Below are 57671 nucleotides of genomic sequence, written 5' to 3'. Positions count from 1 at the left end.
AGGCAGGTTATAGTCACCCAGCGAACTTTACTATCGCCTTTAAAAAAACCTTTGGCGTTCCGCCTACAAAAGTAGTAAAAAACGAGTGTAGTAGAGACTCAAATGCGAAACGCAGTCAAAGGTAAAGTATGAACATTGGTGAAGTAGCAAAAATTACCGGCCTATCGAGTAAGTCAATTCGCCTTTACGAAGACAAAAAGTTAATCACGCCGCCAAGCCGCAGTGAATCTGGTTACCGAGAGTATCGTGATTTACACATTCACGAACTCAACATGATTTCTCGCGCTAAAAATGCAGGATTTTCATTGGTGGAATGTAAAGAGTTTGTCGAGCTCGCGCACAACCCAAACCGAAAGAGTCGCGAAGTCAAAGAAAAGACGCGAGAGAAACTGAAAGAAGTCGAGAACAAGATCCGGGAATTAAAAGAAATCGAAAAGCAGCTGAACAGTTGGATTTCGTCTTGTCCCGGAGATGAAAGCAATCAATGCCCAATCATTGAAGAGTTACTCAAATAAAAAAGCCCGTGAGAGCCACGGGCTTTAGCAGTTCAATCACAAACGTTAGTAATAGGTACACATACGTTTGCCATCAACTTCAATAATGTTAAATGGGGTTTCGTAGATGCTTTCAAGGACATCTGCTTGAATCACCTCTTCTACACTGCCTTGTGCGACTACTTTGCCTTTCTTGAGCGCAATAATCTTATCTGAATAGCACGCCGCAAAGTTAATATCGTGGATCACAACCACAACCGCTTTTTTCATCTCGTGCGCGAGACGGCCAACATTACGCATAATTTGTAACGAGTGTTTAATGTCTAAGTTGTTTAACGGTTCATCCAAAAATACATAATCGGTATCTTGCGCCATCACCATTGCAATGAAGGACAACTGGCGCTGACCACCACTTAACTCATCTAAGTACTTATCTTGGATATCAGTAAGATCGAGGTAATCAATCGACATGTCGATGATCTTGGCGTCTTCATCGGTTAATTTGCCCTGAGAATACGGAAAGCGACCAAAAGAGACCATCTCACGCACTGTGAAACGCATGGTGATACTGTTGGCCTGCCTTAATACCGCCAGTCGCTTAGCCAGATCTTTGGTGTCCCATTCCGACAGCTCTTTGCAGTCAATATAAACTTCACCACTGTCTCTGCTGACCAATCGACTCACCATAGAAAGCAGGGTACTTTTTCCCGCACCATTTGGTCCAATAATGGATGTGACTTTGCCGTTCTCAAATTCCGCGCTGGCGTTATCCACCACCGCAGAATGACCAAATACTTTTTTGAGGCTTTTTAATGTAATCATATCTACCCTAAACAATCTTATTGCGCAGTAACATGGTTAAGAAATACAGACCGCCAATGAAGTTAATCACTACGCTCAGCGTGGTCGAGAACCCAAACAGGTTTTCTATGATCCACTGGCCACTCAGCAACGAAGCAACAGAAAGTGACGAAACACCCAGTAGCAACACTTTGTGCTGATAACTACTGAACAGCTCTCGCGTTAAGTTGGTGACCAATAATCCAAAGAACATAATGGGGCCGATTAATGCGGTCGAGATGGAGATCAATACCGCAGAAAGCATCAGCACTTGCAGTGTGATCTTCTTTACATCCACTCCCAAACTGGTCGCGTTGTCTTTGTCTAACCACAGTACGTCTAACACTCGATGTTTTCGGTACAATAACCAAGAGACGATAAGGAGCAAAGGCGTACTCATGTAGACCAAGTCTACGTCTATATTGTTAAAGCTCGCGAACATGTTTGCCTGAACGCTGGCAAAATCGCTGGGATCCATCAACATGACAAAGAAAGACGAAACACTACCAAACAGCTGGCCTAAAATGACACCAAGAAGCAAAAGCACCATAAGGTTTTGTCGCTCACCTCGGAAATAGAAGCTGAACAACAAAGCCGAGAACCCCAACATTGCGGTCACTGAAACCGCAAAGTTAAAGTAAGTGTTCATCGCGATGCTGCTTAGGCCACCAAAGATCACCACCGTCAGCACCTTCGTAAACATATAAAGGGAATCGAACCCCATAATGCTAGGCGTTAAGATCCGGTTATGGGTAATGGTTTGGAAAGCCAAAGCAGATTGCCCAATAGCAATCCCCGCTATAACAATCGCTAGAACTTTCGGTACGCGACGAGACAAGAAATATTGGTAATTATCTGCATTTAGCCCAATGGCAATGAACAAGCCACTAAAAAGAAGCCCACAAACGATTAGCAAAAGTAATTTAGATCTATCGTGCACTGCGTTCACCCTTAAGAATAAAGAAGATAAACACACTGCCACCTAGCATGCTGATGATGGTAGAAATTGGGATCTCATACGGGAAGATAATCAGGCGCCCAGCCAAATCACAACACAATACAATGAGCGCACCCAACACTGCCGTGATCGGGATATTTCGTCGTAAATTGTCACCGTAAAAGCGGCTAACTAAGTTCGGTACGATCAGTCCAAGGAATGGCAGCATACCTACAATCATCACGACAGAGGCAGACATCACAGACACAAGCAAGACGCCTATAATCAGCACTTGCTGATAGTTCAAGCCAAGGTTGACAGCAAAGTCTTTACCTAAGCCAACAGCAGAGATCCTCGTGGCATACAGATAGCTGCACACTGCGAATGGCAACGCAATATAGAGCAACTCGTAGTCACCTTGGAGCAAATTAGCGAAGTTCGCGATCGTCCAACTTGAGAGGTTTTGCAACACATCGTATTTGTAAGCAACAAATGTCGCCATGGAGTTGACGACGTTGCCAAAAATAATACCAACCAAAGGCACAAAGATGGCGTTCTTAAACTGGATACGATTAATGAACTGGACAAACAGCAGTGTGCCTAGCATAGATACGGCAAAAATAAGCCAAAGTTGCTGCCCATTAAAAAAAATCAAGCTTAGGACATATCCAAACATGGCACACTCGATGGTGCCTGACGTGGAAGGCGATGCAAACTTGTTTTGGCTGATCTGCTGCATGATAAGGCCAGCGATACTAAGACCAGCGCCAGCCAATAAAACAGCAGCTAAACGGGGGATGCGACTAGTAAAGAGCAGATCCCAACTATCGCGGTTACCATTAAGTAACTCCGCAACGCTTAGCTGCCCTATTCCTACAAACAAAGACACTACGCTGAGTATGAATAGCGTCCACGATAACTTCTTCAAAACGAACCTCTTGAAATAAAAAGCCTCAAGCGCGGCGGCTCGAGGCTCTTTGATTCATACAAACCGGGGATTAGTTCAAACTGGTAGTGGACTTAACATCGTCAATCATCTGCTCAGTGGCACGCATACCACCAATCGACAGATACCAAGCATTAATGTCTAAGTAAGCCATTTTGTTGTTCTTGTACGCGTTCGTTGCCTTTACAAGATCATTTTCAAAGTCACGCTTAACTGTACTGCCTTTACCTTTGTTGATCAGGATGTCTTTATCCACAATCAGCAGAGTTGAAGGGTTTTTCTCACGAATAAATTCATAAGACACCAAATCACCGTGGTTACCGCCGTCTTTCACTTCATTAGCCGTTTCTGTAAATCCAAAGTCTTTGTAGACAGAACCAAAACGAGAGTTAGGTCCAAATGTAGTGACATTGCCACCTGCACTCATTACGGTCAGTGCATCAATATTTTTGCTTTGGTTGTAATCGCGGATCTCTTTGAATGCACCGTCAAGCTTAGCGATCTTCTGCTCAACAAAATCTTGCTTTTCAAAAACTTCACCTAGAATACGCCACTGCTCTTGAGTGGTTTCCCAGTAGCCTTTGCTTGAATCTAAGGCGTACACAATCGTAGGTGCAATTTCAGACAGTTCTTCGTATTTAGCAGCCGCTCGAGGACCTACAATGATCAAATCAGGTTTTTGCGTGTAAATCGTTTCAAAATTAGGTTCAGATAGACTACCTGCTGAAACAAAATCGCCTTTGCGGTACTGCTCTAAGTAATCAGGGAACATGCTAACTGTAGAAACAGCAACAGGCTCTACACCAAATGCTTTTACCGTATCCAGTGGGCCTAGTCCGATCACGACAACGCGCTCTGGGTTTGATTCAAGCTTTGTCTTACCTTGCATATGTTCGACTTCAACCACTTTCGCGTTCGCCCCGAATGTGAGCATTGCCAACGCTAGCGCAACTGCCTTCAATTTCATTGTATTAATCCTTATGCCTATCAAATGGAAAGCATTATCATTTAGATTTCTATTATTGTCACTATTCAATTTTAAATTTTAGTGTTAACTGCCTAACAAACCAGCAAACAAGGTGGATATGTACAGTAAAAAGCCCTCTGCTAGCTGAAAATATCAGATCCATAGGCAGTCAGTTGTCGAAAAGTGAAAACAGGAGACAAACAAAAAGCGCGGCTTCTGATTAGAAACCGCGCTTTTAGGTATTGATACAGGTATTCAAAATGCTGCTTAACACCGTTTTATGATTGTGTGCTAAGCCAATGGCAAAGTAGGTTAGAAGAAGTCGATAGATGAACGACCATTCTGTTTTTTGTCCTGCTTCTTCTCTGGTTGAGATTTAACATTCTTGTCAGCCGATTTATTCTTATTCGTCGTCCCTGCTTTTTGGCCTTTTTTAGCTGAGCCTTGCGCAGTTTTGGCTTTTTGTGGCTGAGAGACAGGCTGTTTTGGTTTTGGCTCCGGCTCTGTCACTGGCGCATCACACACTACAACGTAATACTCTTGGTTAAACTCAAAAAAGTCACCGTCATACATCTTTCTGCGTTTGCGTGTTTCGAGTTCACCATTAACCGCGACATAACCTTCAGAGATAATGTGTTTTGCTTCGCCCCCTCCGCCAACTAAGTTAGCAATCTTAAACACTTTATATAGTTCAATAGGTTGCGACGACACTTCAATACCGATTGCTTCGATCTCAATCTCTTCACCTTGGTCGTACTCTTCGCTCATACCATTCTCTTAAAATTTAATTGTCATTTGCGTGCTGAGTCTAATCTCTCTGCTAACAGAAATAAACTAAACTTCGGCAATAGCTGCTTGCAGAGCCGGCATATGCAATAACATCTCTGACGGATTCTTCATTGTAGATTTACATAAGTTTAACGACATGGCTCACAATAAAAATGAAACACAATTGATCAATAGTGTGTATTTTCGTTTAGTTGATCGAATAGCGGTATGTTACGTCTAAAAACCGACACGATATTGCATCAGTTGCAAGTAACATAAAGAACATCTAGGCACCGCCTATTCGAGCGGTCACTGAAGAAAATCGGCCTGAAGTTTGTTGTAGGTACGCCAAAGATTATGTCACAGTTTCTAAATAACATTGTCCCCTATCCGAAAGACAGCCATCGTTCTGACTATCTCATGGTAGACCAGCAGGACACAGAGCAGACATCATTTGTTCTGACAGAGGCCGATCTCGACGAATTGATGGACAAAAACGTCAGGCATATTGTTGATGTGCTCAATGACGGTTTGTTTTATATGTCAGAAGCCGGACATATTCGTTTTTACTCTTCCACTTTTTACGAACAATTTGGCAGGCTGTCTGGCTCTTCTACATTGCAGGCCTGGCTGGAAATAGTGCATCCCTTAGACAGAGAACGGCTCCAAGACGAAGTGGACAATCACATCCGACATGATGGAGAAAAGTTTTCGACCCAGTATCGAGTCAGAAATAAATATGACCAGTATGTATGGATTCAAGGCACAGCGGTCATCAAAACGGTCAATAATCAAAAAATCATGATCGGCTGCCACAAAGACATCTCAGACAAAAAGTTGAAAGAAGTCTACGGACACCGCCTAGCAACAGCAGCCAATGAACAGAAACTCACGTTAGACTTAGAAAACACGCCTCCTGAAGAACCACTCAATAGCCTCCTCTATATCCAAGTTGCAAACATTCGTTCCTATTTATCCCTTTACGGCTCCGACATTATTAACGACGTTTTCAGCCACCTTCAGGTCGCTGTCGATAGGCTCTCGTACTACTCACTTGAACTCTATCGAATCCGTTCAGATGATTTCGCAATTTTGCTGCAAGGAGAGAACACCAAAGAGGCCTTGCTTCATTTAGGCGAGCAAATATCCAAGCACTACTATGAATCCGTCAAAGCCAATGACTCCCTTTATGGTACCGAAATCTCAATCGGAATTTACCCCAACTTTCCTCTGCAAACAGGTACTGAAGAAGCACTAAACATCGCGTTCAAAACCAGCCAGTTTGCCAGCCAACACGATGATCACCGAGTGAGTCTTTACGGCGGCTCAACCAAAGCGAAAGTAGAACGCCATTTTTATATCGAGCGTCAACTTGGCAATGCCATCAAACAAGAAATACTCTCTGTTAAATATCAGCCGATTGTCTGTGCCAAACAAAATAAAATCGCAAGTTTTGAAGCTCTGGTCCGTTGGAAATCGGCAGAGTTTGGTGATATTTACCCAGATGAGTTTATCTCTGTGGCAGAGCAGAAAGGGATGATCGTCGATTTAGGCTATCTCGTATTTAAGAAAGCCTGTGAGTTCCTCCATCGCTATCAAGACACACATGGAAATCAAGTGCGTATCAACGTGAACGTGTCTGTGATTCAATTACTTAACCCTAAGTTCCCAAATACCGTAAAAGCACTCGCCGAACAGTACAACGTTGACACGCAAAACATTGTTCTAGAGCTCACCGAAACGCTCATACTAGACGGAAATAGAAACGCCGTAGAGCAGCTTAATCGACTTAAAAAATACGGTTTCCAGCTTGCTCTCGATGACTTTGGTGCAGGTTACAGCTCATTAAATAGCTTTTTCGATTTACCGCTTCAGCAAATTAAAATTGACCGCTCTATCGCTCTGCGTTCATTGAACAATCCAGCCACATTTGAATACCTGTCTTTTGTTGTCCAACTATGTAAAACCTACGATGTCGACATTGTGATTGAGGGCATTGAAGATCCCAACATGCAGAAGGTGTTTACTGATATGGGTGCGTCCTACTTACAGGGCTATTGGTTTTCAAAACCACTATCCATCGCCAGTGCCAGCCACTACACCCTGATTTAGTCATTAATCCGCACATACATAAACGGCCCATCTCAGGGCCGCTTTTAATAAAAGTCGTTTTATACCAATCTAATTAACGATTGATCAGTCTTATCGGTTAAAACGCAGGTTCAATCGTGCCATTAAATGCTGTTTGCATATACTCGCGAATGGCCTGTGACTGATAGATTTCGACAAACTTTTTATAGTCTTCGTTACCTTTATCCTGCTCACGACTGGCGATGACCATCACTGCCAAAGGTGCATCTTTTGCTTCTAGATAAATACCTTGCTTCTTCGGATCCAGCCCGGCGGACATCACGTAGTTCATAGTAATCGCGGCGGCATCTACGTCATCCAGAGTACGTGGCAGCTGTGCAGCATCAACTTCAACAAACTCAAACTGCTTAGGGTTACTTACTACGTCATTCAGAGTCGCTTTAAACCCTGCCCCTTCTCTTAGCGTAATCAGTTTTGCTTCAGCAAATAGCAATAGGCCGCGTCCACCGTTGGTAGGATCGTTTGGGATTGCGATGCGCGCTTTTTCTGGCAGTTCTCCAATCGAGCGATATTTATTTGAATAAACCCCCATACGCATAAGGATCGAATCACCAATTGAGACTAAATTCGCCCCTTGGTTATTATTGTAGTTATCTAAAAACGGTTGGTGCTGGTAACTATTGAGATCGATACTGCCATCTTCCAAAGCCGCATTGGGAGTAATGTAATCTGAGAACTCAACTACTTTGACATTCAGCCCTTGCTTAGCCGCCTCTTTCGCCACAGCTTCTACAACCTGCGCGTGTGGACCGACCGTCGCGCCCACTTTGATTTCTGACTCATCTTGTTGACCACAAGCCGTTAAGCCCACCACGATTGACGCTGCAATTGCCCACTGACCGACTTTTCTTAATCCTTTCATTCTTGGTTCCTTATTATTTTTAATAGACGTTTAGCCATCTAAACTGCCATACTACTATCAAAAATAAATTCCGCAATAGGATTTTAAAAAATCAAATAAACTCCCAATAGCTAGGGCCATGCGTAGATGCAGCGTAAGGCCTCGAGCATTAAAAAGAGGATAAAGAAACCAGCTCTTTGGTGTAAGGGTGTTGAGGTTGGGTAAAGAGATGCTCTGTGCTGCCTTGCTCTACAATCTGCCCTTGCTTCATCACGATGGTGTAATGACACAACGACTTAACCACATTTAAATCATGGCTAATAAACAGATAGCTTAACCCATACTTGCTTTGTAAAGACTTAAGTAAGTCGAGCACTTGAGCCTGCACGGTTCTGTCTAGCGAAGAGGTTGGCTCATCAAGCAATATGAACTCTGGCTTTAGAATAAGTGCACGTGCAATCGCAATCCGTTGCCGTTGCCCACCGGAAAACTCGTTGGGATAACGATGGCGTGATTCTGGATCAAGGTCCACTTCTTCCATCACCTCAATGATCAGTTTATCCATTTCATCTTCGCTCAGCTCTTGGTGGACGCGTAACCCCTCACCGATCACCTGAGCGACAGACATTCGCGGGTTGAGAGCTGAGAACGGATCTTGAAACACGACCTGCATTTTGCTGCGATAAGGCAGCATTTGGTGTCGGTCTAACCCCTGTAATTCATTGCCTGAATAATTGATCGACCCTTCCGATTTCACCAATTTTAAAATGGCCATTCCGGTCGTTGATTTACCTGAGCCACTTTCTCCAACTAACCCTATCGATTGCCCTTTGCGCAAAGAAAACGCCATATCCGTTACTGCTTTGATATGGGAAATAACACGTTTAAATAAGCCACCCGTAATCGGAAACCAAACGCGCAAATGGTTTACATCGAGTATGGTGGACTGAGCGTTAGGCAGCGGAACAGGTTTTCCCCGTGGATCGGAGTTGATCAGTAACTGCGTGTAAGGATGTTTTGGCTGAGTAAAGAGCGCATGGCACTCGCCTTCCTCTACGAGCTTGCCTTCTTGCATAACTGCGACTCTGTCGGCAATTCGTCTGACAATACTTAAATCATGTGTAATAAATAACATCGCCATACCCAGCTCTTTTTGCAGATCTTTAAGCAAGTCAAGGATCTGCGCCTGAACCGACACATCTAGCGCGGTAGTCGGTTCATCGGCAATCAGTAATTCTGGGTTGTTAATCAGCGCCATCGCAATCATTACCCTTTGACGCTCGCCGCCAGACAATTCATGCGGGTAAGCATTGAGTTTGACTTCTGGGTGACGAATTCCCACTTTTCCCAGCCATTCAATCGCTATTTTTTCCGCTTTGCCCTGACGAACGCCACGGTGGATTGATAATGTCTCCACCAGCTGTTTACCCACTTTATGCAGTGGATTTAGTGAAACCATCGGCTCCTGAAAGATCATCCCCACTCGCCCACCACGAATGCCACGCAGCTTGCGCTCGGAACAGCTTAAAATATCTGTTCCATCAAAATCAATATGCCCTTCCATATAGTGAGAAGACCCTTTGGGCAAGAGCTTGAGGATCGAATTAGCAGTGACCGACTTCCCTGACCCACTTTCCCCAACTAAGGCGAGTGTTTCACCTTTTTTTACGGAGAGAGATACTTGGTGAGTCACCTGCTCTATTTCATCGCTGCGGCCGAATCCAACCGACAGTCCTTCAATAGTCAATATAGGTTTACTCATCGTTACTTTCCTTGTTGGTGAGGGTCAAAGGCATCGCGTACAGCTTCGCCAACAAACACCAATAGAGTCAGCATCAGCGATAAAACAAAAAATGCTGAAAAGCCTAACCACGGCGCCTGCAGATTAGCTTTACCTTGTGCCAACAGTTCACCGAGAGACGGCGATCCCGCCGGTAATCCGAAGCCCAAAAAGTCTAAAGAGGTTAACGTTGTCACCGAGCCAGACAGGATAAACGGCATCATAGTTAACGACGCGACCATGGCGTTAGGCAGCATGTGTCTAAGCATAATTCGCTTATCACTGACGCCCATCGCATGGGCCGCCCTTACGTAATCAAAATTACGGCAACGCAAGAACTCGGCCCGCACGATCCCTACTAAGCTCATCCAGCTAAATGCCACCATGATCCCCAGTAGCCACCAAAAGTTGGGCTCGACAAAACTCGACAAAATGATCAGCAAGAACAGCGTCGGCATGCCAGACCACACTTCGATAAATCGCTGTCCAAACAAATCCAGCCAACCACCGTAGTAGCCTTGCGTGGCACCAACAGCAACACCGATTATGCTGGACACTATGGTCAGCACAAAACCAAAGAGCACCGAGATACGAAAGCCATAAATGATGCGCGCCAGTACATCTCGCCCTTTGTCATCGGTCCCGAGCCAGTTAACATCATCCGGCGCAGACGGCACCGAGCCTTGAATATCAAAATTGATCGTGTCGTAGCTGAACGGAATTACCGGCCAAATGATGTAACCCTGCTCTTCAATCAAATCAATCACATAAGGGTCAGTGTAATCTGCTTCTGTCTCGAACTCGCCGCCAAACTCGGTTTCAGCGTACTGCTCAGCGATGGGGTAATACCATTGATTATTGTATTCCACCAGTAACGGCTTATCGTTAGCGATTAACTCGGCAAACAAGCTCATGACGAACAACACCATAAAGATCCACAGCGACCAATAGCCGCGTCGATTCTCCTTGAATCGTAACCAACGCGCTTCGTTTAACGGATTACGTCTTTTTTTCGTCAACATTAGCGAGCCTCAAAATCGATTCTTGGATCCACCCAGGTGTAGGTCAGATCAGAGATGATGCTGAGTATCAAACCCAGTAGCGTCATAATATAAAGGGAACTGAACACCACTGGGTAATCGCGCTGGATAGTGGATTCAAAGCCAAGTAAACCAATACCTTCTAATGAAAACATCACTTCGATCAGCATGGAGCCGGTGAAAAAGATACTGATAAATGCAGCCGGAAAACCCGCAATAATAATCAGCATCGCGTTGCGAAAGACGTGTTTATAGAGAATATTGCGCTCATCAAGGCCTTTCGCTCTCGCTGTCACCACATATTGCTTATTTATCTCATCAAGAAACGAGTTTTTCGTCAGCATACTGAGGGTGGCAAACCCACCAATCACCATCGCAAAAATTGGCAGAGTTAAGTGCCAGAAATAATCGATGATTTGTTGATACCAGTTGAGCTGTTCAAAGTTCGAAGAAACAAGCCCGCGCAAAGGGAACCAGCTAAAGTAGTTTCCGCTGGCAAAAAGAATAATCAGAATAATGGCGAACAAAAAGCCTGGAATCGCATAGCCAACAATCACGACCGCACTTGACCAGATATCAAAACGAGAGCCGTGGTGAATGGCCTTGAGAATGCCGAGTGGAATAGAGATCAAATAGATGATCAACGTGCTCCATAAACCCAACGAAATAGACACTGGCAGCCGTTCAATGATCAGGTCAATCACATTGCCACCTTTAAACAGACTATTACCAAAGTCGAAGGTGGCGTAGTTTTTCAACATATCCCAATAGCGTTCAAGCAGCGGTTTATCAAAACCAAACTGCTTTTTGATCGCTTCGACAACTTCAGGGTCAAGCCCACGAGAGCCTTTATAACCCGACACATCAGTCTCTTCCGTTGCCCCTAAGTCAACTTCACTTCCGCCACCAGCAAAGCGCTCCATAATACCCGAAGCGTGCCCTTCCATTTGTGCAATGGCTTGTTCAACAGGGCCGCCCGGCGCTATCTGGATAATGAAAAAGTTAATGGTAATAATTGCCCACAGTGTGGGGATCACCAAAAGTAGTCGACGAAAAATATAGGCAGCCATGAGTCCCTCTTGCTAGCCGTGATCCCTTACCTCAAACCGGAGAGCGATTACTCCCAGCACTGTATTTATCGGCGTTTCTCAGGAAGTTTCTGCGCTTTTTGCTTTGAAATCCACCATGTATCTATACCAAGATCATATTTTGGCATCGTCTCCGGACGCTCAAACTTATCCCACATCGCGACTCGATATTTACTTAAATGCCACTGGGGAATGACATAAAAGTTCCATTGCAGTACGCGATCCAAAGCGCGACCAAGATAGAGTAACGCGTCCGGGTTTTCCTGATTCTTCGCAATCTCTGCTGTGAGGTGGTCAACCACGGGATCTTTCACCCCAGCAGTATTGTAGGTGGAATCAATAAAGTTAGAGTTCCATACAATCATTAAATTGGGGCTTGGATACGCATTGGCACTGTAAGGCGACGAAAGCATATCGAAGTCTCGATCGCGAAGGCGCTTAATGTATTGAGTGGTATCGACTGTGCGAATTTTCATTTCGATCCCCATTAGGCTGAGGTTCTTTTGCACAGGAATAGCAATGCGCTCTGTGGTTGGGCTATAGATCAGGAACTCAAAACTCATTGGCTCCCCTGTCGCCACGTTAGTCATCACCTTATCTTTGAGTTTCCAACCTGCTTCCTTAAGCAATTTGAATGCGGTGCGCATTTGGGCACGAATACGTCCAGAACCGTCACTGACCGGTGGCTGGTACTCCTCTGTAAATACACGCGAAGGAATGTCTTTTTTGAATGGATTCAGAATGGCGAGTTCTTGCTCGGTTGGCAGCCCTTTCGCCTCATATTCGGTATTTTGAAAGTAGCTTCGGGTTCGCGTGTATTGGTCGTAGAACATGTTCTTGTTCATCCATTCAAAGTCCATCGCATAAGTCAGTGCTTCTCGAACTTTGGGATCTTTGAACACTTCACTTTGGGTATTAAACACAAAGGCTTGCATGTTTTCTGGTTTCTGGTGTGGAATTTCTTCCTTGATGATGAAGCCCTGATCAAAGTTTACACCTGTGTAGGAATTAGCCCAAAACTTAGCGGAGCTTTCCATACGAAAATCAAACTCGCCCGCTTTAAATGCTTCCAGCATCACAGTGTCATCGCGATAGTAGTCGTATCTGATTTTCTGAAAGTTATGGCGCCCGACATTAACGGGCAGCTCTTTCGCCCAGTAGTCTGACACCAACTCGTAAGTCACACTCTGACCTGACTTGTAATCACTGATTTGGTAAGCACTGCTGCCCACCGGAGGCGTCGCCAATGGCTCAGCGAGACTTTTATCTTTCCAGAAGTGTTCCGGCAAAACACGCGCAGACTGGGCAAAACTGAACAGCTTTTCGCGATTCGGTTTCGCCATTTCAATACGCACGGTCAGCTTATCTTTCGCGGTAACTGACTTAATATCTTGGTAATAAACACGGTATTGCGGTACCCCCTCTGCCATAAACTTATCAAAGGTAAAAGCAACATCGTGCGCGGTGATCGGCTGGCCATCATGGAACCGGGCCTTGGGGTTAATATCGAGCTCTAGCCATGTGTAGTCGTCAGAATATCGGACTTTCTCGGCAATTAAGGGATAGTACGCATCAATTTCATCACTTGGAGAGTACATTAACGTGTCATAAAGCTCACCACTTTGAGCAGCAGCGACACCACGCGAAGCAAAACGATTAAAGTTATCGTATGTGCCTACTTGGCCGTAGGTCACCGTTCCGTACTTAGGCGCATTCGGATTTACATAATCAAAATGGGTAAAACCCGGTTTGTATTTTGCCTCTCCAAATCCAACCAACACCGAGGTTTCGATAACCTTTGCGTACGAAAATGTGGTCGTTAACGCTAACGCGCACCCTAGCACAACCTTGTGCATTGTCCCCATAAGCCGCTCCCTTGCTCACTTTGACTGAGAATCTAGAAATTAATATTTAGTAATTCAACTACTTGGATAAGTATAGAAGTCAGTTTAAATTTCTGTGCAATAAATTCAAATCAATTGAGTGATTGGTTACTAGTTTTACCGTATCGCAACTCACAACATCAAAATGCAAACGAGGTGTTCTGCCAACAAAGGCTCAAAACGTGCCTATTTCCATATTAAGTGAATCTTTGCAACGAGTTACGCGCTCGCTTTTCATCATTAAAGCGTTCCTGGACTACGCTTTAAAGAAAAGTACGTGTTTGATAGCGGAATCCCCCTTATAAATAGCAGGAAGCGTAGCATGTCTGATAATGATGATAACAAGACACATAGAGATTCAGCGGACGTCGCACACAAGGTTCTTCAGATCGTTAGAGACCTCTCTCTTGAATTAGATGCTGAAGCCCTATCATCAAACTCTCTGAGCTTAGACAGCGACCTGGACCATGACCTCAACTATGACAGCCTGACGCGAGCAGAGCTGTTAACCAGAGTCGAAAATCGTTTTAACGTCTCACTACCAGAACACACGCTCTCTCGCATCCAAACCCCTCAAGATATTGTCAACGCAGTATTACAAGCCGCGCCTTCAGAACAAGCTCGATTATCAAATACGGCCACTCAACCACTTCAGTTAAGCAGCGTAAAAAAGCAACCGACCGACGTAGATACACTGCAAGCACTGCTTGACTGGCATGTGGAGAATCATCCCACCCGACCTCACCTTTACGTTTATCAGGATGCGGATGATGTGGTGGAAATCAGTTACCAACTACTGAGAGACAAAGCACTTGAAGTCTCGGCTGGGCTAGTCAAAGCAGGAATAGAAGCTGGGGATTGTGTGGCGATTATGCTGCCAACCAGTGATGACTACTTCTACAGCTTTTTTGGGATACTTTATGCTAGGGCGATTCCGGTACCGATTTATCCACCAGCTAGAATCCAACAAATTGAAGACCACTTAAAACGCCACGCCAGTATTCTGAACAACGCACAAGCCAAAATGCTCATCACGGTTCCTGAAGCCAAATCCCTTGCTCACTTGTTGCAATTGCAGGTTCCATCGATCGAGTCTGTCGTCACTGCCGTGGATCTGACTGGCTCTGCAAACGCGTTCGATGTCGGTCAGGCTAAAACCAGCGACATTGCCTTTATTCAATACACCTCTGGCAGTACTGGCGTGCCCAAAGGAGTAACACTCACACACGCGAACTTGCTGGCTAACATTCGAGCGATGGGAAAGGTCGTTGGTGCCAGCTCTGATGATGTTTTTGTCAGCTGGTTGCCTGTCTATCATGATATGGGCTTAATTGGCGCGTGGCTTGGCAGCCTGTACCACGCAATCCCTTTGGTGATCATGTCACCTATACTGTTTTTAACCAAACCGGAGCGGTGGTTATGGGCCATTCATCGCTACCGAGGCACGCTCTCGCCTGCTCCTAACTTTGCTTATGAACTCTGTGTGAGCCGAGTAAAGGAAACTGACTTAGAGGGGTTGGATCTGAGCAGTTGGCGACTGTCATGGAATGGCGCAGAACCCGTGAGCCCGCAGTCGATTAAAAACTTTACAGAGCGGTATGGAAAATATGGCTTTAAGCCAGAAACTATGTCGCCCGTTTATGGTTTAGCCGAATCCTCCGTTGGGCTGACCTTTCCGCTCAAAGTAAGAAAGCCGCGTGTCGAGTATGTCGAACGAGAAGCGTTAAGCCACTTTGGCCGTGCGGTTACCACTCGGCATGATGGAAAGAATGCTATTGCTGTGGTCGGTCTTGGGCATCCGCTCCCGGGCCATCAGATTCGTATTGTCGATGAATTAGGCAAAGAGTTACCCGAAGGTGAGGAAGGCGCCCTTGAGTTTAAGGGGCCATCTTCGACACAGGGGTATTATCGTAACCCAGACAAAACTCGCACACTCTATCACGACGACTGGTTGGTGACGGGCGACCGCGCTTTTACTCTCGATGGAGAACTCTTTCTCACCGGACGCAGCAAAGACATCATTATCAAAGCGGGTCGTAATATTTACCCTCACGAGTTAGAGCAAGCGGTTGCCAATGTATCAGGGATACGCAAAGGCTGTGTTGCCGTATTCGGCTGTCACGACCGTCGTTCAGGCACCGAAAAGCTGATTGTTTTGGCTGAGAGCCGCGAAACCAGTCAGGAAGAAATCAGCCAGTTAAAAAAGCAAATCGCCGCTCTTGCTTTGCATTTATTAGACAGCCCTGCCGACGACATTGTGATAGCGCCTCCTCATACCATACCAAAAACATCGAGCGGAAAAATTCGCCGCAGTGCCTGCAAAGAGCTGTATGAACAGGGATTGCTCAATAAAGGGCAAAGCGCTGTCTGGCTCCAAGCCATACGCCTTGCTGCCGCTGGCATCGTGCCGCAATTACGTAAATATACCCGCACTGTTTTCGATATCGGCTATGCCGCCTATGCTTGGCTAGTAATGGGATTACTGGCACCCGTTACTTGGCTTCTTGTTGCGGCAGTCAATCATAAAGACTGGTGCTGGAAGATCACGCAACTTGGCGCCCGTGCGTTGATGCGTCTTACTGGTACAAAGTGTTCTATCGAAGGGCTAGAAAATTTACCTAACCACAACACCCCCTGCATTTTGGTGGCGAATCATTGCAGCTACTTAGATGGTTTGGTATTGGTCGCGGCAACAGGTTTACCGTGTCGTTTTGTTGCCAAAAGTGAGCTACTAAAAAATCCATTCGCACGCATTTTTTTAAGTCGACTTGGCACTCAGTTTGTAGAGCGTTTCGACGTAGAGAAAAGTGTTGTGGATGCCAAAAAGCTGTCTGAAGACGTTAAAGACTGTCAGCCAATTGTTGTCTTTCCAGAAGGCACGTTATATCGAATGGCGGGGTTGCATCAATTTCATATGGGCGCTTTTATCGCGGCAGCGAATTCCGGTGTGCCTATTGTCCCCATCACGCTGCGTGGAACCCGTTCGAAACTCAGAGGAAGCTCACTGTTTCCGCGCAGAGGTGATATCAGCATTACCGTTGGTAAACCTCTTTATCCCAACGGAAATAACTGGCAAGCAGCGATTACTTTGCGCGATCAAGCCAGAGTCCACATCCTCCATCATTGTGGTGAACCCGATTTAGCTCATGACACCACAAGATAATCGGTGTCTACACTGCTAATAGACGACTGTGGTTTTCCTTAAACGGTTACGCTCAGTAATCCAATCAACCGCGCACCTTCATCTATACTTTTAGTAACAAAGCACGGCAAAGAAAGGCGGTTTCAAATGGACTTTACAGAAAAACTGCGCTTAAAAGGCAAAGCGGAAGAAGACCTATATTTCGCTGAATTGGACCGTCAACTGATTGAAGCGATGCATAAAAAGCAACGGCGAGAAAACAACCGTGCCCAACCCGAGCATGTTGATGACGGTGGCCCTCACTTCCAGACGCGCCCTAAATAAAGCATCTTTGTGTTGAATATCGGCATCAGTGCAAACGCTGAAACAAAAGGCAGTTTCAGCGGCGTTGGAGCATAACTGTCACTCGAACATTAGCAAATTCTTAATATCACGGTGGAAAAGCGTCGCTGATAAACCATACTTTTATCACGTCTACTTTCTCTCTGGACAAGGTTCACTTTTGTGCAGGATGCCATATATGTTTAAAACACTCTTTCACCAAGATCTCGCTGATAACGCTAACCTTAAAACCGATGCACCACTCTCCCCTCCGAGTATTAAAGGGCTAGCTGACGGGGCGCTCAATATTGGTTATGAAGCATTAGATGGGCATGTTGACGATTCTATTCAGCACAAGTTGGCATTACGTTGGATCAGCAAAGATGATCAGATTGTCGATTACAGCTATCAAGAACTCAGCCAGCAAACCAGCCGTTTTGCCGATGTGCTATCTCAACTGGATTTACCACAAGGCAGCAGAGTCTTCACGCTGGCTGGCCGGCGACCAGAGCTTTATATCGCCGCCCTCGGAACACTCAAAGCAGGTTGTGTCTTTACCCCTCTGTTTTCTGCATTTGGTCCAGAGCCCATCCGCTCGCGTATGGAAATAGGCAATGCCAATGTGGTTGTCACCACTCGAAGTCTCTATCGTAAAAAATTGAAAAGCTGGTGGCGCGATTTACCTCACCTCAAAGCCGTCTTACTCATTGATGGCAACCCTGACAACGAGCCCGGTTGCTACGATTACAGTACTCTTATGGCAAAGGCCGACCCCAATCGCCTAAGTAAAGCCACGCAGCCAGAAGACATGGCTTTACTGCATTTCACTAGCGGCACTACGGGTAAGCCCAAAGGTGTCATTCACGTCCACAATGCCATTAAGCATCACATTCGATCAGCCTTCTACGCACTAGACCTAAAACCCAACGACATTTATTGGTGTACCGCGGATCCAGGCTGGGTGACTGGCACAACATACGGCATCATTGCCCCACTTTGTTTAGGTGTGACCATGATTGTGGATGAAGCAGAGTTTGATGCCGAGCGATGGTACCAAATTCTGCAAAACCAGCATGTCACCGTTTGGTACACCGCACCGACCGCGATTCGTATGTTGATGAAGACAGGCAGCGAGTTACCCAAGCAGTTCGATCTTTCCGGCTTACGTTTTATGGCCAGTGTCGGCGAGCCACTGAACCCAGAAGCGGTAGAATGGGGAGAAAATACACTCGGTATGCCTTTTCATGACAATTGGTGGCAAACCGAAACGGGTGGCATCATGATCGCTAACTTTCCGAGCCAACCGATCAAGCCTGGCTCCATGGGGAAACCTCTCCCTGGGATAGAAGCCGCCATCGTTAATGCCTCTAGCACTGGTGAATTCAAGCTAGAAACTCAACCCATGCGAGTTGGCGAACTCGCGCTAAAAAGCGGTTGGGAGTCCATGTTCAGGGGCTACCTAAATCAAGAAGCCAAATACCAATCGTGCTTTCACGACGGGTGGTATCTGAGCGGTGATCTCGCGATGAAAGATGAAGACGGCTATTTCTGGTTTGTGGGTCGTAAAGACGACTTGATCAAATCTTCCGGCCACTTAATCGGCCCATTCGAGGTAGAAAGTGTATTGATGGAACACCCTGCCGTTGCCGAAGCGGGTGTTATCGGTGTCCCTGACCCGGTCGCAGGGCAGATAGTCAAAGCCTTTGTCGCACTCAAACCCGGCATCACCCCCGATGACGATCTTCAGCAAGCGCTACTCGGCTTAGCGCGAAAAAGGCTCGGCGCTGCAGTTGCCCCCAAAGCCATTCTGTTTCGAAACAATCTGCCCAAAACACGCAGTGGCAAAATCATGCGCCGTTTACTTAAAGCGCGAGAGCTTGGGTTGCCAGAAGGCGACATTTCAACATTGGAGAGCGATGAACAATGAATAAGAGACTCCATATCAACCGTCAACACTTGCTCGAACAGTTAGAGCAAATGCTTCGCATCCGTCGCTTTGAAGAAAAATGTGCCGAACTCTATGCCATGGAGAAAATTCGTGGCTTTCTTCATCTCTATATTGGTGAAGAAGCGATTGCCACAGGCGTTATGGCGACGTTAAGCCAAGACGACCAAATCGTCGCCACTTATCGAGAACATGGTCACGCGCTCGCTCGCGGGCTTAGTATGGAAAGTATATTGGCAGAAATGTATGGTCGCACAAACGGATGCAGTCATGGTCGCGGTGGCTCGATGCACCTGTTTGACAAAAATCTGCGTTTTTATGGCGGCAATGCCATTGTGGGCGGTGGACTACCGTTAGCCACGGGGTTAGCGATGGCGAACACAAAAATGCAGCGAGATGCGATTGCAGTGTGCTTTTTTGGCGAAGGGGCCGTTGCAGAAGGCGAATTTCATGAAAGCCTAAATTTAGCCGCTTTGTGGCAGCTTCCCGTCCTCTTTGTCTGTGAAAATAATCGCTATGCCATGGGAACCGCACTCGCGCTTTCTGAATCCGAAACCAATATCGCCCAAAAAGCCCGCAGCTACGCCATAGAGGCAACACAAGTCGATGGCATGAATGTCGTTGACGTGGAAGCTGCCGCATCGGAAGCCGTCGACTACATTCGAGAGCAGCAAAAGCCTTACTTCATTGAATGCCAAACGTATCGCTTTCGTGGGCACTCCAGTTTTGATACCCAACTTTATCGCGATAAAAGCGAAGTATCACTCTGGGAAGAAAAAGGGCCGGTAAAACAATTGATCCAATGGCTACGTAAAAACAGCCACTTTCAGGATAAAGAGCTGTCTGTCATTGAAGACAAAATCGCGCAAGAAATTCGTGACGCCGTCGCCTTTGCTGAAAGTGGTGAATTGGAACCCGAAGAGCAACTCACGCGTTTTGTTCATAGCCCCGAAAGCCAGCCTCCCCCAGCCCCCGTCCCTTCAAGCCAAACCCCAGCAACATTAACCTACCGAGGAGCCTTGCGCGCCGGCATTAACGATGTGCTAAACAGTGATCCACGCGCCTTTCTGATGGGCGAAGATGTCGGACGATATGGTGGCTGCTACGCCATCAGCAAAGGGTTACTTGAGCAGTTTGGTTCCGAGCGAATTATTGATACCCCTCTGTGCGAATCGGGTTTTGTCGGTGTTGGCGTTGGGGCGGCTCTTGGTGGCATGCACCCAATTGTCGAAGTGATGACAGTGAATTTTAGTTTGCTCGCCATGGATCAGATCATTAATACCGCTGCGACGCTGTTACACATGTCTGGCGGGCAATTCAACGTTCCTATCGTCATCCGCATGGCGTGTGGCGCGGGAAAACAACTGGCAGCGCAACACTCTCACAGTTGGGAAAACTTCTACGCTCATGTTCCGGGTTTAAAAGTATTAAGCCCTGCGACACATAACGACGCCAGATATATGCTCAGCCAAGCGATCGTAGACCCTGATCCTGTGCTCATTTTTGAGCATGTCATGCTGCTCAACGAAGAAGGTCTGGTCAGCGACAAGCCTGATGCGCCAATGGACCAAGCCTTAGTTCGCAAAGAAGGTAAAGACGTCACGTTGATCACCTACGGCGGAAGCCTCGGCAAAGCCTTACAGGCCGCGAAACAATTACAGGGCGAAAGCATTGACGCCGAAGTGGTCGACCTTCGCTCACTCAGACCGCTCGATAAAGCCACCATTGTTAGCAGCATCAACAAAACCCACCGCGCGGTGATTATTGATGAAGGCTGGTACACCGGCAGTTTAGCGGGAGAAGTCAGCGCCATAATAACGGAGAACGCCTTTTGGCAACTGGATGCGCCAATAGAACGCGTTTGTACCCAAGAAGTACCCATTCCTTACGCGCACCATTTAGAGCAAGCCGCAATCCCTCAGTGTGACAACATCATCGCGGCCGCCAAGCGCGTATTGATGCTACCGGATTGGCAATCAGAGGGAGGAGCATCAGGCGATGAATAACCATACAGACAATCGTTCATTGGTTGATATCACGATGCCCGCCTTAGGAGCAGATATGCGTGACGGCACCTTAATTGAGTGGCAAGTCAAACCCGGTGATCACATTGAAAAAGGCGATACGATCGCGGTGATTGAAACCAGTAAAGGGGCAATCGAGATGGAGTCCTACCACAGCGGTACCATCTCAGAATTGTTGGTCGAGCCGGAAATTAAACTGCCTGTCGGCAGTGTCATGGCAAGGATGGAAAGCGATAGTCCACTCAGTGAAAGCGCAATTGAAGAAGCGACTTCAGAGACCGTTCCACTGACGAATGAACAGCGTCAAGAGCCGGAGCTAGACGACACGCTGTTGCCGCCTTACATCCCGCCTAAACACTTACGTTCCGCTCCTTCCTCGACCGAAGCGATAAGCAAGTCACAAAGCAGATTGTATGCTTCACCCGCCGCGCGTAAACAGGCACATCAATCCGGTGTTGATCTCTCTACCTTAACTGGAAGCGGCCCCAATGGAACCATCGTCTTACGCGATCTCACGACTCAAATCTCGTCAAGGCCAGTCGAGCCTAGTAAAACAAATGCGTCGGCCACTCCAACATCAACCGCCACACCATCCTCCTCTGCCACGTCTGCAATGCGCCAAGCGATCAGTGATGCAATGACGCGCTCAAAGCAAGAAATCCCCCACTATTATCTTGCTTTAGAGATCAACCTCACTCAGGCGCAAAATTGGCTGGTGGAACAAAACCAGCAGCGAGAGCCAGAACAACGCTTATTGCTGCCAGCCATATTAATAACAGCAATTGCTCGGCAGTTGGCCAAGCACCCGCAGCTAAATGGCTTTTATCAAGATGGGCATTTTACCCCTAGCGCAGACATAAACATCGCAAACACCATCAGCCTTCGTGAAGGTGGCTTGGTCACCCCTGCGATTCTTAATGCCAATCAGCTCACCGTTGCACAAACAATGGACTCATTACGCGACTTAACAGAGCGAGCCAGGCACGGCCGTCTTAAAAGCTCCGAGGTAAGCCAAGGCACCATTACCGTCACCAGTATCGGTGAGCGTGGCGCAGATATGATTACTGGAGTGATTTATCCACCACAAGTCGCAATTATCGGCTTGGGTCGACTGCGAAAAGTCCCCGTGGTCGACGGAGATGCGATAACGGTTGGCGATGTTATGACCGTGACGCTCGCCGCTGATCATCGAGTCAGTGATGGTATTAACGGCGCGCGTTTTCTGCATGCACTCGCTAAACAGCTGCAACATCCGGAGGCCTTACTATGAACGAAGGTATGAACGAAAAAATGGATCACGAAAAGATGAGTTCAATCATAGCTGAAGCGCTAGCCCATATTGCGCCTGAAGTCGAAATCACTGATATCGACTTAGATGAAGATTTGCGTGAAGAGTGCGATCTCGACTCAATGGACTTTCTCAACCTGCTGGCGTCAATTAAGAAAAGTACTGGCGTCAGTATTCCAGAAAGTGATTACGCCAAGGTGCGTAGTTTCAGCCAGCTGCAAGATTATCTCCAACAGCACAGTAAGTAAGAGCGGTATCTGCTCATCTCATCGCCCACACAAAATACAAACAAGGGGCGAGATAGTGACTTAAACCAAATAATGAACACAAGGACGGACACCATGCAGGCAGATAGCGAGCAAACGTTGATTTACCCCTTTAAGGAGCTTCATTCTGGTGATGTCGCTCTGGTAGGCGGCAAGAATGCCAACTTAGGCGAAATGCTCAGTCAACTGAGTCAGTCGGGGATTCGCGTACCGGACGGCTTTGCGACAAGCGCACAACTCTATCGAGATTACCTTAAGCAAAATGAACTGGACTCCCCGATCGCAACCATTCTGCACGCTATGGATGACGGAGAGTTAACTCTGGCGCAAGCAGGTCAGGAAATCCGTCAGTTAATTGAGAATGGGTATTTCACTCAAGCGCAAGAAAGCCTGATTCTGGATGCATACCATAAGCTAGGTGAGAAGATTGGCGTTGATTTTGCTGCTGTTGCCGTGCGAAGTTCCGCCACCGCAGAAGACTTGCCTGAGGCCAGTTTTGCTGGTCAACAAGAAAGCTATCTGAACATCAGCGGTGACGAGCAAGTTCTTGACGCCTGCAAACAGTGTTTTGCCTCACTGTACACCGACCGCGCCATCGTCTACCGACAAGAACAAGGGTTTGAACACCAGCAAGTCGCGTTATCCATCGGGGTACAACAAATGATTGAATCAGAGTGCGCCGGCGTGATGTTTAGTCTCGATACGGAAAACGGATTCCCAGATGTTGTAATGATTAACGGCAGTTGGGGACTGGGGGAAACCATTGTCAAAGGCTCGGTCACACCGGATCGTTTTATGGTTTACAAACCTTTGCTTGAACAAAAAAACAAACGCCCCATCATTGAAAAACAACTCGGCAACAAGCTGGAAAAAATGCTGTTTAGTCAACCCGGTAGCTCTGATCATCCAACAGTGACGTTGCCAACCAGCAACGACGAAAGAAAACAATTGGTGCTGAGTGACGATGAGGTTCTGCAACTGAGCCGCTGGGCCGTGATCATAGAACAACATTATGGGTGCGCAATGGATATGGAATGGGCAAAAGACAGCCATACTCAACAGCTGTTTTTAGTTCAAGCAAGGCCAGAAACCGTCGAATCCCATCGAGATAGCGCTTTGCTGGTGAACTACCAACTCGACAAAACTTCTGCGCCTGTTCTGCTTGAAGGTGCCAGTGTGGGGGGCGCGATAGCAATAGCGAAAACGCACACGGTTCTATCACCCGATGATATTGATAGTTTTCCTGACGGTGCCATTCTCGTCACAGAACGTACCGATCCGGATTGGGTTCCTTTGATGCGCAAAGCAGCGGGGATCATCACTGACTCTGGCGGGCCAACCAGCCACGCCGCGATTGTCAGCCGAGAGCTAAAAGTCCCAGCAATTGTCGGAACAGAGCACGCGACGCAAATACTGCCATCGGGTAAAACTGTCACGCTATGTTGCGCTCAGGGTGCCACTGGCCGGGTTTATGATGGCGAGGTCAACTATTCCACTCAAGAGATCGACCTAAAAGCGCTACCAGCCACCAAAACCAACATTATGATCAACGCAGCCATGCCCGACGGTATTTTTCATTGGTGGCAACTGCCCACCTCTGGGATAGGTTTAACCCGAATAGAGTTCATTATTTCCAGTCAAATTGGGTTGCACCCGATGGCGTTATTGCACCCAGAACAAGTCACCGACCCCGGTGTTGAGCAGGCGATTCGCACTCGTTGTGAGGGATTTCCTACCATGGCGGACTTTTTTGTCGATAACCTCGCACTCGGCGTCAGTAAGATCGCGGCAAGTCAGTATCCAAAACCGGTAATTGTGCGCATGTCTGATTTCAAATCCAACGAGTACCGAGGTTTACTGGGAGGAGAGTTTTTTGAGCTACATGAAGAAAACCCAATGCTCGGTTTACGCGGGGCCTCTCGCTATTACCACCCTCATTACCGCGAAGCGTTTCAATTGGAATGTAAAGCGATCTTAAAGGCTCGAGAAGAAATAGGATTTGATAACATCATCGTCATGATCCCATTTTGCCGCACGGTCAGCGAAGCCGATAAAGTGCTTGAGGTTATGGCCGAAGCGGGCCTTAAACGCGGTGACAATGGGCTGGAAGTTTATGTCATGTGTGAAATACCCTCCAATGTCATTCTCGCCGATCGCTTTGCCGAGCGGTTTGACGGCTTTTCTATCGGCAGCAATGACTTAACTCAATTGGTATTAGGCATTGACCGAGACTCCGCCGAACTCAAGCCAATGTTCGATGCACGAGATGATGCAGTAAAAAGCCTTATTGAGCAGGTTATCCGAGTCGCACACCAAAAAGGATGCAAAGTTGGTATTTGTGGGCAAGCCCCATCAGATCATCCTGAATTTGCTGAGTTTCTTGTCGATTGTGGCATCGATTCGATCTCACTCAATCCTGACTCCTTTGCCAAAGGATGCGCGGTTGTGGCAAAAGCAGAGCAAGCGCTGGCGAAAGCCAATAAGATATAACGCCAACCTAAGCCGCACTCATGATGACAAGATGGCCCCCACATCGGCCCAGCGAAATGTTGGGCCTTTATTGCACACATAGTGCTGTTTCAAATAACAGTGCCCACACAACCCAACGGCACAATGCATTCGCCGCTCTACCGAGAGGTAAATATCTTTGGCATCAATACCGTAGTCGATAAGAAACTCACTCACAGCGCACATCATCGCTTCTGGCCCTGCCATCAACACACAGTCTGGCTGCTCACCAAACGAATTCAATACTTGCGGAAGCACACCTAGCGCGGTTCCTAGATAGTAGTTTTGCGCATCCAAACCGGTGATATCTTCCACCACATTGAACATCGGTATGCAGTGCTGCCAGTGTTCTCGCTCTGGCGTTAGCAGCAAGTTGTTCTTATTGCGAGCGGCATACACAACTTCCAACTGGGTAAAATTCTGCTGATCGATAAGTTGTTCAATAACGCTGACCAAGGGGGCCAAACCACACCCACCGCCGATAATCAGGATCTTTTTATCGGCAAAGTCACTGCTTAACCAGCCATGGCCGAATGGGCCCCGTGCTCCGAGAATATCACCTCGTCCTTTCGCAAAGAGCGCTTGTGTGACTGATCCCATTTTACGTACCAGCGCACGAAAATGTCCCGACTCGTTGGGCAATTCCGTAAACGTAAAAGGCGCTTCACCAACACCCGGCACACATAACATGAAAAACTGACCGCACTCGCTGTTTGACCATGCTGAAGTCATGTTCAGTAAACGAAATTGATAGTGACGGGTGTCTTCCCCATCGTCGTAGAAATCGATAATTTCAATGCTTTCTGGCGTTAGGCTATACATCATCTGCGATCCTTTTCATTAATGAGTGTACTCCAATCACGCCAGGGCAAGTCTGTTCGCAACGCCCACATCCCACGCATCCATACCGTCCGAACTCTGGAACAAAATCATGGCTAAACTTGTGATACCAAAAGCGTTCAACTCGTTTTCCCGCTTCCTTAGTAGGATTATGAAAACTCGCCTCACGCTGAAACCCCTCGTATAAACAAGAGTCCCAAAACCTCACTTGGGAAACCGTCGCTTCACCATCCGTTTTCTCTACCGACTTTTTTTCTACCGATCGAGTACCATAGCATGAACAGGTAGGACACAGCGTCGTACAGCCAGAGCAGCCCAAGCATTGAACGCCCACTTGCTGCCAAAACTCTTGCGGCACCTCGCCTTCTGTTACTTTGCTGATGCCATCAAGAAGGTAACGGTCATTAGGGAAAGCCCGCTCACATTGATTAATGTTTATCCAGCGTTGATTCTGCTCATTAGGCGCTGCAATCGTCAGATCCAACCCTTTCAATGCCTTTTCGCCTCGCTCAGAAAGCACTACCAATAGCCACTGTTGCTCATCAAGCGGATGAAGCACTAAATCAGCGGTTTCATCTCTGACACTTGGGCCAGCATTTACTGTCGGGCAAAAACCGTGTTCACAGGGCTGAGTACATTCCAACCCAACCAGCAACGCTTGTTGGCGGCGGGCTTGATAATACGGATCTTGTTGAAAAAACTGGTCTTGATAATGAATCGCGACCAAATCACAACTTTGCACACCAAACAGAACAAAGGACTCGACTTTGGGCAAGGTTTCTTTAAAAAACTGCCCATCAAACACATACATGGGTTCGCTTTCAGCAAAGAAGAAAGCTTTCGCTGAATGCAGTGGTTTGCGACTTATGAGTGGCGGTAACTGCTCACCATACACAGGCTGCCAGTAACACTCACTGGGTTCGCCCTCATTGTCTGCGACGACCTGATAAAGCTCTCTGCTCTGTAATAAATGGGCTCGAAGTGAGTCGATCGAATCTAGCAGGTAGGTCTCCATCATTTTGCTTCCCCCTGAAGTGTCCAAATTGCACTTGGTTGATGCCCGGCGGGTAATAGTTCCACTGCCACTGCACACGCTTTTAATTCAGGCATCTTAGTGACCGGGTCTTGCGCAGTATTGGTTAGCTGATTCGACGGCGCTTCTTTAAAGTGATAAGGCATACTCACCACCCCTGGGGGAACATCGTCCGTGATCATGGCTCGGGTTTCTATATAACCTCTCCTTGAGCGTACACAGATTGGGCTATACAAAGAGACTCCGAGCGAGTGGGCATCTTGTGGGTTAATGAATAAAATCCCGGGTGGAATTTCTCGCTCCAACAAGGGCGATTTTCGGGTCATAGAACCACAGCCATAATGAAAGTGAAGCCGGTTAGTGGTTAACAAAAGCGGAAACTGCTCATCCGCAGACTCTGCAATCGGCACATAATGAACGGGGGTTAAACGAGCGCGCCCAATAGGAAAGGTATCTTGATGGAGAACGCTTGTTCCTTCTGGTGCCTTATCATTACATGGCCATTGTAGACCATAGTTCTGCGCCAATTTTTGGTAGTTCATCCCTTGATAAGACGGCGTTAAAGAGGCCATTTCATCGAACACTTCTTCACTGCTTGTCCAATTGAGTGCGTGGCTTTCCATCCTTTCTGCCAGTGCTTGCAGCCATTGCCAATCTCCCTTTGCCTCACCTAGTGGCGGCATGGCTGGGTTGATTCGCTGCACGCGACGCTCACAGTTGGTAAAGGTGCCTGACTTTTCGGCAAAAGAAGCAGCAGGAAGAATGTAGTCCGCCAGCTTGGCGGTTTCTGTCATGGTCAGTTCAGCGACCACCAGCAAATCCAGTGATTTATAGGCTTGCCGAACGTGGTTTTGGTCTGGGTCTGTCACAACCGGGTCTTCACCAAACAGAATTTGAGCACGGAACTGTCCTTCTAAGGCGGCCTTTGTCATCCCTAATGAGGTTAACCCCTGTGCCGAAGCCACTTCGCAGCCCCACTGTTCAGAAAAATGCCGTTGTGTTTTCTTCTCATCAGCCAATTGATACCCGGGATAAACATTAGGCAAGCACCCCATATCACACGCGCCCTGAACGTTATTTTGTCCACGCAGTGGGTTAATACCGGTGCCCGGTTTGCCTATATGTCCACACACTAAGGCTAAGTCAGCCAAAGCAACCACATTGGAAGTACCGCTGACAAATTGAGTAATCCCCATGCCGTACAAAATCATGGCGAGCTCCGCTTGGCTATAACATTTTGCGGCTTCTCGAATCAATGCGGCATCAACCCCGGTAATCTTCTCAACCGATTCCGGAGTAATACTTTCAACCTGCTTTTCTAAGGCCTCAAAGCCATCACAACGACGCGAGATAAACTCTTTGTCATGCCATTGGTTACTGATGATGACCTGAATCATCGCGTTAATGAGCGCAATATTACTGCCAGGGCTAAGCTGCAAGTGTAAATCGGCAAGCTTAGCCAAACGCGTGACTCTCGGGTCGACGACGATGAGCTTTGCCCCCGCCATCTTGGCTCGTATTATCTGCCCACCCAAGACACTGTGATTCTCTGTCGGATCCGCACCAAACACGACGATCACTTCGGTTTCAAACAGATCTTTCGCGCTATTGGTCATCGCACCAGAGCCCAGCACTTGCTTTAACCCTGCGACGGTTGGGCTGTGACAAATACGCGCACAGTGATCAACATTGTTGGTGCCTAATACTGCTCGGGCAAACTTTTGCGCCGCGTAATTGTCTTCGTTGGTTGCTCGGGCGCTGCTGATAACACCCGTCGCATTAGGGCCAAACTCGTCAATAATCTCGGTTAGCATGGTGCTAATGTCATCCAGCGCCTCATCCCAACTGACAGGCACGAATTGATTGTTGCATCGCTTTAATGGTTGAGTGATTCGGTTATCTGGCGAAATCGCGTACGGGCTGCTCCAGCCTTTTTCACACAGCTTACCTTGGCTGATCGGATGTTGAGTTAATGGGCTGACACTACAAATGTGCCCTTCTTCATCGCAGGAAAGCAGCATTCCGCACCCCACACCGCAAAATGGGCAGATCGTTTGAGTACGTGTCAGGATCTTATCTGATGGGGGCAGGCTTTTCTTAGATTGCCCCGCTGCTGAATTAGAAGGCTTGGATGCCTTGGACAACTTGTTGTGGTGAGATCTCATAGCCGTTACCTTGCTACTTGAAACTAGCTAGATTATAGCAGTCACGATCAAAATCGCTGGGCGAACCGAGCGTTTTGATATTGGTGGGGCGCGTTGTTTCCATCCAAGCTACTGCCGTTTTTCAGGGTTACCACGCAGATAAATAATGTGATAAACCAAGCCAACAAATACGCTGCCACCCACGAGGTTACCCAAAATAACGGGTAATAAATTGCCTAAAAAGCCAAATACGCCCACGGAGTTTGCAACCTCTACCGTACCTGCGCTTTGCAGCATCATTGCCAAAGGAATAAAGTACATATTGGCGATGCTGTGCTCAAACCCCGCCGCAACGAAAGCGGAGATAGGAAAAATGATCGCTACCGCTTTATCGACAACACTGCGACCTGCCAATGCCATCCAAACCGCCATACACACCAACACATTACAAAGCACGCCACGGAAAAATGCCGTCCAGAAAGGCATATCGCATTTTGCGGCTGCGATTTTGGCATAGGTCAACGCAATCGCCCCTTGATTCATTTCTGGGTGTCCAGAAAGAAACACCAAAGTGGCAACACCAACAGCACCGACGAAGTTGGACAAACATACCACCACCCAGTTTTTCAAAAGCTCAGCTGTGGTGATTTTTTTGTCTGCCCACGCCATCGCCAGCAAGTTGTTCCCAGTGAATAGCTCGGCCCCCGCCACGATCACCAGAATCAGCCCTAAAGAAAAGGTCAATCCGCCGACGACTTGTTGCGTTGCGAACCCCAGTGATGCATCCGATTTCACAATGGTGAAGTACAACCCACCTAAACCGATAAACGCACCCGCCAAGATCCCGAGCATTACCATCGACAGCAGCGGCAAGCGTGCTTTAGTTACCCCAATAGAGTCCACCTTCTCCGCTATTTGCTTGGGTGAAAACGAGTCAAAACCATAAATATCAGCCACAAACGAAAGCCTCCTGCTTTCCTCTTCATACCCATAAGCTAGTTCATATTGTATAATTATCAATCAACGACTTTGCTCCTCGTGCCATCAGAAGAAGGCTTTCACATGGAAGAGAAAATCACCCTTTGGCACAATAAAACGACCGAAGAGACATTTTCTGCCCTCTTGAGCCAGCCATACGGACTGACTCCACAGGAAGCTTCTCAGCGCCTTGCTCAAAATGGTGCCAATAAACTCCCAACATCTCGCGGGCGTACCGCCTTCCAACGCTTTCTTAGCCAGTTTCATAATGTCTTAATCCATGTTTTGTTGGTTGTTATGGTCATCACCGCTTTACTTAACCACTGGGTGGATGCTGGTGTTATTGCAGGGGTGGTGATCATTAATGCCATCATTGGCTTTATCCAAGAGGGCAAAGCAGAAAACGCCCTCAATGCTATCCAAGCGATGTTAGCCCCGACCGCTCTGGTGCTGCGAGGTAGTCACCAAGTCATGATTAAAGCGGAAGAGCTGGTAGTCGGTGATGTCGTCATCTTGCAACCAGGCGATCGCGTACCTGCCGATCTTCGATTGTTTCGTAGCAAAGGTTTACAAGTTGCAGAAGCGGTATTGACTGGCGAGTCGATGACGATTGACAAACGCACCGCACCTCAACCAAAAGAGTGTGAATTGGCAGACCGAATCTGCATGGCTTACTCAGGAACAATGGTAACGCATGGGCAAGGATCCGGTGTTGTTGTCGCGACAGGGCTAAACACCGAGCTGGGGAAAATCAGTTCTCTGGTTTCACGCGTCAAACCAGCCACTACACCGCTACTAAAACAAATTGCACAATTTAGTCGATGGCTAACAGTGGCCATTTTAGCTGTGGCTGTAGCGACCTTTGCTTTCGGCTTACTGGTTCGAGATTACCCAGTCACAGATATGTTTATGGCCGCGATCAGCCTAGCCGTTGCAGCGATTCCTGAAGGGCTACCCGCGATTATGACGATCACCCTCGCTATCGGGGTAGAGAGAATGGCAAAGCGGAATGCGATCATTCGTCGTCTTCCTGCCGTGGAAACTCTGGGAGCGGTGACCGTAATTTGCACCGATAAAACTGGCACGTTGACTCGCAATGAAATGACCGTGCGCAACATAGTAACGGCAGATAACTCATTCGAGCTTAGTGGTACGGGTTATGATCCGCATGGCGTCGCCACGGTGAATCAACAAGCCATTTACCCAGAAGACTATCCCTTACTCACCAAAGCAGTCCAAGCGGCGGTGCTGTGTAATGACGCAACCTTAAGCCATTCCGACGAGCAATGGAAAATCCAAGGCGACCCGATGGAAGGCGCACTCTTAGTCGCAGGAATGAAACTCGGGTTAGACACAGACACAGAAAATAAGCAATTCCCACGCACCGACCTTATCCCGTTTGAATCAGAACACCGTTTTATGGCCACACTCCACCATAGTCACCAAGGGGAAGCATTCATTGTTCTTAAAGGGGCTCCCGAACAGGTACTGGATATTTGTGACCATCAACTCAGCGCTCAAACGGAACAAACCAAGGCCCTTGACCGAAGTTATTGGCACCAACAAATCGAAACAATGGCGAATCAAGGGATGCGAGTTTTAGCAATTGCCTACCGCCCTACCGAATACAACCAGCTCGAACTTACTTTTGATGATGTTTGCGATGACCTCATTATGCTGGGCCTTTTAGGATTAATAGACCCACCAAGAGAGGAAGCAATACAAGCGGTTAAAGCGTGCAATACCGCAGGCATACGCGTAAAAATGATGACGGGCGATCACGCTTTGACCGCAAAAGCGATTGCTCAGCAGGTAGGGCTAATGAACCCTCAAGACACCTTGACTGGCCAGCAAATTGATTCACTCAGTGATGATGAGCTATCCATTCGGGCAAAAGACGTTGATATCTATGCGCGAGTGAGTCCAGAGCATAAGATGCGATTGGTTAATACGCTGCAAAAACACCAGCAAATCGTCGCAATGACGGGAGATGGCGTAAACGATGCACCAGCATTAAAACGCTCCGATATTGGTACCGCGATGGGGATAAACGGCACAGCCTCAGCGAAAGAGGCAGCAGAAATGGTACTCACGGACGACAACTTTGCCTCGATTACTGCGGCTATCGAAGAAGGAAGAGCGGTATACGACAACCTAAAAAAGGCAATTTTATTTATTCTGCCGACAAACGGCGGCGAGGCATTGATTATTCTCTCCACCGTCATGCTTGGGTTTAAACAACTGCCGCTCACACCCATTCAGATCTTGTGGGTCAATATGATCACCGCAGTTACGCTGGCCTTGTCGTTAGCATTTGAACCCAAAGAAAAGAGCCTAATGCAGCGCACGCCCCGCTCCCCAAACACCCCGATTCTTAATACCCACCTTATTTGGCGAGTCCTTTTTGTTTCCGTCATTTTAATGCTAGGAACACTTGGCATGTTTGTTTGGGAAATGGATCAAGGTGAAGACATTGCCAAAGCCCGCACCATCGCGGTCAACACTCTGGTCATGTTTGAAGTCTTTTATCTATTCAATGCCAGATATATTCTCAGCTCCGTTTTCTGCCGACAGGGCTTAATCGGCAATGTGTATGTTTTAATCGCAATTGCCGTTCTTTTGGTTTTTCAGGCCTGTTTCACCTACTTACCCGTAATGCAAACGCTATTCGGCACCAGCGGGCTAGAGTTAGAAGTGTGGTTAAGAATAATAGCCGTCGCTTCTTCAGTTTTATTCTTAGTTGAGCTTGAAAAACACTACCTAAGGAAAACTGCTCGCAATAGATAGTCACTTTGGTTGGCACCTAAGCTTTCAAATTGAGTCACTACCTCAAGCTTTATGCAATTGGATGTTTTTACGCTTAGTACGTCATATCAATGACCACTGAGCTCCCCTAAAAATTACCAAGTTCGATCCAAATCTTGCGCGTAATGCCTAATTGCACATTTATACATCAAACATGAGTGGGGCAATATTTATTCGAATAGCACTATTGGCCTTAATTGGACTAAAAAGAAATCTATCAAGAGGCACCATTTTAACCATATGATTTTAAAGGTAATTAAAAGTTAATGAAGAAAAATATATCTATTATGCGTAAACAGTGTATAGTAGCGTCAGCTCTAGCAGTGAGCTATTGATTAAATATTTAGTTCAAGATCTTCTCAGTTTTTTTCGATTTAATTCGTAATATCTTTCCTGCGATACCTTTTTCTTCATTCCTTATTTAGTAGCTTTATTTTTACTCTAATCTATCGAAATACAGTCAAATAAGACAACTAAGTTAGACCTCTGGTCAACTATCATGGATTAGCTAAATAACGATGTGCTTAAACGGCATATTCTAACCAGAATAAATATCCACTTCTTTGATTTGAATTTTTTCATTTTTTGAGTTGGAAAAGACTGGTGAAATTAAAGATTTATAAGGCACAGCCTTGGTATGTTTTTATATACCATTAAAGAAGGAAATTAAACTTTGAAAAAGCAATTGACTTGCAATAATTCGAAAGCAGCGACAGTTAAAAGTAATGCTAAAGGCGAAAGCTTAGATAACATTCATAAGATAAGAAAAAAAATCGAACATATTCTGTTAGAGCGTGAACAAAAAAAGCTATGGGATCTATAAGGTTAGAACGACATGAGAAAACCAGTAAGAAAAACCGGCAAAAAAATGCGAAAAAACGACTTTGAAGAGCGATTTTCCCTTATGGTCGGAGAGTATAACAAAGCTAAAGAAGTTCTTGATTCTATGGAAGAAGGGACTTCTGAATATGCCGCGCAGAAAAAAACATGTGATAGGCTATTTGCCAATGCAGAACGATATATTAATAGAAAATAAATAACTTAGAATTCTATCTAACTTATTCAAGTTTCGCTCAAATATATTCTTATCAAGAATTACTATTCTATGATATTCGTATTATCAAACGAGCGTTACGGACTGGGCACTAAAGCTCGGTTAAAAGGCCATCCTTGCCTATCAGATCTTGATTAGACTGAAGAGCATTGAGGGCCTTTCTAATAAGTCAACAGAGCTTAAAGCATCTCTTTGGCGATCAAATGCAAGAGAAAGGTTTCACGCTCAATGCTCATGCCCTTTTTCGGACTTTCTGCAATCGTCTTCTCATTGTGTGCAATGGCGTCATGAATGTTGACCCACATTGGTTTCATGCCATTTTTGATTTCGTAATCTTCGTACGACGTTTCTCCAAGCTCCCTGTCAATTTTGCAGGTGTAGCAGTAAGAAATCATATGCATTACGTCGGCATCGTCTTTGTACCAAGGGCGAAACTCTTCGAAAATACCAAAAGGCTTGATGCTGTGGATATTGTTTGCGCCCGTCTCTTCTTCTAACTCACGTACCATGCCAGCGATCACATCTTCGCCTTCATCCAAACCGCCACCAGGAATGGTGTAGTCATGGTAACGTTCGGTATAAAGCAGCAGAATATCCTCACCGTCCACAACGATAGCTCGCGCGGCATTACGTTTAAACACAAGCTTATCATCTAGGTGTTCGATATCAGGGTGAATCGTGGTTTTAAGGTGTCTCATTAGAAAATTACATCAACAAAAATTTGCCGAGATTCTAACACATCACCTTCCCCTCTCAAGCGTTCCCCCTCAGTGATTAGTAACTATTTAGTCATTGAAAAAATCGCTCTCTTCTTATCCTTCTATCACTACATTCCGTACCAATAAGCTCGCTTGCTCTGAGAGTCCACAAATCACTGCTAAAAACGCCAATAGACGCTCATTTTCTAGCCATATATTCCATACTTACAAAAGCATCATCTTAAACCGCTGAGGCTCCATGTTTTTCAGTCAAATACCACAATAAATTGGTGGTTTTATTTTTTATTAATTAGATGTTCAATAGGGGAAATTTCCCTCCTTCATCTATTTTTTGAGAGGTCTTTTATGTTAGATGTCGCTTTTTTCAGTGCTAAGTCTTATGACCAAGAGTCGTTCAGCAAAGCAAACGAGAAATTTGGTTTTAATTTGCACTTCCACGATTTTGCACTTACACGTAAAACGGCTAAGATCGCGCAAGGTTGCCAGGTAGTGTGCCCTTTCGTGAACGATGATCTCTCGGCCGAGGTACTCACCTCGCTGGCAGAGCACGGCGTGAAGATGATAGCCATGCGCTGTGCGGGCTTCGACAGAGTCGACTTAGACGCGGCTAAAACGCTCGGGATCCAAGTCGTTCGAGTTCCTGCTTACTCACCAGAATCAGTAGCGGAACACGCGGTGGGCCTGATGATGAGCTTAAACCGTCGTTTCCATAAAGCGTATCAACGTACCCGTGACGCAAACTTTTCTCTAGAAGGTTTGGTCGGCTTTAACTTTCACGGCAAAACAGCTGGCGTGATTGGTACAGGTAAAATTGGCATCGCAACCATGCGCATTTTAAAAGGATTGGGCATGGATATTCTTTGCTACGACCCATACGAAAACCCTTTGGCCATTGAGATGGGCGCAACCTACTGCAGCAAAGAAGAACTGTTTTCAAAAAGTGACGTGATCACCCTTCACTGCCCGATGTCTGAAGAGAACTACCATCTACTGGATGAAAAAGCATTTAGCCAAATGAAAGATGGCGTGATGATCATTAACACCAGTCGAGGTGGATTATTAAATGCTGAAGCCGCAATCGAAGCACTGAAACAAGGCCGCATTGGTGCGCTTGGCTTAGACGTGTATGAAAATGAGAAGGAGCTTTTCTTCCGTGATAAGTCCAACGATATCATCGTAGATGATGTGTTCCGCCGTTTATCCGCTTGCCACAACGTGCTGTTCACCGGGCACCAAGCCTTCTTAACTCACGAAGCGTTAGGCAACATCGCAGACACGACACTAGGCAGCATTGATGCATTCCAAACTGGCAACAAGTCAGGTAATGAGCTTATTGAGCTCTAAAACTTCTTAGTGATCCATAAAAAATTAGGGCTTCCAAATGGAAGCCCTAAAACATTATCTGCTGGTTTATTTTCTCAATGAGTTTAATTTCGCCTGCGCGATACCAAACACGGTATTGATAGGATAGCTACCTTCTTCGCTCAGCTCGCCCGCGGGTTTGCCCATAAAGATCTCAATCGCTTCCACCACATGGTCGATGGCCCAAATATGGAACTCCCCTTTTTCTACCGCTTTGACCACATCGGGTCTTAGCATTAAGTTATGTATATTCGCCCTTGGGATAATAACGCCTTGCTCGTCATGACGCCCTTTGATGCCACATACCTCGAAGAAACCTTCAATTTTCTCATTCACGCCCCCAATCGGCTGCGCTTCACCAAATTGATTCATCGAGCCAGTAATTGCGATGTCTTGCCTATTCGGTTGTTTTGAAAACGCAGACACCACGGCACACAGCTCCGCCATACTCGCACTATCACCATCTACCCCACCGTAAGATTGCTCAAAAGTAATGGTAGTATTCAGTGGTACTTTCGCCGTTCGGCCAAATACCGATGACAAATAAGCGCTGAGAATCATTACCCCTTTGGAGTGAATACTGCCACCTAAATCGACACTTCTTTCTATATCGATAACATCACCCTCACCATAGCAGGTAGTGGCGGTAATGCGGTTAGGTGCGCCAAACATATATTCGCTGGTACTCAGCACAGACAACGCATTAACCTGACCCACTTCCTCGCCTTCGGTTTGCATTAAAGTCGTGCCGTTGACGAACCCTTCCATCACTGAATCTTTCAGCCGACTGACGCGTAGCTCTTGGTTCGCTAATGCTTCTTCAACATGAGTCGAGCGAATCATATTTGAATTCGATTGCTTAGCCACATAGTTAGACTCTCGCAAAAGATTGGCAATATGAGCCGAATGCAGTGAGAGTTTTTTCTGATCGCCCGCTAAGCGCGAGCTATGTTCAATGATTCTCGCGATGGCTTTGCGGTCACAATGCAGCATGCCATTATCATGCACGACGCTGGAAATAAAGCGCGCGTAGTGCAGTTCAGACTCATCGCTACGCCCCATCTCGTCTTCAAAATCGGCGGTCACTCTAAACAGTTCGCTAAACTCTGGATCGTAATGTTGCAGCAGTTGATATGTCCGGTAGTCACCAAATAGGATGATTTTTACGTCCAATGGAATCGGTTCTGGATCCAGGGAAACTGTCCCGGTTAGCGTGACTTCTTTCTCTAAAGAGGTAAAACTCAGCTGACGCGAACGTAATGCGCGCTTTAAGCCGTCCCACACATAAGGCTGCTCTAGCACCTTTTGTGCATCCATCAACAACACGCCACCATTGGCTTTGTGCAGGCTACCAGCTCGTATTAAAGAGAAATCCGTAAATACGGTGCCCTTGAAGGTTGCTGTCTCAATGTAACCAAACAAAGAGTGATAGTTTGGGTTCTCTTCAACCACAATCGGGAAAGTATCACCTGAGCGGCTTACTAACACGTTAACCTTGTAGCGGCGCGGTAATTTTTTGTCTAATGAGGCGCTTGCCATCTCCGCTTGCTCGGCACTACTTTCAAGAAAAATATCCGCATTCTCGACAATATCTTTTTGCAGTTCGGTCAAATATGTTTTGATTTCAGGATAGCGTGAATAGTCATCTTTTAGCTGTTTAATGAAATGCGTGATCACATCCAAGGTAACATCGTCATTAAGCTTTTTAATTTTCTCACTATACGCCTCTTCCCATTCGGTTAGCTGGCGCACCATATCACGGAGTTTAACTTCCAGCTCATCAATGGTCTCACCGAAGTATTCTTGATCCTTCTTAGTTAGGGCATCGAAGCTTTCTTCGGTGTGCATCTCATCACCGTTCATTGCAACAAACTGGTAGTCGCCCTGAGTTGTGATGGTCAGGCTAACCCCTTTGGCTTTCGCTTCTTTAGTAATTTGTGCCAGTCCCGCTTCTTGCTTTTGAGCCAGCTGATTCTTCAGTTTATCCGCACGACTAAAGTAGATTTCATTGTCAAACGCCAATGGCATCGCGTTCAGCAATTTGGAAATCAACTTTTCGATATCTTGCTTAAACTGGCTACCAATTCCGCACGGAAGTTTAAGCACTCTTGGCGTACGTATATCTTCAAAGTTCGCCACATAACACCAATCATAAAGCTGCGTAGGCTCATGCTTATGACGGTTAAGGTAACGTAGAATCATCGTACGCTTACCTAGTCCGTTTTGGCCGATGGCATAAATGTTGTAGCCCTTCTCTTTAATCGACATCGCAAATTCTACCGCCTTTTGCGCGCGCTTTTGCCCCACAATCTCATCGATTGGCGGAAGCTCTTTGGTCGACTTACTTGGCAACATTTCCAGCTCGGCAGCGTGATACAACTGAGTTGCCTCTAACCGTTGAATAGCCATCTTCAATTTCCTTATTTGAACTTCTTTTGCCTTAGTGTAGGCTATATTTAGTTATATTTTAGTGACTTAGGTGTTATTTGTGTTTAAGTGATTAAATATCCATCAATTAACCTTTTCGGCCGTTAAATGATAACCATTTGCAATCGAGAATAAATTCTATTTAAATAGGCTCCATAAATTTCGGTGGAGTAAAGAGAACATGGATCTACAACAGTGCTGGACACACTACCTAAAAGCAGAACAGTTATTGGAACAAGGGCACTGGCCAGAAGCACACTACTTATACGATCTGGTCCTTTCAAACCTCCCCTCTCACATTCAGTGCGCGATTGAAAATAAGGCAACCAAACCCTGCCAATTCAGTTGCTTGCTTACTGGTTTGCGAGATGCCGCTATATCGCAATCTGAAATCCTCAATAAGTTAGGCCAACATCAGAAAGCCTTTGACTTACTAAACCAAAGCTATGCCCTACTTCAGTTTCTCTCGATTGAGAGCTCTGAGCTGGTCAAAGCGACTCACCATGTTTTAGACAGAAACAGCGAAGAGTTGCTGCAACATATGGGAGCGTTTTGCAGCGCGCAGCGTAATGCGCAATGGTTGCTTGAGTTCGAGCAAGTACAAAAAGCTCATCATCACTTTGCAACGCTTAAAACCTACCACGCAGCCACGGAAAGCTCTCGCGTTATAAATTAAATAATAAAGGAATACCCATGTCACAGATGCCTATTCTAGAGGTGAATAACCTCTCAGTAAGCTTTACCACCAACGATGGAATTGTTGATGCGGTAAAGGACGTGAATTTTAAACTGTATAAAGAAGAGACATTGGCCATTGTTGGAGAGTCAGGCAGCGGTAAATCGGTATCCACCAATGCGTTAATGCAGTTGCTACCACATAATGCGATGATTCACGAGCAATCCAGTATTGTGTTTGAAGGTGAGGAGTTACTCCACAAGTCTGAAAAGCAAATGCAGTCAATCCGCGGTGACCGTATTGGGATGATTTTTCAAGAGCCAATGACCTCACTGAACCCCTACATGCGTGTCGGGATTCAAGTTGCAGAAGCCATCATGTGTCACCGATCTGTCTCAAGATCTCAAGCAAAAGCCAGAGTGCTCGAATTGTTCGATTTGGTGCATCTACCAAACCCGCTCCAAGCGTATGGTAAATATCCTCATGAGTTTTCAGGTGGTCAGCTACAGCGCATTATGATCGCGATGGCGTTGATCAACGAACCCGACATTCTGATTGCCGATGAGCCAACCACAGCACTGGATGTGACGGTTCAGGCTGAAGTGTTGAATCTCATTAAAGAGATCCAGAGCAAAATGGGGATGGCGATTTTGTTCATTACCCATGACTTAGGCGTTGTTAAGCACCTCGCCGACCGAGTGATAGTGATGTGTAAAGGTGATGTTGTAGAAAAAGGTGATTGCCAAACTCTGTTCGACGCACCAACACATGATTACACCAAGATGTTGATAAACTCGATTCCGCACGGTGCGAAAGATCCTATCGAAGATACCGCACAATCCCTGCTTAAAGCAGAAGACATACGCGTGAAGTTTTTAACCAAATCTCACTTTATTCCGAGTAAAAACCAGTATTTTGAAGCGGTAAAAGGCATCTCTCTCGACCTGAAACAAGGTGAAACGCTGGGTATTGTGGGGGAATCTGGTTCAGGTAAATCAACCTTGGGACGCGCTTTAATTGGCCTGCTGCCTAGCAGTGGTCGCATTGAATTTAAAGGGCAAGACTTGTCAGCCTTGAGCGAAAAACAGAGGTTCGCGCTTAAAAAAGACATTCAAATGGTATTCCAAGATCCTTATGGTTCGCTTTCTCCTAGAATGACAGTTGGTGAGATCATCACTGAAGGGTTAACCGTCCACCAGCCACATTTGTCGCGAGAGGAACGCTTGCAACGTGCAAGAAAAGCGCTGATTGAGGTGAGACTCGATCCCAACTCTATCAACCGCTACCCGCATGAATTTTCGGGTGGTCAGCGTCAACGTATCGCAATCGCGAGAGCGTTAATCCTGGAGCCTTCATTCATTCTGCTTGATGAGCCTACATCAGCACTGGATCGCTCGGTGCAACTGACCGTGATCGATCTGCTTAAAGATATTCAGAAAAAGCACAATATTGGCTTCTTGTTCATTAGCCACGACTTAAGCGTCGTCAAAGCGTTGTCCGACAGAGTTCTGGTGATGCAAAAAGGCGAAGTGATGGAACAAGGCAGTGCGGAAGAGATTTTCCATAACCCTCAAAGTGACTACACCAAGAAGCTCATTGCAGCGTCGTTTGATTTGGATGAACCAGAGCAAGCCGCGTAACTATTCACACTACCGATTCGGTTTGGCCGCCGAAAAAAAGCCGGCACAAGGATGTGTCGGCTTTTCTTTGCTCGTTAGGAACAACGTGCCCGTTAAAAGTAATGTGAAATCGCGAGATACCTTGCGCGAATGTGTTCAATAAGCAGCTTTACTTTATTAGGCGGCTGGCGAGTAAACGGATACACCGCATAAATGCCGAGCTTTTTGCCGACTTGTTCTGGGAATAAATCGACCAATTGACCGTTGCGTAAATCATGATAAACCAAGCATCGAGGAACGTACGCGATACCATGACCGCCTAGGGTGGCTTTTCTGAGCGCTGTCGCGTTGTTAGTAAAAAACGCCCCCGACACGCTAACGATGTAGTTGCCGCTTTTCGACTTAAACTCCCACTCGCTGGCGCCTGTTGTTTGATAGGCATACTGCAAGCAGTTATGTTGAACCAGTTCTTCTGGTATGGCTGGCTTACCATTTTTGGCAACATAAGCAGGCGAAGCACACACCACCCACTGCGAGTCAAGAATATGCCGCGCAATAAGGCTAGAGTCTTCTAAATAGCCAGTCCTAATAACCAAATCGTAACCGCCGTCCACCAGATCCACAAAGCGGTTATCAAGTTCCATATCCACCTTAAGACCTGGGTGCATGTTACAAAACTCCGCCACCGCGTCGGCCAATATCAAATCACCAGAAATACAAGGAACGGACATTTTGATGTGTCCGCTTATGTTCTCGCCAAATCCCGATATCGCATCCATCGCTTCAACAGTGGCTTGCTTCACATTTTTAGCGCTATGGGCCAGGGCTTTACCTGCCTCTGTTAGCGTTAATTTGCGCGTAGTTCGATATAGTAGTTGTACCGCCAATTCTTCTTCCAGACGGGCAATTCTTTTGCTAACTACCGAATTTGTAAGATTATTTACCTCAGCAACCTTACTAAAGCTGCCCATTTCCACTACCTGTGAAAACAGAATTAAGTCGTCTGCTCGCATCTCATTATGCCATTTTTGGAACTAATCATTTTCATTATTTCCCTATATAAACAAAAAATAAAGCGTTAAATTCCTCCCGAAATTAACACTAATATCACAAATATAAAATCTAAGAGACTCAACAGAGTCCAGATTTAGAAAGATAGTCGAGCCAATCTGGATAAGTAGTTGTACGACTCATTGTTTATAAAGGAAAACTTTTCAAGCACCTTAAGTTGAGCCAGTTGTTACTTTAGTGACTACTATGTAATAACGGAATAACAAAGTGTCTAGATAAGAACTCCGTATGAGTAACTGATGTTCGAATGCTTATTTAGATTGGTATCAATGCCTTTGCGAGGAATACCAATGAGTGAGACTCTACTTGCCTTAGTGGCTTTTTCACCGATTGTGGTGGCTGCCATACTACTAGTCGGCCTTAACTGGCCAGCAAAACGTGCGATGCCTGTCGCGTTCGGTTTAACCGTTGTTATTGCCCTGTTCTTCTGGGACATGACAACAAACCGTGTACTGGCGTCTGTCTTTCAGGGATTAGGAATTACTGTCTCTGTACTATGGATTGTATTCGGTGCAATCTTCCTACTTAACACGCTAAAACACACTGGTGCCATCAGCACTATCCGCAACGGCTTTACTGACATTTCGCCAGACCGCCGTATTCAAGCCATCATCATCTGTTGGTGTTTCGGTTCTTTCATTGAAGGCGCATCGGGTTTCGGTACACCTGCCGCAATCGCTGCTCCTCTTCTTGTTGCTATCGGCTTCCCTGCTATGGCTGCTGTGTTGATGGGTATGATGATCCAATCAACTCCAGTATCTTTTGGTGCCGTGGGTACACCTATCATTGTAGGTGTAAGCAAAGGTTTAGATACGCACAACATCACTGAATCACTGCTTGCGACAGGCTCGACTTGGGAAGCGTACATTCAACAAATTACTTCTAGCGTTGCACTTATCCACGCAACAGTCGGTACGCTAATGCCAGTACTGATGGCGATGATGCTGACGCGTTTCTTCGGTAAGAACAAGAGCTGGACTGAAGGCCTAGACATTCTACCATTCGCGATTTTTGCAGGCCTGTCATTCACGATTCCTTACGCACTAACAGGTGTATTCCTGGGTGCTGAGTTCCCATCACTGATTGGTGGTCTGTTTGGTCTTGCTATCGTTGTAACCGCAGCGAAGAAAGGCTTCTTAGTACCGAAATCAAAGTGGGACTTTGAAGACGAGAAGAAATGGCCTACTGAATGGCTTGGTACTCTTAAAGTAGAGGAAGAAGAATCTGTTGCTCATGCTAAACCAATGAGCATGGTAAAAGCATGGATACCATATGTCCTACTCGCTGTTGTGCTTGTAGCAAGCCGTGTAAGCGCAGACTTCAAAGCAATGCTAACGGGCGTAAGCCTTTCATTCAGCAACATTCTGGGTGAAGCAGGTATCAGCGCGGCAATTCAACCACTATACCTACCAGGCGGTATTCTAGTCTTTGTTGCTCTACTGGCAGTACTGATTCAATCTCGCAGCGCAACACCACTGGTGAAAGCGTTTGGTGAGTCAAGTAAAACACTGGTTGGTGCGGGTTTTGTTCTAGTATTCACCATCCCAATGGTTCGTATCTTCATTAACTCTGGTATTAACGAAGCAGACTTAGCAAGTATGCCAGTAACCACAGCAAACTTTGCAGCAGACCTGGTTGGCCAAGCATTCCCAGCGTTAAGTGCAACAATCGGTGCTCTGGGCGCATTCATTGCGGGTTCAAACACGGTTTCGAACATGATGTTCAGCCAATTCCAGTTTGAAGTGGCACAAACCCTGACGATTTCAAGTGCAACAGTTGTCGCTTTGCAAGCGGTTGGTGCTGCAGCAGGTAACATGATTGCGATTCACAACGTGGTTGCTGCGTCTGCAACGGTTGGGCTACTGGGCCGCGAAGGTGCAACGTTACGTAAGACTGTTATCCCAACGTTCTACTACCTAGTTTTGACAGGCATCATTGGTATGGTTGCTATATACGGCCTACAAATCACTGATGCTCTAATGAAATAACTTAATTATTTAACGAATTTGGCGTTAGTGCCTACTCCCCTGACAAGAGCGACACTAGTGTCATCCTAACTGGGTACTAACGCCATCTCTTTTACACAGATGTCGAACTAGCCTCTACAAAGGCTTAAGAATTAAAAAGTTGGCAATATCACCTGTATTGAACACCTTGTAGCAGGCTTACTTTAAACATGGTGTGACATCAATCAGGATGACGAACAATTAAACCAGCTTCGCTTTCATTGAAAGCACTGCATTAATAGGACTGATTATTATGATTATCTCTGCTTCAACAGACTACCGCAAAGCTGCTAAAGCTAAGCTACCTCCATTCTTGTTTCACTACATTGATGGTGGTTCATACGGAGAGCACACTCTTAGACGTAACACGGAAGATTTGGCAGAGATCGCTCTAAAACAGCGCGTACTAAAAAACATGTCAGATCTAAGCCTAGAGACTGAAATCTTTGGCGAAAAATTCGATTTGCCGATTGCCCTATCTCCGGTAGGTCTAACGGGTATGTACGCGCGCCGCGGTGAAGTACAAGCAGCAAAAGCAGCAGAAAAGAAAGGCATTCCTTTTACAATGTCGACCGTTTCTGTATGTCCGATTGAAGAAGTAACACCAGCGATTCAGCGCCCTATGTGGTTCCAACTTTACGTACTAAAAGACCGTGGCTTCATGCGTAACGTTCTTGAGCGCGCAAAAGCAGCGGGCGTAACCACACTAGTCTTCACCGTAGACATGCCTGTACCGGGTGCTCGTTACCGTGACATGCACTCTGGCATGAGTGGCCCTAACGCCGCTGCACGTCGCGTATTCCAAGCAATGCGTCACCCAGAATGGGCATTCGATGTGGGCCTATTTGGTAAGCCACACGACCTAGGTAACATCTCAACTTACCGCGGCGAACCAACAAAACTGGAAGACTACATTGGTTGGTTGGGCGAAAACTTTGACCCATCAATCTCTTGGAAAGATCTAGAGTGGATCCGTGATTTCTGGGATGGCCCGATGATCATCAAAGGTATCCTTGATGTTGAAGACGCGAAAGACGCAGTGAAGTTCGGTGCAGACGGTATCGTTGTGTCAAACCACGGTGGTCGTCAGCTTGACGGCGTCATGTCATCTGCTAAAGCACTGCCTAGCATTGCTGACGCGGTTAAAGGTGACCTGAAGATCTTCGTCGATTCTGGTATCCGCACCGGTCTTGATGTCGTGCGTATGCTGGCAATGGGTGCAGACTGTGCAATGCTGGGTCGTTCTTACATCTACGCGCTTGCGGCTCAAGGCCAAGCAGGTGTTGAAAACCTACTAGACCTTTACGATAAAGAAATGCGCGTAGCAATGACGCTAACAGGTGCGAAGAGCATTCAAGACCTGAACCGTGACTCATTAGTAAACATCTAATTTACGTCGACTAAATTGAATGGGTGTCACAGCAATCTTAAACATTGTGTGACACCTTTTTTATCACTGGAATCAATAACATAAAAACAACATCACCAGTGAAATGACAACAAGGAAGCAACAATGGCTAAATCAATTACAGCAGCTGCCTATCAACAACTGGAAGAATTACTCGCTCTACAGATTGATCCGGAGCGGATCATCACCCAAGAAGCAAAACGTCTAGCTTACGGCACCGACGCGAGTTTTTATCGTTTGGTGCCGAAAATCGTTTTAAGACTGAAGCATCTTGATGAAGTCATCTATGCGATTCAAAGCTGCCGCGAAATGGGTATTCACTTCACGTTTCGTGCAGCTGGCACCAGCCTTTCAGGCCAAGCAGTCTCTGACTCTGTACTCATTACCCTCACGGATGACTGGCGCGGCCACGAAATTATCGACAACGGCGACAAGATCATCCTGCAACCGGGGGTGATTGGTGCTGATGCCAACAAATACCTTGCACCTTTCAAACGTAAAATCGGCCCAGATCCGGCCTCAATTAACACCTGTAAAATTGGCGGTATCGCGGCAAACAACGCAAGCGGTATGTGCTGCGGTACGGCGCAAAACTCTTACCGCACTGTCGATAGCGTAAAAGTCGTTTTCAGCGACGGCACCTTACTGGATACATCGAGCAAAGACAGCATCACCACATTTAAAGCCACACGGCCAGACATTGTAGAAGGCCTGACGGCGCTGGTAGCAGACACGCAAGCCAACCAAGAACTCAGCGAACGTATTCGCCACAAGTACCGCCTGAAAAACACCACAGGTTACGCCCTGAACGCTTTAGTTGACTACAACGACCCGATCGAAGTTCTAGAACACTTATTGATTGGCTCAGAAGGCACACTGGGCTTCATTGCCGAAATCACCTACAACACCGTCATTGAGCATTCAAATAAAGCGTCTGCGCTATTGGTATTTGCCGATATTGAAGAAGCCAGTAAAGCGGTAACAACGCTGTCGAAAACACCGGTTGCCGCGGTAGAGCTAATGGATGGGCGTGCTCTTCGCTCGGTGGCTGACAAACCAGGTATGCCTGCATTTATTCCTGAGTTAGACCTTGAAGCTGCAGCGCTATTGGTTGAATCCCACGCCAGCACACAAGAAGAGTTAGACAACCAATGTGAAGCGATTCTTGGCTCACTCACCGACTACACGATCATCGAATCTGTTCCGTTCACGTCAGACGCCAAAACCGTGGCGACCCTTTGGGGCATCCGCAAAGGCATGTTCCCTGCTGTCGGTGCGGTACGTGAAGTGGGTACTACCGTTATTATCGAAGACGTTGCTTTCCCAGTAGAGAACCTAGCCAACGGTGTACGCGATCTTCAAGAGCTGTTTGACAAGTACCATTACAGCGAAGCGATCATCTTTGGTCACGCGTTAGAAGGCAACCTGCACTTTGTGTTCACTCAGGGTTTTGAGTCTCAAGACGAGATTGATCGCTACGGCAAGTTCATGGATGACGTAGCAGACTTAGTCGCGGTGAAATACCAAGGTTCACTAAAAGCGGAACACGGCACCGGGCGTAATATGGCTCCTTACGTCGAACTTGAATGGGGCAAAGAAGGCTACGCGCTGATGCAGCGCATTAAAAAGCTGTTTGATCCAGAAGGCCTGCTCAACCCAGGCGTAATCATCAATGATAGCCCTAACTCGCACATTGAAAACTTGAAACCCATGCCTGCCGCAGATGACATTGTTGACCGCTGTATCGAGTGTGGTTTCTGTGAGCCAGTCTGCCCTTCTCGCACGTTAACTCTGTCTCCGCGCCAGCGCATTGTGCTGTACCGTGAGCTGCAAAGACGTCGAGAGGCAGGGGAACAAGTCGAAGCTTCCGAACTAGAGCAGGTATTTGAGTACCAAGGTTTAGATACGTGTGCCGCGACAGGTCTTTGTGCCGAGCGCTGCCCAGTAGGCATCAACACTGGCGATTTAGTGAAAAAGCTGCGCACTGCGAAATACCAAAAGTTCACCCCGATCGCGAAATGGACGGCCAACCACTTTGCCACCACCACCTCCCTAACCCGTGCGTCGCTTAAAGCCAACCAGATCGCGGTAAAAGTGATTGGTGAAAACGGCATGTCGAAACTGGTTAATGGCGTTCGTAAACTCAGCCACAACAAAACCCCAGTTTGGATGCCCGAAACACCGCAATCCAATACGCATAAATTGGATGGCGCACTTGAACTGTTGGTTCAATCAGACAAGAAGGTCGTTTATGTGCCCTCTTGTGCTTCGCGTACGATGGGCCAACAATCGGATGCACCGGACCAACGCAGCCTAACAGAGGTGACGCTGTCACTCATTAAAAAGGCAGGGTTTGAGATTATTATCCCCGAAGGGATTAATGACCAATGCTGTGGTATGCCTTACGACAGCAAAGGAATGACGGATATTGCTCAAGCCAAAGTGGAACAACTAGAACACGCGCTTTGGAGCGCGAGTCTAGAAGGCGAATACCCGATTCTGATGGACACCAGCCCTTGTGCGAAACGCAGCGTCGATAGCTTCACCAAACCACTCGAAGTGTTAGAACCAACAGGTTTTGTCTCTAAATATCTACTGCCATGTTTGGATATCAAGCAGAAACAGGAAACCGTCATGCTGCATGTGACCTGTAGCTCTAGAAAAATGGGACTGGAAAATGACATGCTGAAACTTGCGAAAGCATGCGCAAGCGAGGTAATTCTCCCAGAACATATTGCGTGTTGTGGCTGGGCTGGCGACAAAGGTTTCACCACCCCAGAACTGAACGCGGCGGCGGTGCACCCGCTGAAAGAACAAGTGCCAGCCAACTGCACACGTGGCTTTAGTAATAGCCGAACGTGTGAAATTGGCCTGTCTCACCACAGTGGTATTCCTTATCAATCCATTTTGTATTTGGTTGATGAAGTCACTACCGCGCTGTAATCAATAATCGCAAACTAACAATTGAAGAGTCGCTGAAACGTACAAGTTGCAGTGACTCTTCTCATTTTAGCTATGCGGTAAACTCCACCTTAAGCAGAAACGCTTTCAAGCTCTGCCTTGAGCTCACGCTTTAAGATCTTGCCCGTCGCACTCATTGGCAATTGTTCACGAATTTCCACAAAACGAGGATATTTGAACGAGGCAAACTGCGCCTTACCCCACGCCTGTAATTCGTCGGCTTCTAGGTACTGCCCTTCTTTCAACACCACATAGGCTTTGATTTCTTCGCCATACTCTTCATTGGGAATACCCAATACCGCCACCATCGCCACCGCTGGATGGGTCATAAATACTTCTTCAATTTCACGCGGATAAACGTTAAATCCGCCACGGATAATCATGTCTTTTACGCGGTCTACAATGAACATGTTCCCCGCGTCATCAAACCTGCCGATATCGCCAGTATGGAACCAGCCGTTCTTCATGGCTGCTTCGGTGGCTTCTGGCTGATCCAAATAGCCTTTCATCACATTATGGCCGCGAACAACCACCTCGCCTTCTTCACCAACCGGGAGAAAGTTCCCTTCTAAGTCAACGACTTTGACCTCTACCCCTTGTATTGGCTGACCGACCGAGCCAGGAATTCGCTCGCAGTCTAGGTGATTGAAGCACGCAATCGGGCTAGTTTCTGATAATCCATAACCTTCTAAAATGGGCACATTAAAACGCGATTCAAAACAACTGATCACTTCTTTAGGCAATGATGAGCCACCACTGATCGCCAGTCGCAGCGAAGACACGTTCGTCTCCTGCTTGGCATGAATAAGACCAATGTACATCGTCGGTACACCAGCAAAAATTGTCACTTTATGCTTCTCGATAAGATCAAGCACCAAATTGGGTTCGAAACGCGGCACAAGTACCAAAGTCGAACCACTCAAAACAGCCGCGTTTAAGTGCACTGTCTGGCCAAATGTATGGAACAGAGGCAAGGTAACCAAATGCACTTCACGCTCTCGAGAACCCATAATGTTTTGTGCCACCATCGCATTCATCACGATGTTGTTTTGCGTCAGTTCTGCGCCTTTGGGTAAACCCGTAGTGCCTGATGTGTATAAGATAACGCAAGTATCGTCGGCCTCTCTTGGCACGTAATCGGTCAATGGCTCAACACCTTCGATAAAGGCCGTCAGAGTTGGTAAGCCATTGTATGATTGCTGCGTCTGATCTTGGGCCATAACGATCATCTGCTGACAGTCATCAACCTCGTTAAACGCGCTTTGCCCCTCTTTGGCCATTGGCAGTTCTGGCGTACCTTCAAAACAAAAATAGAACTTGGCTTTAGAATCTTCTAGGTGATATTTGATCTCTCTCGCTTTGAGCAACACATTCAACGGCACTGCTACTGCTCCCGCTTTTTGAATCGCAAAATAAACTAAAGGAAAATACGGCAAGTTAGGACAACTGAGCGCCACGCGATCACCGACTTCGACTCCATTTTTAGTCAATGCGTTAGCAATTTTTCCAGCTATCGCATCAAACTGCTCATAAGTGAGTTCAACATCACCACACACCAAAGCAATCTGGTTAGGTTTACAAGAGGCATTTCGTTGCAGAGCAGCAGCAAGATTCATCATATTGGCGTCACCTTAAAGTTCTTCACGTATCTATCGTTGAAATGAAAACAATAGTTAAAATTAAAACACTCGTTTGAATCTTATTACTCATCACAAGCCTAGCCATGTCAACAAAAGGATGAATAGTTGTTAATTAAATGTGATCAATATGATTACACACACTCTACAAATAAGCGCGCTTGTGCATATTAAATTGATTGAAAAAGAAAATGAAAAAGCCATTCAAAATGATGAATGACTTTTTATTCTCTTGATAGTGAGCTGAATTAAAATACTTTTGCTAACAATATGATTTTGCTTGAGATATGACATCTGCCAGTTGAGCAAAACCAAAACCACCACTACGCTCGGTGATAAAAGTAGGTTTGCTATCAAGCTGGCTTAATACAGGCGTTATATTTGCAACACCAAAGGTAGTCGGCAGCCAAGTAAACATCCCTTCATCATTGAGCGAATCACCAACGTAAGCCAGTTTAGACAAGTCCGGTAGTCGACCGTGATTATACTCTCCGAGATAGGCTTCGCCCGTCGCTCGTTTGCTGTGCTCACCTACCCACGCGTTTAAGTGGATAGAGCTTAGGGTTGCGTTAACATAATACTCACCAACCTTGATTGCGCGAACTCGCTGGGCAATTTCAGTTTTCAAACCATACGAAATAGGCGCTCTGTCTTGCCCTAAGTTCACCGCCACGTCACAATAACGAAACGCTTGATCTTGAGCGAACTCGATCTCTGGATACTCTTCCAAGAGGGTTTCTATTGCTTGGTACAACGCCAACTGATCCTTTTTCATTCGCACACGGTCTCTGACGTGTTTGACATGGAAAGCATTGTCGTCTTTGCGCATCCAAAACGCGCCGTTTTCACCAATCACACCGTGTAGGGGCCACAACCTCGCGATTTGATCGCACCAACCCGCACACGCACCCGTTACCGCAACGACTTTCACCCCGACCTTTTCTAGCTTTTGCAGCGCTAGCAATGTTTCTGGTGGGAGCCTGCCTTGCCATGTAAGTGTGTCATCTACGTCAGTCAGCAACCACTCAATATGTTGCGCGTATTCAAGTGATAGTTCACTTAAAGGTTTAGGCATTACTCACCTCTTGGAACGCATCAATATTCCATTCCACTCGTTTTTGCGTTTTGCAGTCAAACAAATGAATATGCTGAGGCTTTATATCGACTCCCAAACAGTCACCAATCTTTATGTCACTGTGTCCATCCACTCGCACCACCAGCTTTTGCGCACTGTCATCTTGCGTTGTGCAGTAAAGCAATAAGTCAGCACCCAGTGCTTCTATTAGCTCTACTTCCACCTCTAGCCAAGGGTTGTCTTGAGCAATACAAAGATGTTCTGGGCGCAGACCAATGTGAATGATCCCTAGGTTTAGTGCCTCTGTAGGCAGTGGATATAAGGTATTGCCTAACTTTAGCCCCTCCGCTGTGACTTCACCATCGAGGATATTCATAGAAGGTGAGCCAATGAAGGTCGCGACAAACATAGAGGCCGGAAAATCATATAAGTCGAGAGGGGTTCCCACCTGCTCAACATTGCCTTGATTTAATACCACCAGCTTGTCTGCCAGCGTCATGGCTTCTACTTGATCGTGCGTGACATAAACCGATGTCGTCCCTAGCCTACGCTGCAATTTTTTGATCTCTAATCGCATTTGCACACGCAATTTCGCATCTAGGTTGGACAGCGGCTCATCAAACAAAAATACCTTAGGCTGGCGAACAATCGCGCGCCCCATTGCAACACGTTGACGTTGTCCGCCTGACAGCTGTTTCGGCTTTCGATCGAGCAGATGATCAAGTTCCAGCATTTTTGCCGCTTCGTTCACTAAGCGCTCTATCTCTTGCTTGGGCGTTTTTCTATTACGCAGTCCGTAAGCCATATTGTTGTACACGGTCATATGCGGATAAAGCGCGTAATTTTGAAACACCATGGCAATATCGCGTTCACCGGGTTCAAGATCATTCACTTTGGTCGCATCGATGTTAAGTTCACCAGAGCTGATCTCTTCAAGGCCCGCAATCATTCTCAGCAACGTCGATTTGCCGCAGCCACTCGGGCCGACCAAAACCACCAACTCGCCATCGTTGATCTCTAGGTTGAGTTTTTGAATCGCCTGGTAGCCGTTCGGGTAACATTTGGCGATGTTTGAAAGTGTAAGTGTTGACATTTTATTTCTCCGAATCGACTAGACCTTTAACAAACGCTTTTTGCATCACGATAACCACGATGACTGGGGGCAGCATGGCAATAATCGTGGTCGCCATGATCTTGTTCCACTCAATGACTCCATCGACCACACCCAGCATCTGCTTAATGCCCATTACGATGGTGTAATACTCAATGTCGGTTGTGATCAGCAGCGGCCAAAGGTATTGGTTCCAGCCATAAATAAAGGTGATCACAAACAGCGCCGCGATATTAGTACGTGATAGCGGCAGTAAGATATCGACGAAAAACTTAATAGGCCCCGCACCATCAATTCGCGCCGCTTCAACCAGCTCATGAGGCACCGTGAGAAAGAACTGCCTAAATAAAAATGTGGCAGTGGCACTGGCAATCAATGGAATGGTTAAGCCATAAAATGAATTGAGCATGTTGAGGTTGGTGATCACCTCAAATGTCGGCATGATGCGTACTTCAACTGGCAACATTAAGGTAAAAAAGATCATCCAAAACGCAATCATTCGCCCCGGAAAACGAAAAAACACCACCGCATAGGCAGACATAATCGAAATAGTCAGCTTGCCGATGGTGATACACAGTGCCATCACCAAAGAGTTAAATAACATCCCTGTGATCGGTAAAGCTGTGTTGTTTACTTTACTGGCATTACTTAATAACTCTGAAAAGACCGAGAAACCGAGATCACCAAACCAAAGCGGTGTTCCTGTAGCAAAAGCGCTGTTTTCATGCGTGGTGGCCACAATCGCGATCCAAACCGGCAGTGCGATAGAGGCAATACCAAGCACAAGAATGACGTGACAAAATAAATTAAATATTGGCCGACGTTCTACCATTAGTAAGCCACCTTCTTTTCAACATATTTAAATTGGAACACGGTTAGGGTCGCAACCAGAATCATCAAAATGACAGACTGAGCCGCCGACGAGCCAAGATCTAACCCAATAAAACCATCGTTATACACTTTGTAAACCAGCGTCGATGTGCTGTTACTCGGTCCGCCTTGCGTCATCGCGTGAATGATCGCGAAGGTGTCAAAAAACGCATAAACGAAATTGACCACCAACAAAAAGAAACTGGTTGGCGATATCAGAGGAAAACTGATGGTGATAAAACGTTTCACCGGACCGCTGCCATCAATGGCGGCCGCTTCGTGTAAGGAGCGAGGGACCGATTGCAATGCGGCTAAGAAGAATAAGAAGTTGTAACTGATCTGCTTCCAAGTAGACGTGACGATCACCATCCACATTGCGTGGTTGCCATTCAGAGTCGGATTCCAATCGACCCCGAACCAAGCGAGCATTTGAGTGGCAATACCGATGGTTGGATCAAACAAGAATAACCAGAGTGATCCTGCCACTACAGGGGCTACGGCATACGGCCAAATCAAAAAAGTTCGATACATGGTCGCGCCACGTACGATTTGTTCAGCAAATGCAGACAAAACCAAGGCACTGATCAGAGCCAGTACCGCAACGCTAACGCTGAATTGCAATGTGGTTAACAACGAGTCCAAATAATAAGGATCGTTCAAGAGCTTTTCGAAATTCTCAAGCCCGACAAATTCTCGGCTCATGCCGAAAGCGTCTTCAAGTTGTGAAGACTGAAAAATAGCTTGCCCTGCAGGCCAGATAAAAAACACCAATGTGATGATCAGTTGAGGTGCAATTAACGCAACAGGCAGCCACTTGTTTTTAAATACAACTGGCGATGACATAGTAAATACCAAAGAAAACTTAAGACACCCAGCCAAGCACTGAAGCTTAGCTGGGACACAAACTGAAGAGCGTAGGCCCCTCGTCAGTGTTTATTTTTGTGTGCGTTCAAAGCGACGTAGCTGTTCATTACCACGACGAACCGCGTTGTTCAGTGCAGTTTTCGCGCTTGCTTTACCTGCCCATACCGCTTCTAGTTCTTCGTTAATGATGTCTCGCGTTTGTAGGAAGTTACCAAAACGAATCCCTTTCGAGTTTTCTGTTGGCGCTACTGAAGTCATCTGTAGAACCGCAGTATCCGTACCTGGATTCTGCTGGTAGAACCCTTGCTTCTTCGTCAATTCATACGCTTGTTTTGTAATAGGTAGGTAGCCTGTGAACTGGTGCCAATCAGCCTGAACTTCAGGGCTAGACAGGTAAGAGAAGAATTTCGCCACGCCTTTGTACTCCTCGCTTGAGTGACCGCGAAGTACCCACAGTGAAGCGCCACCAATAATGGTGTTTTGCGGTTTAGAGATCACGTTAGAATCATAAGGTAATTGTGCAACACCAATATCCACACCCTTCATGTTTTCTTTAATGCCAGCCAAGCCCGCAGACGATCCCATCGTCATCGCACATTCTTGCGTGTAGAAAAGCGGCATGCCGTCTGACTGGCGTCCACCGTACTTAAAGATACCTTCTTTCGACCATTCGCCCATTTTCTCAATGTGTTTCACAAACGCCGATTCGTTAAACTTGAATTGGGTATCTAGGCCAGCAAAACCGTTGTTGTTTGTCGCAACTGGTACGTTATTGCGCGCACCAAAGTTCTCAATCTGAGTCCATGACTGCCATGTAGTACTAAAGCCACATTTAGCGCCGGAAGCCAGAAGCTTACGCGAAGCCTGTTCCATTTCCTTCCAAGTTTTTGGCGCTTCTGTAATGCCTGCTTTCGCGAACATATCTTTGTTGTAATACATCACTGGCGTCGAGCTGTTAAAAGGCATTGAGAGCATTTGGCCATCGTTTGTTGTGTAGTAGCCCGTCACTGCCGCCAGATAATTATCTGGATTAAACGGTTCTTTGGTATCTTCCATCAGCTGGTATACCGGATAAATCGCTTTTTCTGCGCCCATCATGGTGGCCGTGCCCACTTCAAACACCTGCACTATCGCTGGCTGTTCTTTAGCACGAAACGCCGCAATCGCGCTGGTCATCGTTTCTGCATAGCTGCCTTTATAGACGGGTTTGATCTCGTAGTCTGATTGGCTTTCATTAAAGTCCGCCGCAATTTCATTGACCTTCTTTCCAAGTGCGCCACCCATTGCGTGCCACCACTCGACTTCAGTTTTTGCTTGTGCCTGAGCGCTCATTAGCGCAGCGGTAACTGCCAGCCCAGTGAGGTATTTAATCGACATAATGATTCCCTTTCTATGGATTATGTTATCGGTTAGTTGTTGGCGGATGTTCATTTGATAAAACATTTCGCACCAGAAGTTTCATATGAAAATTAAATGGGAAAAATGACGCTTAAGTGACAGTTAAATGAACTTATATGAACATGCATAAGTTCACTTATCCGTCATCAGAATGTCATATCAACGCGCGATATTCCGAAGTAATCATGCTTACTAAAATGGACGAAATCATGAACTTAACAGCGCACCGCGGTTTATCTAGCTTGGCACCAGAGAACACACTGGGTGCTTTTCAAATGGCAATCGATTTTGGCTGTCAGTGGATTGAGATAGATGTGCAACTCAGCCAAGACTTTGTGCCTGTCGTTATTCACGATCAGACCGTTGATCGTTGTACCAATGGAAAAGGTAAGGTTGCCGATTTAACTTGGCACGAACTGCGAATACTCGATGCAGGCAGCTGGTTTGACGAGGACTTTCACCGCGAGCATATCCCGTCGCTGGCAGAAACGCTCACTTTGGTCAAAAATGCCGGTATTCACCTCAATATTGAGCTAAAAATCTACCCAGAGGATGACGTTGAATTACTGTGTGAGCGTGTGGCACAAATCGTCACTGAATCAGAAATAAGCTCAGAACAATTGTTGTTTTCCAGTTTCAGCACAGAAGCACTCATCAGCATTGCTCAACATTTGCCAGAGGTAAAACGTGGTCACTTGTGGCAAGAGATACCCGAAGCGCCAGAAACGACACTGCAACAAATCGATGCGTACAGCGTACATTGTGATTATCGCTACCTTACTGAACAACAAGCAAAACACATCAAATCGATGGGATACCAACTTTTCTGTTACACCGCCAATGTGCCGCAGCAGGTCGAAGCACACTGGCAATGGGGCGTAGATATGATGATCACCGACATGCCACAACGCTATTGTGATGCAACCACGCCGGAACCTGCGCTCAATGCATGATCTTAGCCATCGCCAACAAACCATTGTTGAGCTTGTCCACCAGCAAGAGTACTGCTCCATCGATGGATTAGCTCAACGTTTTGATGTAACCACGCAAACCATTCGTCGCGATATTAACGAACTGTGCAATTTAGGGTTAGCACGCCGACATCATGGTGGCGTAGGATTACCCACAACATTGAATAATCGAAGCTATGCCTCGCGGTCACTGACTAACTTGCAAGAGAAACAGCGCATTGCTGATCGGGTTGTTAAAGCAATCCCTGACGGCGTCACCCTTTTCTTGGGCATCGGCACTACCATTGCTTGCATTGCAGAGCGCCTAGAACATCATAAAGAATTGCGTGTCGTCACCAATAACCTTGAAGCCGCACATATTCTTTCCCAGTTTAGCCATATTGAAACGTGGATTCCTGGTGGCCGAATTCGAACCAATGACCGAGACATCGTAGACAATGGTGTCGCAGATTTCTTCGCGCAGTTTTCGGCGGATATAGGCATCATTGGTTGTGCCGCCGTGGCCGAATTGGCGATTTCCGATCTTTCACTTAGCAGCAAAAACGATTCCAAACCACAGGAATATGTGATGGAGCATAAGCTCTCAGAAGCGAAAGTCAGTCAAGCGATTGTGGCTCACTCTCAGCAAACTTGGTTAGTCGCAAACAACACAAAATGGCAACGTAAAGCCAATACAAAAGTGGTACCCGTGAGCTATTTTGATCGCGTATTCCAGAGCGGTAAAAATTGAAGCCGACCTAGCCGCATTATCCCTATGCCAGCCACAAAGCATCCCCTTCAAACGCTCAAATTTCATCCATAAAAAACTGGAACGGAGATCACTTTAATTTGAGCACCATCACTCTATGAAATAGCGGTTTATGATAGTTTAGAAGTCACTAATATTAAACATAATAATACGAAATCATGACGCTGTTTTTTGATTTCTAAAATTAGCATTTCTATGCATTTGCCATGTCGCTGTCGAAAGGAGAACGGATGTTAGATTTCTCTTCATCCAAACCAACTGTGTTGGTTATTGACGATATTCCCGAAAACCTCACACTGATGTATCAGCTACTTAAAGATGATTACACAGTAAAAGGAGCAAACAATGGTGAGCGTGGGATAGCGCTTGCTGAAACCGCTAATCCTGATTTGATCTTACTCGACATCATGATGCCGGAAATAGACGGTTATCAAGTCTGCCAACAGCTAAAATCAAACCCAGCAACCTGCGATATTCCGATCATATTCCTCACCGCGAAAGCTGAAAGAGTCGATGAGCAAAAAGGGTTAAAACTCGGTGCCGTTGACTACATAACCAAACCAATTAACCCAGAAATAGTGAAAGCACGTGTTAAAACGCATGTTTCTCTGAAAGTGGCATCCGATACCTTAAAGGGCAAGAATAAAGTTCTCGAGCAAGAGGTG

General features: G+C 46.5%; 44 protein-coding genes (2 of these 44 cut by a window edge). 21 read left to right on the top strand and 23 right to left on the bottom strand.

Going from position 1 to position 57671, the window contains the following annotated elements:
• Both VNE01S_RS13490 and cueR read left to right on the top strand, forming a co-directional pair.
• Positions 1-125 carry the final stretch of a helix-turn-helix transcriptional regulator gene (locus VNE01S_RS13490; protein ID WP_053394602.1) on the top strand. The gene continues 883 nt to the left of window position 1, outside the view, so the window shows 125 of its 1008 coding nt (coding positions 884-1008); the start codon falls outside the window, past its left edge; its stop codon occupies positions 123-125.
• Positions 126-128: 3 nt separating this feature from the next.
• Positions 129-515, top strand: coding sequence for a Cu(I)-responsive transcriptional regulator (cueR, locus tag VNE01S_RS13485; RefSeq protein WP_053394601.1), 387 nt, complete (start codon positions 129-131; stop codon positions 513-515).
• 45 nt (positions 516-560) lie between these two features.
• Here the strand turns inward: cueR and vctC are convergent, their stop codons facing one another.
• From vctC to VNE01S_RS13460, 5 genes are all read right to left on the bottom strand, one after another.
• Complete coding sequence (gene vctC / locus VNE01S_RS13480; RefSeq protein WP_053394600.1) at positions 561-1316, bottom strand: iron chelate ABC transporter ATP-binding protein VctC; 756 nt, start codon at positions 1314-1316, stop codon at positions 561-563.
• 7 nt (positions 1317-1323) lie between these two features.
• Positions 1324-2274 carry an iron chelate uptake ABC transporter permease subunit VctG gene (vctG, locus tag VNE01S_RS13475; protein ID WP_053394599.1) on the bottom strand — a complete coding sequence of 317 codons (951 nt, stop codon included), beginning with the start codon at positions 2272-2274 and terminating at the stop codon, positions 1324-1326.
• Positions 2264-3199, bottom strand: coding sequence for an iron chelate uptake ABC transporter permease subunit VctD (gene vctD / locus VNE01S_RS13470; protein WP_053394598.1), 936 nt, complete (start codon positions 3197-3199; stop codon positions 2264-2266). The genes vctG and vctD overlap by 11 nt, the downstream gene beginning before the upstream one ends.
• 70 nt (positions 3200-3269) lie before the next feature.
• The gene (locus VNE01S_RS13465; RefSeq protein WP_053394597.1) at positions 3270-4184 is read right to left on the bottom strand and encodes a siderophore ABC transporter substrate-binding protein; all 915 of its coding nucleotides are present in this window, start codon (positions 4182-4184) and stop codon (positions 3270-3272) included.
• A 312-nt stretch (positions 4185-4496) separates the two neighbouring features.
• On the bottom strand, positions 4497-4952 hold the full coding sequence (locus tag VNE01S_RS13460; RefSeq protein ID WP_053394596.1) for an RNA-binding S4 domain-containing protein: 456 nt from the start codon (positions 4950-4952) through the stop codon (positions 4497-4499).
• A gap of 357 nt (positions 4953-5309) precedes the next feature.
• Between VNE01S_RS13460 and VNE01S_RS13455 the strand changes: the two genes are divergently transcribed.
• The gene (locus VNE01S_RS13455) at positions 5310-7064 is read left to right on the top strand and encodes an EAL domain-containing protein (protein ID WP_053394595.1); all 1755 of its coding nucleotides are present in this window, start codon (positions 5310-5312) and stop codon (positions 7062-7064) included.
• Between the two features lie 97 nt (positions 7065-7161).
• On the opposite strand, the gene VNE01S_RS13450 is transcribed toward VNE01S_RS13455, so the two are convergent.
• The 5 genes from VNE01S_RS13450 to VNE01S_RS13430 form a co-directional block, all read right to left on the bottom strand.
• Positions 7162-7965, bottom strand: a complete 804-nt coding sequence (locus VNE01S_RS13450; RefSeq protein ID WP_053394594.1) for a MetQ/NlpA family ABC transporter substrate-binding protein — start codon at positions 7963-7965, stop codon at positions 7162-7164.
• Positions 7966-8113: 148 nt separating this feature from the next.
• Positions 8114-9706 (bottom strand): ABC transporter ATP-binding protein, encoded by a 1593-nt coding sequence (locus tag VNE01S_RS13445; RefSeq protein ID WP_053394593.1) that lies wholly within the window; start codon positions 9704-9706, stop codon positions 8114-8116.
• A gap of 2 nt (positions 9707-9708) precedes the next feature.
• The gene (locus VNE01S_RS13440; protein WP_053394592.1) at positions 9709-10746 is read right to left on the bottom strand and encodes an ABC transporter permease; all 1038 of its coding nucleotides are present in this window, start codon (positions 10744-10746) and stop codon (positions 9709-9711) included.
• Positions 10746-11834, bottom strand: coding sequence for a microcin C ABC transporter permease YejB (locus tag VNE01S_RS13435; RefSeq protein WP_053394591.1), 1089 nt, complete (start codon positions 11832-11834; stop codon positions 10746-10748). The genes VNE01S_RS13440 and VNE01S_RS13435 overlap by 1 nt, the downstream gene beginning before the upstream one ends.
• A gap of 65 nt (positions 11835-11899) precedes the next feature.
• Positions 11900-13708: an extracellular solute-binding protein gene (locus VNE01S_RS13430; RefSeq protein ID WP_373278566.1), complete on the bottom strand. Its 1809-nt coding sequence runs from the start codon at positions 13706-13708 to the stop codon at positions 11900-11902.
• A gap of 349 nt (positions 13709-14057) precedes the next feature.
• On the opposite strand from VNE01S_RS13430, the gene VNE01S_RS13425 reads away from it, so the two are divergent.
• The 7 genes from VNE01S_RS13425 to ppsA all read left to right on the top strand — a co-directional run bounded on the left by VNE01S_RS13425 (position 14058) and on the right by ppsA (position 25211).
• The gene (locus VNE01S_RS13425; RefSeq protein ID WP_053394589.1) at positions 14058-16898 is read left to right on the top strand and encodes an AMP-binding protein; all 2841 of its coding nucleotides are present in this window, start codon (positions 14058-14060) and stop codon (positions 16896-16898) included.
• 126 nt (positions 16899-17024) lie between these two features.
• Positions 17025-17201: a hypothetical protein gene (locus tag VNE01S_RS19475; RefSeq protein ID WP_169773941.1), complete on the top strand. Its 177-nt coding sequence runs from the start codon at positions 17025-17027 to the stop codon at positions 17199-17201.
• Between the two features lie 196 nt (positions 17202-17397).
• Positions 17398-19125 (top strand): acetate--CoA ligase, encoded by a 1728-nt coding sequence (gene acsA, locus VNE01S_RS13420; RefSeq protein WP_053394588.1) that lies wholly within the window; start codon positions 17398-17400, stop codon positions 19123-19125.
• Positions 19122-21149, top strand: a complete 2028-nt coding sequence (gene pdhA / locus VNE01S_RS18920) for a pyruvate dehydrogenase (acetyl-transferring) E1 component subunit alpha (protein ID WP_082331647.1) — start codon at positions 19122-19124, stop codon at positions 21147-21149. Before acsA ends, pdhA begins: the two co-directional genes overlap by 4 nt.
• Entirely contained in the window at positions 21142-22437 is a 1296-nt protein-coding gene (locus tag VNE01S_RS13405) for a dihydrolipoamide acetyltransferase family protein (RefSeq protein WP_053394587.1), read from the top strand. Before pdhA ends, VNE01S_RS13405 begins: the two co-directional genes overlap by 8 nt.
• Before the next feature lie 35 nt (positions 22438-22472).
• Positions 22473-22703: an acyl carrier protein gene (locus VNE01S_RS13400; protein WP_245649899.1), complete on the top strand. Its 231-nt coding sequence runs from the start codon at positions 22473-22475 to the stop codon at positions 22701-22703.
• A 93-nt stretch (positions 22704-22796) separates the two neighbouring features.
• Positions 22797-25211: a phosphoenolpyruvate synthase gene (gene ppsA / locus VNE01S_RS13395; RefSeq protein WP_053394586.1), complete on the top strand. Its 2415-nt coding sequence runs from the start codon at positions 22797-22799 to the stop codon at positions 25209-25211.
• Between the two features lie 18 nt (positions 25212-25229).
• Here the strand turns inward: ppsA and VNE01S_RS13390 are convergent, their stop codons facing one another.
• The 4 genes from VNE01S_RS13390 to VNE01S_RS13375 form a co-directional block, all read right to left on the bottom strand.
• On the bottom strand, positions 25230-26054 hold the full coding sequence (locus tag VNE01S_RS13390) for an iron-sulfur cluster-binding protein (protein ID WP_245649898.1): 825 nt from the start codon (positions 26052-26054) through the stop codon (positions 25230-25232).
• Positions 26044-27087: a 4Fe-4S dicluster domain-containing protein gene (locus VNE01S_RS13385; RefSeq protein WP_053394585.1), complete on the bottom strand. Its 1044-nt coding sequence runs from the start codon at positions 27085-27087 to the stop codon at positions 26044-26046. The genes VNE01S_RS13390 and VNE01S_RS13385 overlap by 11 nt, the downstream gene beginning before the upstream one ends.
• Entirely contained in the window at positions 27084-29267 is a 2184-nt protein-coding gene (fdhF, locus tag VNE01S_RS13380; RefSeq protein WP_053394584.1) for a formate dehydrogenase subunit alpha, read from the bottom strand. The genes VNE01S_RS13385 and fdhF overlap by 4 nt, the downstream gene beginning before the upstream one ends.
• Before the next feature lie 108 nt (positions 29268-29375).
• A complete protein-coding gene (locus tag VNE01S_RS13375; protein WP_053394583.1) occupies positions 29376-30203 on the bottom strand; it encodes a formate/nitrite transporter family protein in 828 nt (275 codons plus the stop codon).
• Positions 30204-30308: 105 nt separating this feature from the next.
• Here VNE01S_RS13375 and VNE01S_RS13370 point away from each other — a divergent pair, with 105 nt between their 5' ends.
• Together VNE01S_RS13370 and VNE01S_RS13365 are read left to right on the top strand one after the other, a co-directional pair.
• Positions 30309-33011 (top strand): cation-transporting P-type ATPase, encoded by a 2703-nt coding sequence (locus VNE01S_RS13370; RefSeq protein ID WP_053394582.1) that lies wholly within the window; start codon positions 30309-30311, stop codon positions 33009-33011.
• A gap of 853 nt (positions 33012-33864) precedes the next feature.
• Positions 33865-34065 carry a hypothetical protein gene (locus VNE01S_RS13365; protein ID WP_053394581.1) on the top strand — a complete coding sequence of 67 codons (201 nt, stop codon included), beginning with the start codon at positions 33865-33867 and terminating at the stop codon, positions 34063-34065.
• 197 nt (positions 34066-34262) lie between these two features.
• On the opposite strand, the gene VNE01S_RS13360 is transcribed toward VNE01S_RS13365, so the two are convergent.
• Positions 34263-34781 carry an NUDIX hydrolase gene (locus VNE01S_RS13360; RefSeq protein ID WP_053394580.1) on the bottom strand — a complete coding sequence of 173 codons (519 nt, stop codon included), beginning with the start codon at positions 34779-34781 and terminating at the stop codon, positions 34263-34265.
• Between the two features lie 366 nt (positions 34782-35147).
• On the opposite strand from VNE01S_RS13360, the gene VNE01S_RS13355 reads away from it, so the two are divergent.
• Positions 35148-36146 (top strand): 2-hydroxyacid dehydrogenase, encoded by a 999-nt coding sequence (locus tag VNE01S_RS13355; protein WP_053394579.1) that lies wholly within the window; start codon positions 35148-35150, stop codon positions 36144-36146.
• Positions 36147-36212: 66 nt separating this feature from the next.
• Here VNE01S_RS13355 and VNE01S_RS13350 read toward each other — a convergent pair whose 3' ends face one another.
• Positions 36213-38573, bottom strand: a complete 2361-nt coding sequence (locus tag VNE01S_RS13350; protein WP_053394578.1) for a Lon protease family protein — start codon at positions 38571-38573, stop codon at positions 36213-36215.
• Between the two features lie 199 nt (positions 38574-38772).
• Between VNE01S_RS13350 and VNE01S_RS13345 the strand changes: the two genes are divergently transcribed.
• Together VNE01S_RS13345 and VNE01S_RS13340 are read left to right on the top strand one after the other, a co-directional pair.
• Entirely contained in the window at positions 38773-39267 is a 495-nt protein-coding gene (locus VNE01S_RS13345) for a hypothetical protein (RefSeq protein ID WP_053394577.1), read from the top strand.
• Positions 39268-39284: 17 nt separating this feature from the next.
• Complete coding sequence (locus VNE01S_RS13340) at positions 39285-40907, top strand: ABC transporter ATP-binding protein (protein ID WP_053394576.1); 1623 nt, start codon at positions 39285-39287, stop codon at positions 40905-40907.
• A gap of 92 nt (positions 40908-40999) precedes the next feature.
• Here VNE01S_RS13340 and VNE01S_RS13335 read toward each other — a convergent pair whose 3' ends face one another.
• The gene (locus VNE01S_RS13335; RefSeq protein WP_053394575.1) at positions 41000-41899 is read right to left on the bottom strand and encodes a LysR family transcriptional regulator; all 900 of its coding nucleotides are present in this window, start codon (positions 41897-41899) and stop codon (positions 41000-41002) included.
• A gap of 348 nt (positions 41900-42247) precedes the next feature.
• Between VNE01S_RS13335 and VNE01S_RS13330 the strand changes: the two genes are divergently transcribed.
• From VNE01S_RS13330 to VNE01S_RS13320, 3 genes are all read left to right on the top strand, one after another.
• The gene (locus VNE01S_RS13330; RefSeq protein ID WP_053394574.1) at positions 42248-43945 is read left to right on the top strand and encodes an L-lactate permease; all 1698 of its coding nucleotides are present in this window, start codon (positions 42248-42250) and stop codon (positions 43943-43945) included.
• A gap of 271 nt (positions 43946-44216) precedes the next feature.
• Positions 44217-45353, top strand: coding sequence for an FMN-dependent L-lactate dehydrogenase LldD (lldD, locus tag VNE01S_RS13325; protein WP_053394573.1), 1137 nt, complete (start codon positions 44217-44219; stop codon positions 45351-45353).
• 123 nt (positions 45354-45476) lie between these two features.
• Positions 45477-48314 carry an FAD-binding and (Fe-S)-binding domain-containing protein gene (locus VNE01S_RS13320; RefSeq protein WP_053394572.1) on the top strand — a complete coding sequence of 946 codons (2838 nt, stop codon included), beginning with the start codon at positions 45477-45479 and terminating at the stop codon, positions 48312-48314.
• Positions 48315-48403: 89 nt separating this feature from the next.
• On the opposite strand, the gene VNE01S_RS13315 is transcribed toward VNE01S_RS13320, so the two are convergent.
• From VNE01S_RS13315 to ugpB, 6 genes are all read right to left on the bottom strand, one after another.
• A complete protein-coding gene (locus VNE01S_RS13315; protein ID WP_053394571.1) occupies positions 48404-49951 on the bottom strand; it encodes a long-chain-fatty-acid--CoA ligase in 1548 nt (515 codons plus the stop codon).
• 280 nt (positions 49952-50231) lie between these two features.
• The gene (locus tag VNE01S_RS13310; RefSeq protein ID WP_053394570.1) at positions 50232-51044 is read right to left on the bottom strand and encodes an HAD-IIB family hydrolase; all 813 of its coding nucleotides are present in this window, start codon (positions 51042-51044) and stop codon (positions 50232-50234) included.
• A complete protein-coding gene (locus tag VNE01S_RS13305; protein ID WP_053394569.1) occupies positions 51037-52137 on the bottom strand; it encodes a sn-glycerol-3-phosphate import ATP-binding protein UgpC in 1101 nt (366 codons plus the stop codon). Before VNE01S_RS13305 ends, VNE01S_RS13310 begins: the two co-directional genes overlap by 8 nt.
• Position 52138: 1 nt before the next feature.
• On the bottom strand, positions 52139-52987 hold the full coding sequence (gene ugpE, locus VNE01S_RS13300) for a sn-glycerol-3-phosphate ABC transporter permease UgpE (RefSeq protein WP_053394568.1): 849 nt from the start codon (positions 52985-52987) through the stop codon (positions 52139-52141).
• Entirely contained in the window at positions 52987-53868 is an 882-nt protein-coding gene (ugpA, locus tag VNE01S_RS13295) for a sn-glycerol-3-phosphate ABC transporter permease UgpA (protein WP_061781648.1), read from the bottom strand. Before ugpA ends, ugpE begins: the two co-directional genes overlap by 1 nt.
• A 90-nt stretch (positions 53869-53958) precedes the next feature.
• Entirely contained in the window at positions 53959-55266 is a 1308-nt protein-coding gene (gene ugpB, locus VNE01S_RS13290; RefSeq protein WP_053394567.1) for a sn-glycerol-3-phosphate ABC transporter substrate-binding protein UgpB, read from the bottom strand.
• A 230-nt stretch (positions 55267-55496) separates the two neighbouring features.
• Here ugpB and VNE01S_RS13285 point away from each other — a divergent pair, with 230 nt between their 5' ends.
• The 3 genes from VNE01S_RS13285 to VNE01S_RS13275 all read left to right on the top strand — a co-directional run.
• Positions 55497-56240, top strand: coding sequence for a glycerophosphoryl diester phosphodiesterase (locus tag VNE01S_RS13285; RefSeq protein WP_082331662.1), 744 nt, complete (start codon positions 55497-55499; stop codon positions 56238-56240).
• Complete coding sequence (locus VNE01S_RS13280; protein ID WP_053394566.1) at positions 56233-56988, top strand: DeoR/GlpR family DNA-binding transcription regulator; 756 nt, start codon at positions 56233-56235, stop codon at positions 56986-56988. Before VNE01S_RS13285 ends, VNE01S_RS13280 begins: the two co-directional genes overlap by 8 nt.
• A 248-nt stretch (positions 56989-57236) precedes the next feature.
• Positions 57237-57671 carry the beginning of a response regulator gene (locus VNE01S_RS13275; RefSeq protein WP_053394565.1) on the top strand. The gene runs 678 nt beyond the window's last position, so the window shows 435 of its 1113 coding nt (coding positions 1-435); it begins with the start codon at positions 57237-57239; its stop codon lies beyond the right edge, outside the window.

It is taken from the genome of Vibrio nereis NBRC 15637 (assembly GCF_001591105.1).
Lineage (GTDB): Bacteria > Pseudomonadota > Gammaproteobacteria > Enterobacterales > Vibrionaceae > Vibrio > Vibrio nereis.
Note: the sequence above shows the minus strand (reverse complement) of the source record. Positions and strands in the feature narration are given on the sequence as shown.

Excerpts from the sequence above, each read along its gene's own strand:
- VNE01S_RS13310 (WP_053394570.1), bottom strand. The coding sequence starts at position 51,044 with ATGCCTAAACCTTTAAGTGAACTATCACTTGAATACGCGCAACATATT.
- VNE01S_RS13430 (WP_373278566.1), bottom strand. The coding sequence starts at position 13,708 with ATGCACAAGGTTGTGCTAGGGTGCGCGTTAGCGTTAACGACCACATTT.
- VNE01S_RS13390 (WP_245649898.1), bottom strand. The coding sequence starts at position 26,054 with ATGATGTATAGCCTAACGCCAGAAAGCATTGAAATTATCGATTTCTAC.
- pdhA (WP_082331647.1), top strand. The coding sequence starts at position 19,122 with ATGAATAAGAGACTCCATATCAACCGTCAACACTTGCTCGAACAGTTA.
- VNE01S_RS13360 (WP_053394580.1), bottom strand. The coding sequence starts at position 34,781 with ATGAGACACCTTAAAACCACGATTCACCCTGATATCGAACACCTAGAT.
- ugpE (WP_053394568.1), bottom strand. The coding sequence starts at position 52,987 with ATGGTAGAACGTCGGCCAATATTTAATTTATTTTGTCACGTCATTCTT.
- VNE01S_RS13280 (WP_053394566.1), top strand. The coding sequence starts at position 56,233 with ATGCATGATCTTAGCCATCGCCAACAAACCATTGTTGAGCTTGTCCAC.
- VNE01S_RS13350 (WP_053394578.1), bottom strand. The coding sequence starts at position 38,573 with ATGGCTATTCAACGGTTAGAGGCAACTCAGTTGTATCACGCTGCCGAG.
- VNE01S_RS19475 (WP_169773941.1), top strand. The coding sequence starts at position 17,025 with ATGGACTTTACAGAAAAACTGCGCTTAAAAGGCAAAGCGGAAGAAGAC.
- VNE01S_RS13435 (WP_053394591.1), bottom strand. The coding sequence starts at position 11,834 with ATGGCTGCCTATATTTTTCGTCGACTACTTTTGGTGATCCCCACACTG.
- lldD (WP_053394573.1), top strand. The coding sequence starts at position 44,217 with ATGATTATCTCTGCTTCAACAGACTACCGCAAAGCTGCTAAAGCTAAG.
- VNE01S_RS13450 (WP_053394594.1), bottom strand. The coding sequence starts at position 7,965 with ATGAAAGGATTAAGAAAAGTCGGTCAGTGGGCAATTGCAGCGTCAATC.
- VNE01S_RS13370 (WP_053394582.1), top strand. The coding sequence starts at position 30,309 with ATGGAAGAGAAAATCACCCTTTGGCACAATAAAACGACCGAAGAGACA.
- VNE01S_RS13320 (WP_053394572.1), top strand. The coding sequence starts at position 45,477 with ATGGCTAAATCAATTACAGCAGCTGCCTATCAACAACTGGAAGAATTA.
- VNE01S_RS13345 (WP_053394577.1), top strand. The coding sequence starts at position 38,773 with ATGGATCTACAACAGTGCTGGACACACTACCTAAAAGCAGAACAGTTA.
- ugpA (WP_061781648.1), bottom strand. The coding sequence starts at position 53,868 with ATGTCATCGCCAGTTGTATTTAAAAACAAGTGGCTGCCTGTTGCGTTA.
- VNE01S_RS13330 (WP_053394574.1), top strand. The coding sequence starts at position 42,248 with ATGAGTGAGACTCTACTTGCCTTAGTGGCTTTTTCACCGATTGTGGTG.
- VNE01S_RS13455 (WP_053394595.1), top strand. The coding sequence starts at position 5,310 with ATGTCACAGTTTCTAAATAACATTGTCCCCTATCCGAAAGACAGCCAT.
- VNE01S_RS13465 (WP_053394597.1), bottom strand. The coding sequence starts at position 4,184 with ATGAAATTGAAGGCAGTTGCGCTAGCGTTGGCAATGCTCACATTCGGG.
- VNE01S_RS13425 (WP_053394589.1), top strand. The coding sequence starts at position 14,058 with ATGTCTGATAATGATGATAACAAGACACATAGAGATTCAGCGGACGTC.
- ugpB (WP_053394567.1), bottom strand. The coding sequence starts at position 55,266 with ATGTCGATTAAATACCTCACTGGGCTGGCAGTTACCGCTGCGCTAATG.
- VNE01S_RS13285 (WP_082331662.1), top strand. The coding sequence starts at position 55,497 with ATGAACTTAACAGCGCACCGCGGTTTATCTAGCTTGGCACCAGAGAAC.
- VNE01S_RS13385 (WP_053394585.1), bottom strand. The coding sequence starts at position 27,087 with ATGATGGAGACCTACCTGCTAGATTCGATCGACTCACTTCGAGCCCAT.
- VNE01S_RS13305 (WP_053394569.1), bottom strand. The coding sequence starts at position 52,137 with ATGTCAACACTTACACTTTCAAACATCGCCAAATGTTACCCGAACGGC.
- VNE01S_RS13315 (WP_053394571.1), bottom strand. The coding sequence starts at position 49,951 with ATGATGAATCTTGCTGCTGCTCTGCAACGAAATGCCTCTTGTAAACCT.
- VNE01S_RS13365 (WP_053394581.1), top strand. The coding sequence starts at position 33,865 with ATGAGAAAACCAGTAAGAAAAACCGGCAAAAAAATGCGAAAAAACGAC.
- VNE01S_RS13445 (WP_053394593.1), bottom strand. The coding sequence starts at position 9,706 with ATGAGTAAACCTATATTGACTATTGAAGGACTGTCGGTTGGATTCGGC.
- VNE01S_RS13440 (WP_053394592.1), bottom strand. The coding sequence starts at position 10,746 with ATGTTGACGAAAAAAAGACGTAATCCGTTAAACGAAGCGCGTTGGTTA.
- VNE01S_RS13405 (WP_053394587.1), top strand. The coding sequence starts at position 21,142 with ATGAATAACCATACAGACAATCGTTCATTGGTTGATATCACGATGCCC.
- cueR (WP_053394601.1), top strand. The coding sequence starts at position 129 with ATGAACATTGGTGAAGTAGCAAAAATTACCGGCCTATCGAGTAAGTCA.
- acsA (WP_053394588.1), top strand. The coding sequence starts at position 17,398 with ATGTTTAAAACACTCTTTCACCAAGATCTCGCTGATAACGCTAACCTT.
- VNE01S_RS13335 (WP_053394575.1), bottom strand. The coding sequence starts at position 41,899 with ATGCGAGCAGACGACTTAATTCTGTTTTCACAGGTAGTGGAAATGGGC.
- vctC (WP_053394600.1), bottom strand. The coding sequence starts at position 1,316 with ATGATTACATTAAAAAGCCTCAAAAAAGTATTTGGTCATTCTGCGGTG.
- ppsA (WP_053394586.1), top strand. The coding sequence starts at position 22,797 with ATGCAGGCAGATAGCGAGCAAACGTTGATTTACCCCTTTAAGGAGCTT.
- VNE01S_RS13400 (WP_245649899.1), top strand. The coding sequence starts at position 22,473 with ATGAGTTCAATCATAGCTGAAGCGCTAGCCCATATTGCGCCTGAAGTC.
- VNE01S_RS13340 (WP_053394576.1), top strand. The coding sequence starts at position 39,285 with ATGTCACAGATGCCTATTCTAGAGGTGAATAACCTCTCAGTAAGCTTT.
- VNE01S_RS13460 (WP_053394596.1), bottom strand. The coding sequence starts at position 4,952 with ATGAGCGAAGAGTACGACCAAGGTGAAGAGATTGAGATCGAAGCAATC.
- VNE01S_RS13355 (WP_053394579.1), top strand. The coding sequence starts at position 35,148 with ATGTTAGATGTCGCTTTTTTCAGTGCTAAGTCTTATGACCAAGAGTCG.
- fdhF (WP_053394584.1), bottom strand. The coding sequence starts at position 29,267 with ATGAGATCTCACCACAACAAGTTGTCCAAGGCATCCAAGCCTTCTAAT.